Genomic DNA, 57,671 nt, shown 5'->3' with positions numbered 1-57,671 from the left:
AGACCGGCCAGGAACCGGGCGATCGCGTCGGCACCGACGATCGGGCGCAGCGCCGCCCGCACGATGCCACCACCGTCGGCGGTGAGCACCGCCGACGGGTCGAGGATCTGCAGCAGCCCTTCGAGATCGCCGGTGGTCGCGGCGTCGGCGAAGGCCTCGACCACCTCGTGATGAGTGGTCGGGTCGACGTCGAATCTCGGTGTGCGCGAATCGATGTGCGCTCGGGCGCGTGATGCGAGCTTCCGGCATCCGGCCGGACTGCGGCCCAGTGCGGTGGCAATCTCGTCGAAGGACAGCCCGAAGAGGTCGTGCAACACGAATGCCGTGCGTTCGGCCGGCGACAACGTTTCCAGGACCACCATCATCGCCCACGACACCGACTCCGCCAGGGTGACCGAGTCGGCCGGATCGGGCGCGGTCTCCACCGGCTCGGGAAGCCACGGACCGACATAGGCCTCGCGGCGATGACGGGCCGAACGCAGCACGTCCAGAGCCAACCGGGAGGTGGTGGTCACCAGCCAGCCGGTGAGATCGTCGATTTCCTCGTAATCGGTTCGCTGCAAACGAATCCACGCGTCCTGGACGACGTCCTCTGCTTCGGTCACACTGCCCAGCAGACCGTAGGCCACCCCGACCAGACGGGGCCGCAATGCATCGAAGGTGGCCGGCACGGACTCAACAGAACCCGACATCTCAGCCCCACTGCCCCGGGGTGTAGTCCCCGGCCGGGGTCGCGGCGACGACATTCATGCGATTGTAGGCGTTGATCAGCGCGATCAACCCGACCAGAGCGGCCAGTTGGTCGGTATCGAAATGCTCGGCGGCGTCGGCCCACACGCGGTCGGGAACGCCCCCGGCGGCGTCGGCGATCCGGGTGCCCTGCTCGGTCAGTGCCAGCGCGGCGCGCTCGGCGTCGGTGAACACCGTCGCCTCCCGCCAGACCGCGACCAGGTTCAACCGCAGCGCGGTCTCGCCCGCGTGGGCGGCGTCCTTGGTGTGCATGTCGGTGCAGAACCCGCACCCGTTGATCTGGCTGGCACGGATCTTCACCAGTTCCTGGATGGCGGCGGGCAGCGACGAATCGCTGATCACCTTGCCCGCCGAGTTGATGTACTTGGCGAACCTGGCAGCGGTCGCGTTGCCGAAGAAGTCGAGCCGAGCGGTCATGAGGTCCTCCTTGTTGTCATGCGGTCGACAAGAGGACGAGATGAGCGGGCGATGTGTGACATCGCTGGACCGGACAACCGTCACCAGCGCTGCCGGTTCAGGTGATCGCCCTGGTCAACGATCGAATCGGGCCCGCAGCGGAACCTTCTTCCACAGGATGACGACGCGGGTCGGATCGGCTTTGTCGAGCATGACCGGTACCCGTTGCCGGGCCACCGGGCATCGCTTCGACGGCACCGTGGTGGAGATCTGCACCCGTCGCGGTGAAACCCCGGGCGCGCTCGCCGTCCCGATGACGTAGGCGGTGTAGGAGGCGGAGTGGACGGCGGTGTCGGGCTGCGGACACACCTCGACCCGCAGCGAGCCGGGGATCGGGTCCTTCATGCGCTGGATGCGCATCCACGTGATCAGGCCCATGACGATCCACGCTACCGGGCGGGAGCCGTGCCTCCCCCGCCGACCGACGGGTGCGACGATGGACCGATGACCGCAACCCTCGTCGCCAAGGACGTCTCCGGTGGATATGCCCATCGTGTCCTGTTCGATCATCTCGATCTCACCGTCGCGCCCGGTGACGTGGTCGGTGTGGTCGGCGCCAACGGCGCAGGCAAGTCGACGCTGCTCCGTGTGCTCGCCGGCGATCTCGCGCCACTGGAGGGCACCGTGTCCCGCTCGCCCGCCGACGCCTTCGTCGGCTGGCTGCCCCAGGAACACGACCGCGTTCCGGGCGAGACCGTCGCCGGGTACGTCGCCCGGCGTACCGGCTGCGCTGCCGCCGCCAAGGCCATGGACGACGCCGCGGCCGCCCTCGCCGATCCCGATGCGGCCGGCGGTGGCGACGACCCGGCCGACGTGTATGCCGCCGCCCTCGACCACTGGCTGGCGACGGGTGCGGCCGACCTCGACGAACGTCTGCCCGCAGTCCTCGCCGATCTCGGATTCGACGCCGAGTTCGGGGCACCCGAGGAGGCGTTGATGACCGGGCTCTCCGGTGGTCAGGCCGCCCGCGTCGGACTGGCCGCGCTGTTGTGTTCGCGCTTCGACGTGGTGCTGTTGGACGAGCCGACCAACGATCTCGATCTCGAGGGCCTCGCCCGACTCGAGGAGGTCGTCGCCGGCATGCGCGGCGGCGTGATCCTGGTCAGCCACGATCGAGAGTTCTTGGCCCGCAGCGTCACCCGTGTCTTGGAGATCGATGCGGCACAGCACACCAACACCCTCTACGGCGGTGGCTACGAGAGCTACCTGGAAGAGCGCGCGGTGTTGCGCCGCCACAAGCGGGAGGAGTACGAGGAGTTCGCGGCCAAGAAGGCCGACCTCGTGGCCCGTGCCCGCGCGACCCGCGAATGGTCGAGTCAGGGTGTCCGCAATGCGATCAAGAAGGCCCCCGACAACGACCGTCTGCGTCGGCGTGCGGCCACCGAGTCCAGCGAGAAGCAGGCCCAGAAGGTGCGGCAGATGGAGAGCCGGATCGCCCGACTCGACGAGGTGGCCGAACCCCGCAAGGAGTGGGTCCTCGAATTCACGCTGGGCGCTGCTCCCCGATCCAGTTCAGTGGTCGCCACCCTCAACCAGGCCGTGGTCCGGCAGGGCGACTTCACGCTCGGTCCGGTGTCGTTGCAGGTCGACGCCGGTGAACGCATCGGCATCACCGGGCCCAACGGTGCAGGCAAGACCACCCTGCTGCGACTACTGCTGGGCCGGATCACTCCCGACGAGGGCAGCGCTGCTCTGGGCGCGAATGTCGAGATCGGCGAGATCGACCAGGCCCGTGGGCAGTTCACCGGTTCGCTGCCACTGGCCGCGCGGTTCGAGGAGCTCGTCCCGGACTTCACCACCGCCGACGTCCGGACCCTGCTCGCCAAATTCGGGCTGCGCGCCGATCACGTCGACCGTCCCGTCGACGACCTCTCGCCCGGTGAACGCACCCGGGCCGCGATGGCACTGCTGCAAGCGCGTGGCACCAATGTGCTGGTCCTCGACGAACCGACCAACCATCTCGACCTGCCCGCTATCGAGCAGCTCGAAGCCGCCCTCGAGTCCTACGACGGCGCCGTCCTCCTCGTGACCCACGACCGCCGGATGCTGGCGAATGTCCGCGTCGATCGCGGATGGCGAGTCGAAGGCGGTCGCGTCACCGAGACGAACTGACACAGCGGCTCGATCTCGGCCCAATCAGCAACCCACACACGATGATCGATCCGAGGAGGAACGCAGCGACGAGACGAGTCGAAACCTCCGCCGGCCGAACTCGAACGCCGCCACCCCAGAACCGGCTGCGGACATCCTCGCCCCACCAGGCTTCGACACGGGTCCTCGCCCAGCGGCTCGGTCCCGGCTCAACCATCGTAGAAGGACCCCCAATCAACCACCGCAACACGATGATTGAGCCGACGAGGAGCGCAGCGACAAGTCGAGTCGAAATCTCCGCCGGCCGAACTCGAACGCCGGCCACCCCAGAGCCGGCTGCGGACATCCTCGCCTCACCAGGCTTCGACACGGGTCCTCGCCTAGCGGCTCGGTCCCGGCTCAACCATCGTTGGGGCAGTGCGGTTTACGTCGGTTGAGCCGACGAGGAGCGCAGCAACAAGTCGAGTCTAAACCTCCGACCGCCGACGTCGAATGGCGGCCACTCTTGAGGTGGTTGCGGATACCCTCGCCCCACCGGGCTTCGACACGGGTCCTCGCCTAGCGGCTCGGTCCCGGCTCAACCATCGTTGGGGCAGTGCGGTTTACGGTGATTGAGCCGACGAGGAACGCAGCAACAAGACGAGTCGAAACCTCCGACCGCCGAACTCGAATCCCGCCACCCCAGAACCGGTCGCGGACATCCTCATCCCACCGGGCTTCGACACGGGTCCTCGCCCAGCGGCTCGGTCCCGGATCAACCATCGTTGGGGCAGTGCGGTTTACGGCGGTTGAGCCGACGAGGAACGCAGCGACGAGACGAGTCGAAATCTCCGACAGCCGAACTCGAACGCCCGCCACTCTTGAGGCGGTTGCGGACACCCTCGCCTCACTGGGCTTCGACACGGGTCCTCGCCTGGCGGCTCGGTCCCGGCTCAACCAGCGTTGGGGCAGTGCGGTTTACGGTGGTTGAGCCGACGAGGAGCGCAGCGACGAGACGAGTCGAAATCTCCGACAGCCGACGTCGAATGCCACCACCTCAGAGCCCGTTGCGGACATCCTCGCCTCACCAGGCTTCGACACGGGTCCTCGCCTAGCGGCTCGGTCCCGGCTCAACCATCGTAGAAAAACCACCCAATCACCAAGCAAATAACGATGATTGAGCCGACGAGGAGCGCAGCGACGAGACGTGTCGAAACCTCCGCCGGCCGAACTCGAACGCCGGCCACCCCAGAACCGGCTGCGGACATCCTCGCCTCACCAGGCCTCGACACGGGTCCTCGCCTAGCGGCTCGATCCCGGCTCAACCATCGTTGGGGCAGTGCGGTTTACGGTGGTTGAGCCGACGAGGAGCGCAGCGACGAGACGTGTCGAAACCTCCGCCGGCCGAACTCGAATGCCGGCCACCCCAGAACCGGCTGCGGACATCCTCGCCTCACCAGGCTTCGACACGGGTCCTCGCCTAGCGGCTCGGTCCCGGCTCAACCATCGTTGGGGCAGTGCGGTTTACGGCGGTTGAGCCGACGAGGAGCCCAGCGAGGAGGCGTGTCGAAACCTCCGACCGCCGACGTCGAATGGCGGCCACTCTTGAGGTGGTTGCGGATACCCGCGCCTCACCAGGCTTCGACACGGGTCCTCGCCTAGCGGCTCAGTCCCGGCTCAACCATCGTTGGGGCAGTGCGGTTTACGGCGATTGAGCCGACGAGGAGCGCAGGGACGAGACGTGTCGAAACCTCTGTCGGCCGACGTCGAATGCCGGCCACTCTTGAGGCGGTTGCGAACACCCTCGCCTCACCGGGACTCGACACGGGTCCTCGCCTGGCGGCTCGGTCCCGGCTCAACCACCGCAGAAAGACCACCCAATCACCAATCCACACACGATGATTGAGGCCAGGTGACCAGCCGCATCTTCCGGTGAGCACACCGCACACCGAACCCGCCGCCGGCGATCGTCTCGTCACCGATCCGACCAGGCCAGCAGGCGATCGAGCGGCCAGGTGGTGACGATGCGGTCGGGGTCGATGGCATGCTCCACCGCGCGTTGCGCACCGAGCGCCTTGAACTCGAGTTGTCCGGGGGCGTGGGCGTCGGAGTCGATCGCGAACAGGCAGCCGATGTCGCGGGCCAACTCGATCAGGTCGTCCGGCGGATCGACCCGTTCGGGACGTGAATTGATCTCGACCGCAACATCGTTGGCCGCGCACGCCTCGAACACGGCCCGGGCGTCGAACTGTGACGGTGGCCGGTGTCCGCGCCCCGTGACCACCCGGCGACCGGTGCAGTGTCCGAGCACGTGCACCCGCGGGCCGCTGACCGCGGCGACCATCCGCGCGGTCATCGGATCGTGTTCCATCCGCAGTTTCGAGTGCACCGACGCGGTGACGATGTCCAGGCGCGCCAGCATCTCGTCGGTCTGATCGAGCGCACCGCCGTCGAGGATGTCCACCTCGATGCCACGCAACAGCCGGAAGTCACCGTCTCCGCCGGAATTCCACTCGTCGATCTGCGCGACCTGGCGATCGAGACGTTCGGGCGACAGTCCGTTGGCCACCGTCAGCCGGGGCGAGTGGTCGGTGATGGTGAGCCACCGGTGCCCCGATGCGACCGCCGCGGCGGCCATCTCACCGATCGGCGCGCCACCGTCGCTCCAGTCGGTGTGGGCATGCAGGTCGCCGACAACGGCCCGGATCAGTGCCGAGGCGTCGTCGTCGACGGCCGCGGCCGGAGATACCGTGTGTTGCAACCGGTCCAGATAGTCGGGTACCTGCCCGGCGACGGCCTCGGCGATCACCGTAGCCGTCGTCGGCCCGATCCCGTCGATCCTGGTGAGCGCGCCGGCCGCGGCCTTCTCGGCGATGTCGGCGGCGGCCAGACCGGACACCACCCGGGCCGCCGTGCGGAACGCCTCGACGCGGTAGGTGCTCTCCCGGTCGCGTTCCAGCAGCCACGCGATCCGGGTCAGCGCATCGGCCGGGTCGACGGGTGCCACCAGCGGTTCGAACGCCTTCATCAGAGCGACCGATCCGCGGTCTCCGCACCGATCCCGGCAACGGCGCTCCGAGCCTCCTGCCGGTATCGCCACCGGGCGTCGGGGACATGAACTCCGTTGACCGACACACCCTTCGGCGCGCCATCGACACCCACCAGCTCGATCTGGGTGATCCGCGGATGCCACTGCGCCCCGGCCGGACCGGCTGCGCTCGTGTGGATCGACAGCGCCTGCGCGCCATCATCCCAGTCGATCCGGGTCCAGGTGTATCCGTCGTCGCGATGCTCGTCGGAATGGCCGTCGTCGTGATAGAGCCGCGACGACCCGCTCGCGCCGGTGAAGACCCGAGCGGTCAAGGGTGCGGCGGGATCGGCGGCGGGGCGGGGGCGATCGGCCATCACGACGGTCGCCCCGGCCCGCCCGTAGACGGGGATGTCGGCGAGGTGCACCGGGATGTCACCGATCGCCGGTCCCTGCACCGATTCCCCGCCGGTCAGGTGCACCCAGCGCCCCTCCGGGAACCAGATCCGTTTGGTGGTGCCGGCCGCGGCAGGACGCACCACCGGCGCCACCAGCAGGTCTTCACCGAGCATGTACTGGTGCCGGAAGTCGTAGGCCTCCCGGCGATGAGGCCACGTCAGGTACATGCCGCGGGCCATCGGTAGTCCGGTGTCGTGCGAGATACGCGCCGCGGTGTAGAGGTAGGGCACCAGCCGCGAGCGCAGCCGCATCGCGGTGCTGGCCGCCGACCGGTGGGGTTCGGCGAATTCCCAGGGCAGACGCCGGGTCTGGAGATTCTGTGAATGGATGCGCATGATGGGTGAGAACGCGCCGAACTGCATCCACCGCACATACCGTTCGGGATCGGTATCCCCTTTGAAGCCGCCGATGTCGTGGGACACATAGCTCATCCCGATGTTGCCCTCGGCGTGGGTGAAGGCCACCTCGAATGCCAATGTCTCCCAGGTGGAATAGGTGTCACCGGTGAAGTGGATGGTGTGCCGGTGACCACCCCACGGCCCGGGTCGGGTACCCACCATGTCCCAGTACGACGCCCCGTTGCGCGCCAACAACACCCACCGGTTGGTCTGCGCACGCCGACGCCGGCCGTAGGCGCGGGCCAGCCACACGTCGTCGGCGATCTCGGCCCGCGGAATGCCGACCAGCGATTCGTCGATGATCCAGTCCAGCCACCAGAAGTCCACGCCGTCGGCCTCGAACGAATCGTGCAGCGCCATGAACGATCTCAGGTGGGTGCGCTCGGCCAGGTCCCAGACGAAGGTCGGTCCGAGGGTGCCGCCGATCCGTCGACCGAGCGCGGAGAAGTACCGGGCCGCCGGGGTGAGCGCTGGGCGCAGCGTCCCGCCTGTGGTCCGTGCCGCCTCCGGATATCGGGCGTCGTCACCGGAGATGCTCGGGTGGATGTTGAGGCCGACGGCCAGGTCCTGCTGGTGTGCCCAGGTCAGGAATCGGCGTGGCCGGGCGAAGAGTTTGCGGTTCCAGTTCCATCCGTTCCAGGTGTTGGGCGCCTTGAAGTCGGTGTCGACGATCAGGACGTCGAGCGGGACCCCGGCGCGGCGATACTGCGGGAGCAGGTCGTCGCGATAGAAGTGCTCGTCGTAGGCGGCGTAGCGGGAGAACCAGTTGCCGAAGGCCTGCCGCGGCAACAACGGCACCGCCCCCGACAGCGTGCGCAGATCGGCCAGTGCCTGCCGGAAGTCGGTGCCGTAGACGAAGATGTAGCCGTCGCGGTAGCCGGGCCGGCGGGGCCGCCGGACGGGTGTGTCGGCATCGTCGGGCACCAAGACGGAGTGGGTGTCGTCGATGAAGTGCCATCCGGCGCGTGAGAGCAGTCCCGGTTGCAGGGAGGTCTCGGCCCGCACGGAGTCCAGACAGCGCAGCCAGCCGCCCAGATTCCCGTGCGGCAGTGGCGGGATCGACGAGGTCCAGTTCTCGAGGTTCGCCGCGAAGGCGATCCCCGCCGGGGCGGGGGTGTAGGTGTCGGGTAACCACGTCGGATGTACCTGCGCACCCGAGTGTTTCAGCGTGATCTGGGGGTCGTCGGAGACGAATCGTCCGGTGGCACAGCGTAGGACGAGGTGGTCGGTCTCGAGTTCGAGGGTGCCGTCAGCGGTGCGTGTCCGGAACCGGGGACTGCGTGCTCGACGATGGTGCGCCAGAAGGGTGGGGCGGTTCTCGAACCGGCGGGTCGGCGAGTACTCGTAGCGGATCAGGCCCGGGGTGATCACGGTCAGCCGCACCCGGTCTGCGGTGACCATCCCGGCCGGGTCGACCGGGGCCGCGGTGGCCACGCCCGTGCCGGCACCTGCCGCGGCGGCCCCGGCCACCCCGAGCGACGCAGCACCCGCCGAGGCCAACGCCCGACGTCGACTCATGCCGCGCTGCTCCCCCGCCGAACCCCATGTCGCGCCCACACCCGGACGCTACCCGGCGGGCAGGTCCGGGCGCGGCTGATTGTCGAGGACACCGATCGAAGGCTCGGCGGAGACGGGTTCTCCCCAGGATCAGGCGGCACCCTCTTCCTCTTCGGGGTAGCCGGCCAGCATCAGCGATGCCACCGCGGTCAGGGCCTCGGTCCACGCATCCGTCATCTCCGGGCTCCAGTCCTGGCCACCGATCTCGCTCATCGCCGCGATCATGCACTCGGCGACGGCACCGTACATGGGTTCGGTCACCCCGAGTGCGGCGTGCCGACGGCCCATGGCACCCAGCGTGGAGGTCAGCCATTCCGGGTCGTCGAGATGGTCGACCACGGCGATCACCGCGGTGCGCAGCATGCTCGCCTGCAGTCGGGTGCCGCGGGTGAACATGGGCTGGACCGCGGGGTAGCGTTCGAACAGGATGTCGTAGAAGCGGACGGTGAGTCCATCGTCGGGCAGATCGACAAGTGAAAGGCTGTGGCTGAGAAGATCTTTGTCCATACGAGAAAGGGTGGGCGCCGCGCGTTACCTGCCGATTACCCCACCGGGAAATGGCTTTGCCGAGCCCGTTGCCGGGTTCTCACACGACCAGAGACCGGATGTGAGAAGTTTTCGGCAGCCCACCGACCGTCTGCAGGAGGGATCCGATGAAGCTGGTCGCCCTGACCTACGATCCGACGACCCGACGTGTGCTCGTCGCGACGCACGATCGCACACCCGATGCCACCGAGCGCGATCGCATGCTGCCGACCGTCGAGGAACACCCCGGTGAACCGCCGGCGGCTGCGGTGGCACGGGCCCTGGCCACCGTCGGCGTCGACGAGGTCCCCACCGCGCTGGGACAGCTGTCGGAGATCGTCATGTGGGCGACGTTCTGGGCCGATCAGGCGATCTGGACCGCCGACATCCGTTGGGCACCGGCCGACCGCAGACGCAGCCTGGCCTTCGACCACACCACGGTGGTCGTCGATGCCCGCACCGCGCTGGCCGAACGGCTCTGGCACGACCGCGTCTTCACCCACGGGATCACCGGCAGACATTTCACCACCACCGACGCGGTCGCGCTCACCAAGGGATTCACCGGCGCCGAGGTCACCGACCCCGACGTCGAAAACCGCCTGCGAAAGATCGACGGCCTCGCCGAGGTGGGGCCGTCACCGGATGCCGGTGGTCCGGCACCCACCCTGTGGCGCTGGAGCGTCTGATCCCGGGCCGACCCCGGTGGCGGCTCAGCCGTTGAGCGCGGCGTCGACGACCTCCTGCGCCTGGACCTGCACCTGCGCGAGGTGCTCGGGGCCGTTGAACGACTCGGCGTAGATCTTGTAGACGTCCTCGGTACCCGACGGCCGCGCCGCGAACCACGCGTTCTCGGTGGTCACCTTCAGTCCGCCGATGGCCGCACCGTTGCCGGGTGCCTCGGTCATGATCGCGGTGATCTTCTCCCCGGCCAGCTCGGTGGCGGTGATCTGCGACGGCGACAGCTTCGACAGGACGGCCTTCTGCTCCCGCGACGCCGGGGCGTCGATGCGGGCATAGGCCGACTCGCCGTACCGGTCGGCCAGTTCGCGATAGCGCTGCGACGGGGTCTTGCCGGTGACGGCGAGGATCTCCGAGGCCAGCAGATCCAGGATGATGCCGTCCTTGTCGGTGGTCCACGGCCCGCCGTCGAGGGTCAGGAACGATGCGCCCGCGCTCTCCTCACCGCCGAAGGCGATCGACCCGTCGAGCAGTCCCTCGACGAACCACTTGAACCCCACCGGCACCTCCACCAGACGGCGGCCGATCCCGCCGACCACACGATCGATCAGCGACGACGACACCAGCGTCTTGCCGACGCCCGCCTGCTCGGACCATCCCGGCCGATGGGTGAACAGATAGTCGATGGCCACGGCGAGATAGTGATTGGGATTCATCAGGCCCGCGTCGGGGGTGACGACGCCGTGCCGGTCGGAGTCGGCGTCGTTGCCGGTGGCGATGTCGTAGTGGTCGCGCGCACCGATCAGCGACGCCATCGCATTCGGCGACGAGCAGTCCATCCGGATCTTGCCGTCGGTGTCGAGGGTCATGAACGAGAACGTCGGGTCGACGGTCGGGTTCACCACCGTCAGGTTCGCGAGGTTGTAGCGGAACCCGATCGCCGCCCAGTACCCCACCGACGCCCCGCCGAGCGGGTCGGCACCGATCCGGATACCCGAGGTGCGGATCGCATCCATGTCGACCACGCCCGACAGCGCGTTGCAGTACTCCTCGATGAACGAGTGATCGGTGACGTACTGGCCGGATCGGGCCTGCTCGAACGGGATTCGTCGGACGCCGTCGAGCTTGTTGCGCAGCAGATCGTTGGCGCGGCCGGCGATCCAGGAGGTGATCGCGGTGTCGGCGGGGCCACCGCTGGGCGGGTTGTACTTGAATCCGCCGTCGCGCGGCGGGTTGTGCGACGGGGTGACGACGATCCCGTCGGACTGCACACCCGGATGCTCGGCGTTGAACTTCAGGATCGCCCGGCTGACCGCGGGCGTCGGGGTGAAGGTGTCGTCGGTGGCGGTGAAGGTGGAGACCTCGTTGGCGGCGAGCACCTCGAGGGCGGTGCGCCAGGCCGGGATGGACAGCGCGTGGGTGTCGAAGCCGATGAACAGCGGCCCGGTGATGCCGGCGCCGGTGCGGTATTCGACGATCGCCTGGGTGGTGGCCAGGATGTGGGCCTCGTTGAACGACGCGTCCAGGCTCGACCCGCGATGACCCGAGGTACCGAAGACCACCTGCTGCAACGGATTCTCCGGATCCGGCGTGGTGTCGTAGTAGGCCCTGTCCACTGCGGCCACGTCGATGAGGTCTTCGGGCAGTGCCGGGGTGCCGGCGCGAGGATGTGCCATATGTCGAATTCTGCCACCGATCCCCCGATCCGCAGGGCGAGGTGACGTAGACAGTGCTGTGAACTCCCCCTGAACGGCCCGGACGGTGCTGCGCCTGAGACCATCGAGACGTGACCGAACAGACGCGCCTGCCCACCCGCGCCCGCAACCGCGCCGACGGCCCGGCGCTGAGCGTGCTGGTCCTGCCCGGCGGCACCGACAGCAGCTACCGGCCGTTCTCGCCGTGGCAGGGGTCGGCGATGCGCATGTATCCGTTCACCGCATCCATCGCGCTGCGGTTCGGGCGCGCCGTCGACATCCGGCAGGTGCGCTACCGGGTGTACGGCTGGAACGGCGGCCAGGCCTCACCGATGCCGTATGCGCGGGCCGCACTCGAGCAGGCGTGCCGGGATCATCCCGAGACCCCGGTCGCGGTGATCGGACATTCGATGGGCGGCCGGATCGCCGCGCAACTGGCCGCCGACGCCCGGGTGAGCGCGGTGCTCGCCCTCGCCCCGTGGTGGCAGTTCGCCGACTGGCGGATGATTCACGACGACGCCCGCGTGCTGGCGATCCACGGCGACGCCGACACCGTCACCTTCGCACACCGCACGGCCAAGGGCATCGAGGAACTCCGCGATCGCGGCATGGACGCCACCTACGTTCCGGTGCCCGGCGGTGGACATCCCATGCTCGATCATGTCGGTCTCTGGCACCGGGCCGCACTGGATTTCGTCGGAACCGAACTGCGCACCACGAGGGCTCAGGCGCGCTGAGCGTGATCGGCGGGGTGGGTCGCGGGGCTCGCCGGACGGGATACGCCGGCCAGCCGGTCGACGAATTCCGGTGAGTACGCGACATAGCCGTCGTCGGTGAACACGAACACCGGGTCGTCGCCTGTATCGTGAAAGGCCTGCTTACGCAGGTCGGTTCGCATGTTCTTGAAGGTCGACGTGTGTTCGAGGTGGTCGGTGATCCGCACGAACAGCGGCACCGCATAGGCCGGGAGTCCCGTTCGGACGTGGTCGGCCAGGCCCACGGCGTCGAAGCTCTTGCCCGCTCGGAGACTGATCGCGGCCATCCCGGCCTTGCCGTCGGTGCCCGGGACCGGGACGCCGTAGACGACGGCCTCCTCGATGTCGGGGTGGGCGTCGAGCACGGCCTCCACCTCGGTGGTGGCCACGTTCTCGCCCTTCCAGCGGAAGGTGTCACCGATCCGGTCGACGAATCCGATGTGGGAAAAGCCTTGGTCGTGAACCACATCGCCGCTGTTGAACCACCGGTCGCCGGCGGCGAAGGCGTCGGTGACCACCTTCTTGGCCGATGCCGCCGCGTCGGTGTAGCCGTCGAAGGGCACCCGGCTGTTGATCTCGGCGAGGAGGAGTCCGGTACCCCGCCGGCCGGCGGGGATCACCCGTCCGTCGGGTCCACGGCGCGGTTCGCCGGTCTCCTCGTCGTACTCGACGATCGCGTACTTCAGCGGCGAGAACCCCGCCGATCTGGGTACCCCGAAGATGTTGACGAATCCGATGTTGGCCTCGCTGGCCGCGTACAGTTCGCAGATCCGCTCGATGCCGAAGCGTTCGGCGAATGCATCCCAGATGTCCGGGCGCAGACCGTTTCCCACGGCCACCCGGACACGGTGGGCACGGTCGGTGGCCTTCGGTGGTTGCGCCAGGAGGTAGCGGCAGAGTTCACCGATGTAGCTGAAGGCGGTCGCGTCGTTCTCGACGAGTTCGTCGAAGAACCTCGATGCCGAGAAGTGCCGTCCGATCGCCAGACATGCACCCGACATCATCGCCGCCGACACCGAGATGGTCAGTGCGTTGTTGTGGTAGAAGGGCAGCGCGGTGTAGATGACGTCGTCGGGGCGCAGCCGCACGCCCAGGCCGCCGATCCCGGCCATGGCGGTGAGCCACCGGTTGTGACTCATCTTGCTGGCCTTGGGATATCCCGTCGTTCCCGAGGTGAAGATGTAGAAGGCGGTGTCGCCCAACGGGATCGTGTCGGTGACCGCCGGGTCCACCGGCGAGCAGACACTGATTCGGGTGTGCAGCTCGTCGTAGGTGATCCGGTGCGGCGGAAGCGTCTGCGGCGGAACCGTTTCCAGCGCCTCGGTGAGATCCGCGTCATGGATGATGACCTTGGCGTCGATCAGACCCAGGCTGTGTTCGAGCACGGCGCCGCGCTGATTGAAGTTCATCATGCCGGTGATGGCGCCGAGTTTGACGATCGCGAGCATCGTGATCACGACATCGGGATGGTTGCGGGCGAGCACGGCCACCACGTCGCCGCGGGTGACACCTTGCCGGGTGAGCAGGTCGGCGATGCGGTTGGCCTTCGCGTTGGCCTCGCGGTAGGTGATGGATTGCCCCTCGAACCGCAGGAAGTCGCGGTCGGGGTGGCGGGCGACGGTCTGGGTGAACCGCTTGCCGATCGACATCTTCCGCGTCGGCGGCTTGGGGATGAAGTCGGGCAGTACACGCAGCATGGTCGGCAGATCGTGGCAGATCGCGGCGGCTCCGGTGAGCACGTCGCGCAGCGACACATCCGGCAGCAGCCCGGTTTCGGGTGTGGTCATCGGTCCCCTCCTCGTCGAGCCGTGCTCGGCAACCTCACGATGTTGACACATATTCTCACTTTTGTCTCTAACTTGCCGATGGCCGGGGTCTCATTGCCTCCCGCGACACGCGCACGCCACACTGGACGCCATGGTCGATTCCCGCGCATCGTCGGCATCTGCGGACGTCCCCGTCCCGCCCGGCCCCCACCCGTCCGGACCGCTGGAGGGCATCCGCGTCCTCGAGTTGGGCACCCTCATCGCGGGGCCGCACGCCGCACGACTGCTCGGCGACATGGGCGCCGACGTCGTCAAGATCGAGGCACCGGGCCGCCCCGACCCGATCCGCACCTGGGGACAGGCCGAGGTCGACGGACATCGCTTCTACTGGACCGTGCACGCCCGCAACAAGCGGGCCATCACCCTGGATCTGCGCAGCGATCGCGGCCGGGACATCTTCTTGCAGTTGGCCGATCAAGCCGACATCGTCGTCGAGAACTTCCGGCCCGGCACGCTCGAACGGCTCGGCATCGGCCCCGATGTGCTGGCCGACCGGAACCCGGGGATCATCGTCGTCCGGGTGTCGGGATACGGTCAGACCGGTCCCGACGCCGGACGTGCGGGCTATGCCTCGGTGGCCGAGGCCGCCTCGGGTCTGCGCCACATCAACGGCTACCCCGGCCAGTTGCCGCCACGGCTGTCGCTGTCGCTCGGCGACACCCTCGCCGGGATGTTCGCCGCACAGGGCGCCCTGGCTGCACTGTATCGCCGCACCGTCACCGGAAAGGGGCAGGTGGTCGATACCTCGCTGTTGGAATCGTGTGTGGCCGTGCAGGAGTCGGCGATCGCCGACTATGCGATGGGCGGTGTGGTGCGCGGGCCGTCGGGCACCCGCCTCGACGGCATCGCACCGTCGAACCTCTACCCCACCGCCGACGGCACCCATGTGATCATCGCCGCCAACCAGGATTCGGTGTTCGTCCGGCTGTGCGCGGCGATGGGCCGCCCCGAACTCGCCACCGATGCACGGTTCGCCGACCACGCCGCCCGTGGCCGCAATCAGGACGAGCTGGACGCACTGATCGGCGCGTGGTCGGGGCAGCTCGGTGCCGACGAACTCACCGAGGTGCTGTCGGAGGCCGGTGTGGTGGTGGGTCCGGTCAACACGATCGCCGACGTCGTCGCCGACCCGCACCTGCGGGCGCGCGGCATGATCGCCGAGCATCACGACGAACGCAGTGGCCGAACGGTTCTCGGTCCCGGCCTGGTGCCGCAGTTCAGTGACACGCCGGGCGGCATCCGCAATGCCGGCCCGCCCACGCCGGGTGCCGACAATGCCGCGATCTACGGTGAACTGTTGGGGCTCGACGCCGAGACGTTGGCCGATCTTGCCGAGGACGGGGTGATCTGATGACCGCGGTGACCATTCGCGACGTCGCCATGCGCGACGGCCTGCAGATCGAGGAACCGATCGACACCGCCGCGAAACTCGAACTGCTCGAAGCGATCTGCGCGACCGGGGTCCGCGAGGTGGAGGTGACGGCCTTCGTCTCGCCGTCCAAGGTGCCCGCACTCGCCGACGCCGCCGAGATCTGTCGGCATCTGCACCGTTTCCCCGACGTCCGGTTCTCGGCACTCGTCGCGTCGGTGAACGGTGCACGCCGCGCCCTCGATGCCGGTGTGGCCCATCTCGAGTATGTGGTGTCGGCCTCGGATGCGCACAGCCGCGCCAATGTCGGCCGGGACACCGAGGCGTCGGCCGCCCTGATCGGTGACATCGTCGACGCCGCCCACATCGCGGACGCCACCGTCGAGGTGATCATCGCGACCGCATGGGACTGCCCGTTCGACGGGCCCACTCCGACCGGCCGGGTCACCCGGATCGTCGAGCAGGCCGTCGCGGCGGGTGCCGACCGGATCGCCATCGCCGACACCATCGGCACCACCACTCCGCGTCGGGTCACAGATCTCGTCGACGCGGTGCGCCCACTGATCGGTGATCTGCCGCTCGGAGCGCATTTCCACAACACCCGTGGTACCGGATTGGCCAGCGCGTATGCGGCCGTACAGGCCGGCATCACCCGCCTCGACGCCTCGGTCGGCGGTCTCGGCGGCTGCCCGTTCGCGCCCGGGGCGAGCGGCAACATCGCCACCGAGGATCTCGTGTACCTGTTGCGTGACTGCGGTATCGAGACCGGTGTCGACCTCGACGCCGCGATCCGCGCCGGTCAGGTCGCGATCGGTGCCGTCGGCGGCGGCACGGGCAGCGCCCTCATGCGCGCCGGCGACCGCAAGCTCGTCGGACAGGCATGAGCGGCCACAAGTCGCACCGCAGAGCCGGTTGGTGTGGATTATCCACTCGGTCCCGCTGAGAGGTGCTGGTTCTGTACGCGGTCAAAAGAGTCCCCCGACCCCGGCATGACAAAGGCCCCTCACCGGTGAGGTGAGGGGCCCTTCTCGTGGAGCTGCCGGGAATTGAACCCGGGTCCTCCGTCGCTTCAGCGGGGCTTCTCCGTGTGCAGTTCACTAGGTCTCTACTTGGATCTCCCGGTCACGTGAACAAGCCGAGATGACGATCCCAGTCGCTGTTGGTTGTCCCGTCCGCACCCGCGACCGGTGCGTACGGTGAGCTCTCGAAGATGATGCCGGCACCGGATCCGAGAGCATGGTCCGGGCCGACAGACCACGAGCTCGCTGTCAGGCAGCGAGGGCGTAGTCGCGCTGATTCTTATCGGCGCTTAATTGGTTGCCGCGACGCTTATACGGTGGTCTCTGGCCTGCACCGACACGCTTCCCCCACCTCGACGCACGTAGTCGAAACCGATCAGCCCCGAGATGGTGCCCGCCGATGGATTCGGCGAACAGTTCATTGTAACAACCATCCCCCGACAGTTCATTCCCATTTCCTCGCGTGTCATCTACTCGATGCGTAGCAGGGCCGTGTCGTGCACGCCGACCTCCACCGACAACCGGCCGCCGGACGCCTGGTGACGTACGCCGGTCCAGGCGTCGACGCCGACCACAGTGTCGCCGGTGAGGCCGAGATCGGCCAGCGCCACCGACATCGTGCGCGGATGGTCGGCGCGGTTGGTCAGGGACACGACGAGTCCCTTGTCGCCCAGTGCTCGCGAGAAGATCTCCGGGTCGTCGCCGACCGGCGCACCGGCCTGCACGCGCGGATCCTGATCGATACCGATCACGCCCGCATCGGCGAGGACGGCGCGGGTGCGGGCCGACATCGTGGTGAGGTCGTTGCCGGCCATCAGCGGGGCGGCGAGCATCGCCCACATCGACATCTGGGTACGTTCGTCGGCCGGGGTCAACGTGTCACCGACGCCGACCACCAGCATGTCCGGGTCGACGAATGCACCCGGGCCGACCCGCGACCCCAGCGGGGCGACGGCGTCGACGATGTCGGTGACACCCTGGTAGCCCGACGGTCCGGAGTCGGTCGACCACGTCGCGGTGATGTCGTTGGTCGCCCGCGTCATCGTCGCGATCCCGCCCCAGTCGAACTCGGCGCCCGGGACCGAGCCGGCGACCCCGGAGTTCGGGTTGATCGAATAGACGATCGGGCGGCCGGTGACGCGCAGGGCATCGCGCATCGTGGTGAACGCCGACACCTGGGTGTCGTGGGAGGTGTCGGAGGAACACCAGTCGTATTTGAGGAAGTCCACCCCCCACCCGGCGAAGGTCCGGGCGTCGACCTGCTCGTGTCCCCCGCTGCCGGTCGCCCCCGGATAGGCGCCGGTGAACTGCGCACACGTCTGGCCGCGGGCACCGGCATAGATCCCGAATCCCAGGCCGCGGGCATGCACGTAGTCGGCGAGGGCGGCCATCCCGGACGGGAACCGCACCGGGTCGGCCTGCAACCGGCCGTCGGCGGCGCGGGTCGGGGCCATCCAGCAGTCGTCGACGACGACGTAGGTGTAGCCGGCGTCCCGCAACCCCGACGACACCAGCGCGTCGGCCTGTGCCCGCACGATCTGCTCGGTGATCCCGCAGCCGAAGGTGTTCCAGCTGTTCCAGCCCATCGGCGGGGTGGCGGGCAGTCCGCCGATGGCGGCGTCCTCACCGCCGAGCCGCGTCGGATCGTCGACCGCCGGGGCGCAGCCGGCGAGTGCGACGCCGATCGCGACCACCGCGGCGGCCAGAACCGACCACCGAGCGCGGACCGTCGTCCCGATCACCTGCCCCCTGCTCACGCGCCCCCTTCTCACATACCCTTGACGCGCCGACCGACCTCTCGGGCCACCTCGCGCTGGGCCGTCCGCCGCGCGATGTCCTGACGCTTGTCGTGGGCCTGCTTACCGCGGGCCAGGGCGAGTTCCACCTTGACCCGACCGTCGCTGAAGTACATCGACAACGGCACCAGGGTGAGGTTGCCGTCGCGGATCTTGCCGATCAGGGTGTCGATCTCCCGGCGGTGCATCAACAGTTTCCGGTTGCGGCGCGGGGCATGGTTGGTCCACGATCCGCTGCCGTACTCGGCGATGTTGAGCGACCGCAGCCACACCTCACCGTCGTCGATGGTCGCGAACGCGTCCACCAGTGACGCCTTGCCCTCACGCAGGCTCTTGACCTCGGTCCCCAGCAGCGCGATCCCGGCCTCGTAGGTGTCCAGGATCGTGTAGTCGTGCCGCGCCTTGCGGTTGGTCGCGATCACGTTGCGACCCTTCTCCTTCGCCATGACGGCGTGCTCATCTCCTCGATCGGCTGCCGGCCTGGGACAGACCGCAGATGTGGTTGCGTGCAGGGGCCGCCGGGATCAGTCCCGGGCGTCCGCGTCACTCCCGCACATACACACGCAGGGTGACATAACCCGTCGCCGCTGCCAACACAACTCCGCCGATCACGAGCCACGGCGACACATAGGCGACGTCGCCGACGGTGATCCGGGGCACGATGTTGACGCCGTACAGGCCGGCGAGCGCGCGGTCGAAGAAGAACGCCTTGGCGATGAACAGGCCACCGATCGCCAGCAGCGAGCCGATCAGCGCGGCCAGCATCGCCTCCAGCAGGAACGGCAACTGCGTGTACCAGCGGGTGGCACCCACCAGCCGCATGATCGACACCTCGGTGCGCCGTGTGTAGGCGGCGATCTGGACGGTGTTGACGATCAGCAGGATCGCGGCGACGGCGAGGATCGCGGCCACCGCAAACGCCGCATTGCGCACCCCGTCGAGGACGGCGAAGATGCGTTTGACCAGGTCCCGCTGATCCAGCGCGCCCTCCACGCCGAGGTCTTGGCGCCCGGCGAAACTGTTGTACACCTCGTCGAACTTCGACGGATCGTCCATCCGCACCTTGAACGACGCCGGGATGCTGTCGGGGCTGATCTGGTCGGCGATCTCCGGGGACGTCTCGGCGAACATCTGCTTGGCGTCCTGGTAGGCCTGCTCGGCGTTGACGAAGGTCACCGTCCCCACCCCGGACGCATTGTCCAGCTCGGTACGCAGGGTGGCGCACGGCGCCTTCTGACAGTTCGGGTCGGCCTTGGCGACCTCGTCGTTGATGAAGAACTGCATCTCGACACGGTCGAGGAAGATCTTCTGACTCTTGTCGGCCATCTGGATCACCAGCAGCCCGCCGCCGAACATCCCCAGGGTGATCGCGGTGGTGATGATCATGGCGACCGTCATGGTCACGTTCCGACGGAAGCCGTTGAGAACCTCGTTGAGGATGAAATGCGCTCGCATGCTCGCTCGGGTTGTCCTTCGTGGTCGTGGTGGGCGTGTCGGGTCCGGGTCGCCTCAGCCGATCCCGTACACGCCCTGTTCGTCGTTGCGGACGAGGCGGCCGTTGTCGAACTCGAGCACGCGGCGGCGCATGGCGTCGACGATGTGCCGGTCGTGGGTGGCCATCACCACGGTGGTCCCGCGTCGGTTGACCCGGTCGAGGACGTCGACGATCTCCTCGCTGGTCTCCGGGTCGAGGTTTCCGGTCGGCTCGTCGGCGAGCAGCACCAGCGGCCGGTTGGCGATCGCCCGCGCGATCGCGACACGCTGCATCTCACCGCCCGACAGTTCGTAGGGCATCCGGTCGAGTTTTCCCTCGAGCCCGACGTAGTCGAGCACCTCCGGCACCACCTTGCGGATCATCGACGGCGGCTTCCCGATCACCTCCAGCGCGAAGGCGACGTTGTCGGCGACGGACTTCTGCTGCAGCAGCCGGAAGTCCTGGAAGACACAGCCGATCGACTGCCGCAGCTTGGGGACCTCACGTGCCCTGAGCGTGTTCACGTGGAACTCGCCGACGTGGATCTCGCCCGACGTCGGGCGGTCCTCCTTGAGCAGCAGCCGAAAGAACGTCGACTTCCCCGAGCCCGACGGCCCGATGAGGAAGGCGAACTCGCCCTTGTCGACCTCCAGACTCAACTCCGACAGGGCGGGACGGCTGGAAGCCTTGTACTGCATCGTCACGTTTTCCAGCTTGATCACAGGGAGCCAGTGTAACGACGACGTCTGAGAAGCCCGCTCAGGTGGGATCCGGGCGCGCCTTCACCCCGATCGGCCGCAGCGGCGACCTGCATGGACGGGTGCGCGGCCCGCCTAGCTGCTGGGCGGCGCGGTGGTCGTGGTGGTCCCGAACCCGGGGATCGGCAGGTCGTCGAGCCAGTTGCGCGGGGTGGACGTGGCCGGACTGCTCTGGGTCCCGGTCCCACCTGGCGAGCTGTTGCCCGGTTCGGACGACTCCTCCGATGACGAACTGCTCGGCACACTGCTCGACGACGACCGCGTGGTCGGCGGGTCGGTGTACTCGCGCTCGCGTGGGGTGGTGTTCACCACCCGCGAGGTGGTGCCGGTCTCCGGCGCCGCATACCGCTGGGAGGTGTAGCCGTAGACCACCGAGCAGACGATGAAGGCCACCAGCAGCACCGCGGTGCTGGTGCGGATGCGGGTCTTGTAGATGTGCCGCCAGTCGCGGGGACCCTCGTGCTCGCCCATCAGTCGTCGTCCCCGTTGTTGCTCGCGTGCGCGGCCGGCGGTCCGCCACCGGACTCGGCGGTCCGGCCCGGCGCGACGGTGATGCCGTCGATCGCCAGAGTGCGCACGATCGACACCCGCAGCGCCCGGCTGACCTCGAACTGCTTGCCCGGCAGGGTGCGGGCGACCATCCGGATGGTGACCGAGTCGAGGTCGAGTTCCACCGCACCCAGCGACGACGGTTCGTCGAGCAGCAGGTCGTGCCAGCGTGCGTTCTCGTAGAAGTCCGTGCCCACCTGGCCGAGGACCTCGTTGACCCGGCTGATGTCGGCGTCGGCGGGGATCGGTACGTCGACCACCGCGCGCGCCCAGTCCTTGGACAGGTTGGTGGCCTTGATGATCTGCCCGTTGGGCACGGTGATCACCTCGCCCTCGCTGGTGCGCAGCTTGGTCACCCGCAGGGTCACGTCCTCGACGGTGCCGGTGGCCGTGCCGTTGCCGGTGACGGTGAGATCGACCATGTCGCCGTAGCCGTACTGCTTCTCGGCGACGACGAAGAATCCGGCGAGGATGTCCTGCACCACCTTCTGCGCACCGAAACCGAGCGCGGCACCGAGTACGGCACCGGGTGCGGCCAGGCCCACCACCGACACCTTCATCACGGTGAGGGCGTGCAGGATCACCACGATCACCACCACGACGATCAGCACCCACGCCACCACGTCGACCAGGGCACGCCGGTACTTGGCGTCCTCGCTGCGGACGATCAGGTCACTGTTGTGGAAGGTGCTCTCCAGCCGCTGTGCGTAGCGCTCGGCCATCCACCGGATGAAGCGGATGACCAGCAGCCCGCCGAGTATCCAGATGAGCACGTCCAGGCCGGAGACGGCCAGCCACACGTAGATGCGGCCGATCAGCTCCTGGGTCGCGCTCCCGGGCGAGTCACTCGCCAGCTGCATCAGATCAGGCGTCGGCATCAGCCATCCGCCAGCGGATCGCGGCCTCGATGAAGGTGTCGAGATCGCCGTCGAGGACCGCGGTCGGGTTGTTGCTCTCCACGCCGGTCCGCAGGTCCTTGACCATCTGGTACGGGTGCAGCACGTAGGACCGCATCTGGTTGCCCCAGCTCGACCCGCCGTCGCTCTTGAGCGCGTCGAGCTCGGCGCGCTCCTCCAGGCGCTTGCGTTCGAGCAGCTTGGCCTGCAGCACGCGCATCGCGGCGGCCTTGTTCTGCAGCTGACTCTTCTCGTTCTGACAGGTCACGACGATGCCGGTGGGGATGTGCGTGAGCCGGACCGCGGAGTCGGTGGTGTTGACCGACTGGCCGCCGGGTCCCGACGAGCGGTAGACGTCGACGCGCAGTTCGGTCTCGGGGACGTCGATGTGGTCGGTGGTCTCGACCACCGGCAGCACCTCGACCTCGGCGAACGACGTCTGCCGGCGGCCCTGGTTGTCGAACGGGCTGATCCGGACCAGGCGGTGGGTGCCCTGTTCCACCGACAACGTGCCGTACATGTTGGGCGCCTTGACCGCGAAGGTCGCCGACTTGAGGCCGGCCTCTTCGGCGTAGGAGGTGTCGTAGACCTCGACGCCGTAGTCGTGCTGCTCGGCCCAGCGGATGTACATGCGCATCAGCATCTGGGCCCAGTCCGCGGCGTCGACGCCACCGGCGCCGGAGCGGATGTTGACCAGGGCGTCGCGCTGGTCGTACTCCCCCGACAGCATGGTCTTGACCTCCATCGCCTGGATGTCGGTGCGGAGGGAGACGCGCTCGGCATCGGCGTCGGCCAGGGCGACGGTGCGGTCGTCACCTTCCTCGGCCTCGGCGAGTTCGTAGAGGACCGGCATGTCCTCGAGGCGCTGGCGCAGCTCGGTGACGCGGCGCAGTTCGGACTGCGCGTGCGAGAGCTCGCTGGTCACCTTCTGGGCGTGCTCCTGGTCATTCCAGAGCTCGGGATCGGAGGCCTGCATCTCCAGTTCGTCGATGCGGCGACGCAACTCCTCGACGTCGAGGACCTTCTCGACGGTGGTCAGTGTCGCGTCGAGGGCTTCGAGGTCTGTGGTCACGTCAGGTTGCACGGTTATCCAGGGTAGCGACCCGACCACCGTTGGGCCCAACCCACGCCGAACCCGGTGGCCGGAATCGCGTGACACGACCCCGCGGCGCAGGCACGACGGCCCGGCGAGAAGAGGTCGAGACCACGTGGCGAGGAGGGGTCACTTCGTGAAGGGATCAGGGTGGTCCAGCGGCGCCGGCGGCGGGAGCTCCCCGAACTGCCAGCTGCTCACGGCCTTGCCCGGCTTGTAGACGACCGGGTGGTCGGAACCGATCTGCGGCCACGGCTGACCGTCGTCGAGCACCATGGTCCCGTACACCTCGGCCGGTTCGGTCCCCGGTCCGACGATGGTGCCCGACACGGTGCAGAACGACTGTCCCTTGGAATCACCGTCGGGCCGGTCGCTGACACCGGTCACGGTCAGCGTGCCCTGGACGAAGCCCGCCCCGGTGCCGCGCATCCCACCGACCGGCCGGCCCCTCATCTGCATGATCATGACGACCGCGAGTACGGCCAGCAGGGCGGCGATGGTGATGGCGATCCACATGCGGCTACCCTACCGGGCATGACCTCCGCCGCCGACGGCCTCGACCTGCACGATGACCTCGAACTCGCCCTCTCGATCGCCGACTCGGCGGATGCACTGACGATGGGCCGGTTCGGCGCGGTGGACCTCCACGTCACCGACAAGCCGGATCTGACGCCGGTCTCCGATGCCGACCTCGACTGCGAACGTCTTGTCCGCGAACGACTCTCGGCACGACGCCCGGACGATGCGGTCCTCGGTGAGGAGTTCGGCGGCGAGGCGCGGCTGGAGGGCAGGCAGTGGATCGTCGACCCGATCGACGGCACCAAGAACTTCGTGCGTGGCGTGCCGGTGTGGGCCACGCTGATCGCCCTGCTCGTCGACGGCGTCCCGGTGCTCGGGGTGGTCAGCGCCCCGGCGTTGCGGCGGCGGTGGTGGGCCGCGTCGGGGCTGGGTGCGCATGCCGCCTTCGACGGCACCGACCCGAAGACCATCTCGGTGTCGGGGGTGGGCTCGCTCTCTTCGGCGAGCCTGGCGTTCTCGAGCCTGTCCGGCTGGGCCGACCGGGGTATCCGCCCGCAGCTCATCGCGCTGACCGACGAGGTGTGGCGGGTGCGGGGATTCGGCGACTTCTACAACTACTGCCTGGTGGCCGAGGGCGCGGTGGACATCGCCGCCGAGCCCGAGGTGTCGCTGTGGGATCTGGCCGCACTCGACATCCTGGTGCGCGAGGCGGGCGGGACGTTCACCTCGCTCGAGGGTGCGGCGGGCCCGGCCGGCGGCAGCGCGGTGGCCACCAACGGCCTGCTGCACGAGACGGTGCTGTCGGCGCTGGCCGCGACGGACTGAATCCCGTGCGCCCGGCGGGTCCACCCCGCCGTTCGGTGAGCACCGCCCTGTCCGATCGGCGAGTCCGGCCGGCAAATCGTCACGGCTGCAGCAGCTTCGGACCTAGCCTCGCGGCATGACCTTCCCCGCACTCACCCATGTGGCCATCACCGTCAGCGACCTGGCGGTCAGCACCGCCTGGTACAACCGTCTGTTCGACGCCGAGCCCGTGCTCGACGAGGACGAGGAGTCCGGCGCCTACCACCACGCGGTGTACGCCCTCGGCGGCGGCACCCTGTTCGGCCTGCACACCCATACCGCCGACGGCCCCGGCGAGGGCTTCGACGAGCGGCGCGTCGGCCTCGACCACGTGGCCTTCGCCCTCTCGCGCGACGAGTTGGAATCGTGGACCGCGCGTCTCGACGAGCTGGGTGTGCCGCACACCGGGATCAAGCATGCGCACTACGGTTCCGGGATCTCCTTCCGCGATCCCGACAACATCGCACTGGAGTTCTTCGCACCCCCGGCCTGAGCGGGGACGTCAGACCTCGGTGCCCGATTCCCGGTCGAGCACCCGGAATTCGGTCCCGCCGTCGGCCATGTCGGCGAGGCGCCCGTAGTGGATTCCGGTGCCGGCGTCGGACAGGATCGCCTGGTGGATCGGCACGGCGACCCGCGGCGCCATCGCACGCAGATAGTCCACCGACTCGCTGAGTTTCATCCACGGTGCCGCCGACGGGAGACCGAGGACGTCGATCGGCTCGAACGGGATGTAGAACGAGTCACCCGGATGCATGAAGCGGCCGGTCTGTCCGGCGGCGTCGAGGATGTAGGCGACGTTGTCGATCACCGGGATCTCCGGATGGATCACCGCGTGGCGGCCGCCGGTGGCACGCGCGGTGACCGACCCGATCGTGATCGTCTGCCCGGCGTGGGCGGCGGTCCACTCCCCGGCGACGTCGTCGGTGTTGAGCTGTGCGGCGGTCTGCGGGTCGGCGAAACGCACCGCCTGCGGGTTGGCGGCCACCAGATCGGGCAGCCGCGCGACATCGCAGTGATCGGGATGCTGGTGGGTGATCAGAATAGCGTCGAGCCCGGTGATCCCGTCGAATCCGTGCGAGAAGTTCCCGGGGTCGAACAGGATTCGGGCTCCGTCGATCTCGACCAGCACGCAGGAATGTCCGAAGTGGGTCAGTCGCATACCCCCACTCTGCCGCAGATGCTCGGCACGTGTGCGCGGGCTCGGCGGAAAACCCGCGTGCGCCGGCGAGCGCGGTGGGCCGTGTCGCCGGTGTCGGCCGGCCCTCAGGTGACGGCCGGGAACAGGCCCCAGCCGAAGCCGGCGTCAGCCCCGCGGGCCACACCGTAGACGAGGAAGAGCACCAGCAGGCCGATCAGCACCCGCACTCCCCACCGTGGCATCCGGCCATGCGCCCCTGCCCGGCGCGGGCCGCGGCCGGTGATCACCAGCCACAGCGCGCCGAGGACGACCAGCGCCGCGGCGGCAAAGGTCAGCGGCCCGAACAGGTTGAAGGAGAACGCCTGCCCCAGGTCCCCGTGTGCGGTCATCACCCAGCTGCGGGTCAACCCGCAGCCCGGACACGGCAGCCCGGTGAGCCGGCGGAACAGGCACAGTTCGGGACCGTGCTGGATACCGACCGGGTCGAGCAGTGCCGCGGTGGCCAGTCCGGCCGCGCCGAGTCCGGCGACCAGCAGCGCACCCGAACGTCCCCAGCCACCCATGCCCGGACGCGGCGACGGCGGCTGCGGGACGGGCGGGTGGTTCGTGTGCGGGATCTCGACGGTCATCGGTGACCAGCCTAAACCGCCGTCGGTGACAATCGGGTCCGTCAGTGGGGTGACAAACTCCTTACCGGGAAGTAAGGTAAGTTCTTACCACCGAGTAAGTTCACACTCGGCGCTCCCGAACCGCTGCGAGAAATGGTGACCATGTCTACTACCACCGACCCACGCGACACCTCCGCCGTCGGCAAGAACCCGCATCCGCGCAACTTCATCGGCACCGCCATGCGTGTGCTGAGCACCGTCACCGGCTCGGAGTTCGCCGAAAAGTACCAGATCCGCGAACCGATCAACCGCATCGCCTACCAGGCGACCAAGACCGGCTTCCAGACCCTGGGCGCGGCGAACCGGGCGTTCAAGAAGGTACAGGGCGGGTCGGGCACCGCCGCCCGGCTGACCACCGCGCCGAAGGACTACTTCAACCTCAACCCCGACGACGAACAGCAGATGATCGCCGAGACGGTGAAGGACTTCGCCGTCGAGATCCTGCGTCCGGCCGCCTATGACGCCGACAACGCCGCGTCGACCCCCGACGAGATCCGTGAGCGTTCCGCCGAACTCGGCATCACGATGATCAACGTCCCCGAGGAGTTCGACGGCGCCGCCACCGAGCGCGGCGTGGTGACCAACGCCCTGGTCGCCGAGGCGATGGCCTACGGCGACATGGGTCTGGCCCTGCCGCTGCTCGCACCGAGCGGAGTGGCCACCACCCTGACCAACTTCGGCAGCGAGGGACAGCAGAAGACCTTCCTGCCCGACTTCGCCGGCGAGAACGTGCCGCAGTCGGCCGTCGTGATCGCCGAGCCGCGTCCGCTGTTCGACGCGTTCTCGTTGCAGACCAAGGCGACTCGCGTTCCCAGCGGCTACCGCCTCAACGGCGTCAAGTCGTTCGTCCCGGCCGCGGGCAGCGCCGAGCTGTTCCTGGTGGGCGCCCAGCTCGACGGCCGTCCGGCGCTGTTCATCGTCGAGTCCGACTCCAAGGGACTGATCGTCGAGGCCGACCCGGGTATGGGTGTGCGTGCCGCCGGCATGGGCCGCCTGCTGCTGCAGGACGTCGCCGTCCCCGCGTCGGCACTGCTCGGCGAGCAGGAGGGTGACGCCGCCTTCGCCGCCTATCGTGACGTGGTGCGCCTGTCGCGTCTGGGCTGGTCGGCGCTGGCCGCCGGCACCGCCAAGGCCGTCCTCGACTACGTGATCCCCTACGTCAACGAGCGTGAGGCCTTCGGCGAGCCGATCTCCAACCGGCAGGCCGTCGCCTTCATGGTGGCCACCATCGCCACCGAGCTGGACTCGATCCGCCTGGTCACCCTGCGCGGTGCCGCCCGCGCCGAGCAGGGCCTGTCGTTCGCCCGCGAGGCCGCCCTGGCTCGCAAGCTGACCATCGACAAGGGCCTGCAGATCGGCCTCGACGGCGTGCAGCTGCTCGGTGGCCACGGATTCACCAAGGAACATCCGGTCGAGCGCTGGTACCGCGACCTTCGCGGTGCGGGTATCGGCGAGGGCATCGTCGTCCTCTGACGGCCGGAATCCCAAGGAGCACAAGACATGAGCATCAACCTCGAACTGCCCAAGAAGCTGAACGTCACGATCGATCAGGCCCATCAGGCCGCGGCCGAGATCTTCCGCCCGATCTCGCGCAAATACGATCTGCGCGAACATGATTACCCCGTCGAGCTCGACACCCTGGCCAGCCTGTACGACGGTCTCGCCGAGACCGGCCAGGCCGGTGCCGGCGCCGACGGCGGACGCAGCCAGAAGTCGTCCAAGCCCACCCCCGAGGGGGCTGTGGTCAACGGCGGCAACATGCAGTCGGTCCTCAACGTGATGGAAACCTGTTGGGGCGACTGTGGTCTCATGCTGTCGATCCCCTATCAGGGACTCGGCAACGCCGCGATCGCCGCGGTGGCCACCGACGAGCAGCTGCAGCGGTTCGGCAAGGTGTGGGCCGCCATGGCGATCACCGAACCGAGCTTCGGATCGGACTCGGCGGCGGTCAGCACCACCGCCATCCTCGACGGCGACGAGTACGTGATCAACGGCGAGAAGATCTTCGTCACCGCCGGATCGCGTGCCACCCACATCGTGGTGTGGGCGACGGTCGACAAGAGCCTGGGCCGGGCCGCGATCAAGTCGTTCGTCGTGCCGCGCGAGCACCCGGGCGTGGAAGTCGTTCGGCTGGAACACAAGCTGGGTATCCGGGTCTCCGACACCACCGTCCTGCGTTTCGACAACTGCCGCATCCCCAAGGAGAATCTGCTGGGGTCGCCGGAGGTCGACACCAAGAAGGGCTTCGGCGGTGTGATGCAGACCTTCGACAACACCCGCCCGCTGGTGGCCGGCATGGCCGTCGGTGTGGCCCGCGCAGCGCTGGAGGAGCTGCGCCGGGTGCTCGACGAGGTCGGCATCGAGGTGGACTACGACCGTCCGGCCATCGACCAGCATGCCGCCGCAGCCGAATTCCTGCGCATGGAGTCCGATTTCGAGGCCGCCTACCTGCTGTCGATGCGGGCGGCCTGGATGGCCGACAACAAGCAGCCCAACTCCACCGAGGCATCGATGTCGAAGGCCAAGGCCGGACGCACCGTCACCGACATCACCAACAAGGTGGTCGAACTGCTCGGCACGCTCGGTTACTCCGAGCGTCTGCTGGTGGAGAAGTGGGCCCGCGACTCGAAGATCCTGGACATCTTCGAGGGCACCCAGCAGATCCAGCAGCTGATCATCGCGCGTCGCGTGCTGAACAAGAGCAGCGCAGAACTTCGGTGAGCTGAACCGCAGCTCCACCGACGAGGGGTCGGGGCCCGGGTGACCACGTCACCCGGGCCTTGCTGTCTCTGCACCCGCGCCGTCGGCCGCGGGAGCCGGCCTGTGCCCCACGTCGGCACGGTCACCCTCAACGCTGGTCGAGCAGGTCGACCGAGCCCGGCCTACGCTCCACGTCGGCTCAAGCATCGTCAACGCTGGTTGAGCAGGTCGACCGAGCCCCACCTCCGCTCCGCGTCGGCTCAAGCACCGTCAACGCTGGTTGAGCAGGTCGACCGAGCGCAGCGAGGACGCCCGGCCGTCGAAACCTCCACCGCCCGACCTCGAGAAACCAGCCACCCCAGACCGGGTCACCCACCGAACCCGGCCTGCGGAGATTTCGACACGCCTCGTCGCTCCGCTCCTCATCGGCTCAACCTGAATCCACCGCTCCAGATGGAAAAACCTGGGCCCGAAACGGCGCGGGAAACACGAAATGCCCTGTCCGAGTGTGAGAATCAGACTTATCGAAGGTTCGACCCACACACAAAGAAAGGGCATCTCGCAGATGCGATCCTGCCACACCTTGCCGGTAAAGTCAGCATCATTCGATGACCACAACCTGATCGGGCCGGCCGGGGTGGTACCGGTGATGCGTCTGGCCCAAACGTGTGGCCTGCAAGAACTCGGCGATCAGTGGTTGACCATCCCCACCGATACCGGCGCCAACGCCGGCCGGAAACTCTCAGCAATCGTGATGGGCATGGTGATGGGCGCCGACACCATCGACGGATTGTCGATCATCGGCCATGGCGGGATGGGCACGATCTACGGCCACACCCACGCCCCGTCGACGCTGGGCACGTTTCTGCGGGCCTGTACCCGCGGCACGGTCGCCCAGTACGAGGCGATCGCCACCCGCCTGTTGGCCGGCCTGATCGAACACACCCACCTCCTCAACCCTGCTGGTGAACGGGTACTGGTCGATCTCGACGACACCATCAACCAGTGTTACGGCCACCAGAAACAAGGCGCGAAATACGGCTACAGCGGGGTCCGTGGGATCAACGCCCTCATGGTGACGGCCACCACCGCCGATCGGGCCCCGATCATCCTCGGTCACCGCCTGCGGGGCGGGTCGTGTAACTCGGTGCGCGGAGCCGCCGACCTGTTGACCCGATCGTTGAACACCCTGCGTCGGGCGTGGCCGGCCGGGCGAGAGGTGCCGGTGTTGGTGCGGGGTGATTCCGCGTTCTACTCCCACGACCTGGTCGCCGCCGCCCACCGGGCCGGGGCACAGGTGTCGTTGACGGTGCGGTTGTACAGCAACGTGACCACCGCGATCTCCACGATCGATGACTCGGCGTGGACCACGATCACCCTGGCCAACCCCACCCAGGTTGGTACAGACGGGCAGCTGGTGCGTACCGCCGAGGTGGCCGAGGTTCCCTTCGACGGGTTCGTCGGTAAACCCTCCACACCGGTCAAACCCGGGCGTACCCGGGCCCCGATTCCGGGTCGGTTGATCGTGCGGCGGGTCCTGGCCCTCAATCCTGATGGTGACTCGTTGTTCGATGTGTATCGTCACCATGCGTTCTTCACCACCGACATGACCACCGACAAAGTCGTCGCTGATCGTGTGCACCGTCATCACGCGATCATCGAGCAGGTCCATGCCGATCTGAAGGCCTCGGCGATGGCCCACATGCCCTCGGGGAAGTTCTCTGCCAACGCCGCGTGGTTGGCGTGTGCGGTGATGGCGTTCAACCTCACCCGGGCAGCGGCCACCGTGGCCGGTGGATCATTGATGCGTGCGACCACGACCACGATCCGGCGTGCGTTGATCGGGGTACCGGCGCGGACTTCGTCGTCGGCACGTCGTTTGTCGTTACATCTACCGGTTGGGTGGCCCTGGGAAGTGGAGTGGAATCGGTTGTATGCCAGTACTGTTCATTGAAATCCTGGTGTTTGACCTGACCATTCGGCCGTGTGTGGCCCTGATCTGAAACCTGGTGAAACAGGCCGACGTTGGAGATCGGCGGTACACACACGTCTTTATCGGGTTGGTATCGGGGTCAAGGGCTCCAACATCATTCATCCGACCGTTGAAACCCGATCGGTGGATTCAGGCTCAATCATCGTAAATCGGCTCAATCACCGTAAACACGATCACCGTCCGAGCCCGGCCTGTGCCCCACGTCGGCACGGCCACCGTCAACGCTGGTTGAGCAGGTCGACCGAGCGCAGCGAGGACGCCCGGCCGTCGAAACCTCCACCGCCCGACCTCGAGAAACCAGCCACCCCAGACCGGGTCACCCACCGAACCCGGCCTGCGGAGATTTCGACACGCCTCGTCGCTCCGCTCCTCATCGGCTCAATCACCGTAAACAAGGTCACCGTCAACGCTGGCTGAGCAGGTCGACCGAGCGCAGCGAGGACGCCCGGCCGTCGAAACCTCCGTCACGTCCGCACGAAGCCGACCACGACGGGGTCACTCCGGCACATCACCGTCACCGACCTGCGTGTCGGCGGGTACGAGCAGCAGTGGCACGCGACGCGCACCGATCAGCCGATGCGCCACCGACTGTCCGAGGACCGAGTCGAGATACCCCATCAGCCCGCTGCGCGGACTGCCGACCACCACCATCAGCGCGCCGTAACGGTCGGCGACCTGCGCCAGCAGGTCCGCGGGCGATCCGTGTCCGCTGTGATAGGTCCACGACGCGGGGACGTCGTCGAGCAGGGCCCGGGCCGTCACCGCCTCGGCGGTCACGTTCGCGCGGTACTGCTCCTCCCAGTCGGGGGCGTCAGGATCGATCGGTTCGTCGTCGAGGTCGACGATGTGCACGATGTGGATGTGTGCGCGCAGCGGGACCGCCAGCGCCGCGGCGAACCGCGCGGCGGCCAGGCTGTCGGGATGGCGATCCCAGCCGACCACCAGGCAGCTCTGCGGGGTGATCCGGGGCCGGGGTCCCGGTCGTCGACGCCGCAACGGACCCCCATCTCGCGGATCACCGTCGTGCGGCTCCGCTCCCCCGGCATCGGAGGTGTACCGACCGAAAATGTTGTCCATCACCGACTCCTCAGATCGCCCACGCCAGCACCAGTCCCAGCGCGCACGCGCCCACCGAGCACACCAGTGAGCCGATGGCGTTGAGTGCCGAGAGCACCGCCTGCCTGCCCTGGGCCAGCCGGATGGTCTCGAAACTCGCGGTGCTGAACGTGGTGTAGCCGCCACAGAATCCGGTCCCCACCACGGCCTGGACCGACGACGGCATCCCGTGTGAGATCACCAGACCCGCCAGGATGCCGAGCAGCAGTGAGCCGCTCACGTTGATCACGAACGTGCCCCAGGGAAATGTCGACGCACGCAGCCCTTTCACGGCACCGTCGACGACGAAGCGACAGACCGCGCCGAGGGCACCGGCGAGGATCACCGCGACGGCGATCACGACACCTCTCCCGTCCACCGGCGGTGTGCCTGCCCAGCCGCGACGATGCCCGCCCACGCGCACACCAGGCCGGCGACCACGCTGACCACCGCATAGGCCACCGCCGTCCCCGTCGCCCCGTGGTGTCCGATCTGGGCGGTCTCGAGGGCGAAGGTGCTGTAGGTGGTCAGCGATCCGCAGAACCCGGTGCCGATGCACAGCCGGAGGCGACGGCGTCGGCCCGCGTCGTCGCCGGAGAGCACCAGGATCTCCAGGAGCGCTCCGAGGACGAAGGCCCCGGCCAGGTTGACCCCGAAGGTCGCCCAGGGCCAGGCCACGCCGTGGGCCGGGAACAGTTCTTCGACCAGGTACCGCAACCCGGTTCCGACGATGCCCCCGGCGAACACCAGGGAGATCGCCGAGAACTGCAGGTGCAGTGGACGTACGGGGGTGTCCGGGTCGATCGGCAACGAGGCGCCGATCTCGTTCGGTGAGGGGTCCGTGCCCACGACAAAGCTCCTTCCGGTGATCGGAACAGGAACTATCAGCCGGTCCGGGTCACCCCGGTGGAGGCGGTTCGGGCCGGGGTCCCGTCATCGGGGCCGGCCTCCGGCGAGATCCATCGCCGCGACCAATCCTAACTCCTGGCACCCCGGCGCACGCCGGACACGGCGCGGGCCGGGACCCCGTCGCCCCTACCCGAGCTGCTTGGCCAGCGCGGAGAGCACGTCGACGTCCTCGATCGTCGACGGCACGGTGTACTCCTCGTGGTCGACGATCTGCCGCATCGTCTTGCGCAGGATCTTGCCCGAGCGGGTCTTGGGCAGCGCCGGCACCACGGTGACGTCACGGAAGGTGGCGACCGCACCGATCTCGTTGCGCACCATCGTGACGAGCTCGTCGCGCAAGGTGTCCGGCTCGATCTCCACCCCGGCCTTGAGGACCACGTAGCCACTCGGCCGCTGGCCCTTCAGGTCGTCGTGGATACCGATCACGGCGCATTCGGCGACGGCGGCGTGTGAGGCGACGACGGCCTCGATACTGCCGGTGGACAGGCGGTGACCGGCCACGTTGATGACGTCGTCGGACCGGCCGAGGACGAAGACATAGCCGTCGGCGTCGATGTACCCGGAATCGCCGGTGAGATAGGTTCCCGGGAACGCCTTGAGGTAGGAGCTGCGGTAGCGCTCCTCGTCCCGCCAGAGTCCGGCGAGCGTGCCGGGCGGCAGCGGCAGGGTGATCACGATGTTGCCCTCCACCCCGGCGTCGACCGGCTTGCCGTCGGCGTCGACGATGCCCACCTGATAGCCGGGCACCGGCACCGTCGGGGAGCCGGCCTTGATCGGCATCGGTTCCAGCCCACGCAGATTCGCCGCGATCGCCCATCCGGTCTCGGTCTGCCACCAGTGGTCGACCACCGGGACACCGAGGACCGACGACGCCCACTCGAAGGTGTCGGGGTCGAGTCGCTCCCCGGCCGCGAAAAGGGTCTTGAGTGACGAGACATCGTATTCGGCAAGGAGTTTGGCGTCCGGGTCGGCCTTGCGGATGGCGCGGATCGCGGTGGGCGCGGTGAACAGCGCCTTGGCGCGGTGTTCGGAGACGACCCGCCAGAAGGCGCCGGCATCGGGGGTTCCCACCGGCTTGCCCTCGTACATGATGGTCGTCGCACCGGCCAGCAGCGGACCGTAGACGATGTAGGAGTGCCCGACCACCCAGCCGACGTCGGAGGCGGTCCACCACACGTCACCGGGTGCGATGTCGTAGATGTTGGTCATCGACCAGGCCAGGGCGACCGCGTGACCGCCGTTGTCACGCACCACGCCCTTGGGCTTCCCGGTGGTGCCGGAGGTGTAGAGGATGTAGAGCGGGTCGGTGGCGGCGACGTCGACCGGCTCGACCGGTGCGGCGTCGGCGATCTCGGTGTCCCAGTCCAGCCAGCCGTCGTGCTCGTCGGACGATCCGGCGATCTGTGGGCGGTCCTTGACGATCACCGTCGACGGCGCGGTCTCCGACAGTTCGAGGGCGCGCGCGACCATCGGCAGGTATTCCACGGTGCGGCCGGGTTCGAGGCCGCCGGATGCGGTGATGATCGCGACCGGTTCGGCATCGTCGATGCGGGTGGCGAGTTCGGGGGCGGCGAATCCGCCGAACACCACCGAGTGGACCGCTCCGATCCGGGCACAGGCGAGCATGGCGATCGCCGCCTCCGGGATCATCGGCATGTAGATGATCACCCGATCGCCGGCCGAGACACCGCGCGCGGCGAGCACCCCGGCGAACCGGGACACCTCGGCGAGCAGTTCGGCGTAGGTGTAGCGGCGTACCTCACCGACCATCGCCGAGTCCCAGATCAGCGCCATACGGTCACCGTGGCCGGCGGCCACATGGCGGTCGAGCGCGTTGTGGCAGGTGTTGAGCCTGCCGCCCGGGAACCAGCGGTAGATCGGCGCCTGCGTGTCGTCGAGCGCGACGGTCGGCGCCTTGTGCCACTCGATCTCCGCGGCGGCGGTGAGCCAGAACGATTCCCGGTCGGAAACGCTGCTCTCGAATGCCTCGTTGTACGCACCCACGTCGGTTCCTCATCTCATCACTCACGGTCGCGCGGCGGTTACGGGCGCGACATTGCTCCACCGAGCGTAATCAGCGTCACAGCTCGGCGCGAGAGGATCAGACGATGTTCGACGACCGGTCGGTTCCGTTCGGCGAACGGCACCCGACCCGACAGTGTGCCCACACTCCCGTCGGCCGGATTCGACCTGGCCGTTCGGTCAGTTGGCGGCGTCGTATGCCTCGATGACCTCGACCGAGATCCGGCCCCGATCACTGATCTCGTAACCGTTGTCGCGCGCCCAGGTGCGCACCGCCTGGGTGTCACGGCCCGACCGGCGGGCCCGGCTCGCCTTCTGCGCCCCGGCCGAGCGTGACGCCGCCGAGCGCGAGTCCGAAGAGCGGGACGCCACGACATACCGCTCGAGATCACGATGGAACTGGGTGGCATTCGACGGTGACGTGTCGAATTCGTACTGTTTTCCATCGACGCTGAAATTCACCGTGACGGCTTCTTTGAGCGCTTTTCCGTCGAGATCGTCGACAATGGTGACAACGGTACGACGTGCCATGATGGCCCCCCTCATGATGAATGAAAATTCTCCCCGCGCGAACAATAGCATCGACTACGGGGCAGATCACACATGCGGGTTGGGTTCAACTGTTGCATTTCCCGAACAACGGTGACCCCACTCTCCGCACACCGCCGGAACGGGTCATCGGGGCGGTGCCGCGTCGTGCCCGCGGGAGTGTACGGCCGGATCATCTCCACAGGCCGGCTCCTCACCGCGCACCGGATGGTCGTCACCGCAGCAGTCGCAGTCGTGCCCGCCGGCGGCGGGGCCTATGCGGAGGAGACCGGTCGACGAGGGCCCCGTTGTCCCCGCTCTCCCCGTTGTCCCCGTTGTTTGCGTCACCCCGCGAGCGGGTGCCGACGGCGAACAGCAGGCGTCGTCGGGAGTGCGTACCGCCCCGACGGTGACATAGTGGGCATCCCCCGCACCGACCGTCGACGTGGCCAGCCCCGGGAGCGACACGGTCCGGGCCGCCCGGATCGCATTGAGGATCACCAGCACCTCGGCGGCTTCGTGGATGAAGACGACGGTGGCGAGTCCCAGAACACCGGCGGCGGCCGGCGGGATGAGCACCACGATGATGAGCATCGCGAGAATCAGGTTCTGCACCATGATCTTTCGGGCACGACGGGCATGGGCGAGGACCTGTGGGAGATGCCGGAGGTCTTCACCCATGAGTGCGACGTCGGCGGCCTCGATCGCGACATCGGTACCCATCGCCCCCATCGCGATCCCGACGTCGGCGGTCGCCAGTGCAGGTGCGTCGTTGACTCCGTCGCCGACCATCGCGATGGGCCGGCCACCGGCGAGCGTCTCGACCAGCGCCGCCTTGTCCTCGGGACGCAGGTCGGCGTGGACGACGGCGATTCCGGCCTGTTGGGCGAGCGCATGGGCGGTGCGCATGTTGTCGCCGGTCAGCATGGCGGTCTCGATACCCAGAGCGGCGATTCGTTCGACGGCCTCGGCCGCTTCGGGGCGGAGCTCGTCGCGAACCGCGACCGCGCCGATCACGGTGCCGTCGACCTCGAGGAGAACGACGGTGGCGCCGCGACCCTGAAGGCCGGCGACCTCCTCGGCGAAGGCTTCGGTACCGATCCACCCCGGTCGTCCGAGTCGGACACGGCGGCCGTCGAGCACGCCGACGATCCCGTCACCGGGCAGTGCGGTGACGTCGTCGGCGACGCGCGGACCGGACGATGATGCTGCGAGGATCGCTTGTGCCAGTGGATGTTCGCTACGGACCTCCAGTGCGGCTGCGGTGGCGAGCACGTCGTCCTCGGTGACCGGATCGGCCGCGAGGACGGCGATCACCCGAGGTGTGTTGCAGGTCAGCGTGCCGGTCTTGTCCAGGGCGACGACGCGGATCCGGCCGAGTTCTTCGAGTGCGGCGCCACCTTTGACCAGCGCTCCCTGCCGGCCGGCCGCTCCGACGGCCGCGACCACCGTCAATGGCACCGCAATGGCCAGGGCACAGGGTGAGGCGGCGACGAGTACCACCAGTGCCCGTTCGATCCACACCATCGGGTCACCGACGAGCGCGCCGATCCCGGCCACCGCACCGGCGAGCACCATGATGATCGGCACGAGCGGGCGTGCGAGGGTGTCGGCCAGTCGTTGCGCACGACCCTTGCGCTCCTGGGCTTCCTCGACGATGTGCACGATCCGGGCCAGCGAACTGTCCGATGCCGGCGCGGTGACATCGACCTCGATGGCGCCACCGCCGTTGATCGCCCCGGCGTGGACCTCGTCACCGGGCGCCGCCTCCACCGGCACCGACTCCCCGGTGATCGCCGACAGGTCGAGACTGGTGACACCGGTGCGGATCACACCGTCGGTGGCCGCACGTTGGCCCGGGCGCAGCACCATCACGTCCCCGACCCGGAGATCGTCTGGTGCCACCTGTGTCTCGACGCCGCCACGCAGCACCGACGCCGACGGCGGCACCAGCGCCAGCAAGGCACGTAGACCTCGTCGGGTCTTGGTCACGGCGTGATGTTCGAGCCCCTCGGCGACGGAGAACAGGATTCCCAGCATGGCCGCTTCGGCGTACTGCCCCAAGGCGATCGCCCCGATCGCGGCGATCGTCATCAGCGTGCCCACCCCGATGTACCGGTGACGCACCAGGGCGATCACCGCCGACGGCACGAAGGACAGAAACGCGATCACCGCCCCGGCGATCTCCAGTCCCGCCGACACACCCGTCGCACCAGCACGTCCGAGGAGCAGACCTGCGGCCAGCAACACCGCGGCAACGGTCGCGTACTGCAACTCACGGACCTGCCAGAATCGTTCGCCGCGGCCGTCCTCGCCGAGATCGGCTCCTCCTCGATCGTCGGCAGCCCCTGGACCGCAACATGTTTCGGACATCATCGACCGCCACGATCGTCGGGCCGGCGAGACACCGGCACGCGCCCAGACCGGCCGGTACCCATCAGCAACACCCGTCGGTCGACGATGTGGGACAGCAGGCCGGGTCCACTGCCAGCACCAGCCCCTGCAGGTCGTCGAGCGCACGCGCGATACGGGGATCGGCGAGCTCGTATCGACTCCGCCGTCCTTCCGGTACGGCGACCACCAGTCCACACCCACGTAGGCACGCGAGGTGGTTCGACAGGATCTGCCGGGAGACGCCGATCGCATCGGCGAGCTCCGCCGGGTACCCCGGCCGCTCGCGCAGCGACACCAGGACCTTGGTCCGGGTCGAATCCGACAGCGCATGACCGAACCGGGTCAGGGCGTCCAGGCCGAGTGTGTCGTCCACATCTCGGATAGTACATCCGATTCTGTACCGACGAATGGGTTCGATGCTCCCCGGGCAGCCTCAGGCCCACCGGGACCATTCGATGTCGGTTCGCCTTCGAGGGGCGGATTCGAGTTCGTGAGGATCGAAGACCACCCCACCGGCCGGCCGGCCGGGACGTACCTTCAGGCCGCGCCCACCCACGGGTCGGCGAAAAAGCAACAGGCCCGGTTCTCTCATCGAGAACCGGGCCTGCGCGGTGGTAGCGGGGACAGGATTTGAACCTGCGACCTCTGGGTTATGAGCCCAGCGAGCTACCGAGCTGCTCCACCCCGCGATGGTGAATAGAACGTTACACGCCCGATGCGCACTCTCCAAAACGGCTGGTGAAGCCCGTAAATCGCCGACCCGACCCCCTGGCGCCCATGCATTTACATATGTAAACTTTTTTACATGCGTAAACCAGAAACGGCTCCCAGGAGACGAAGATCACGAGATCTCCTCGTCGGTGCGGTCGGCGAACTGCTCGATGCGCACGAACCCGACCAGATCACGATCACCGACGTCGTCAACCACGCATCCGTCACCCGTCCGACGTTCTACGCGATCTTTCCCGACCTGCCCTCGGCGTTCGCCGAGGCCGCCCTCACCCGGATGGCCGACGCCTTCGCGGGCGAGTCCGTCGTCGACGTCCCCGCTGCGCAGCGACCCGAGGTGATGCTCGGTGCCATCACGCGCATCCTGACGCGCCTGGAGGCCGACGCCGGGTTCTACGCCCGTGTGGTGAACGGCCACGGCGCGCACCGCGTGCAGACGCAGGCCATCGCCTTCCTCGCCGACGAGTTGCTCACCAACACCCCGGTCTCACGCGCACTCCGTACCGGCCCGCTGCCGGCCGAGACGTCGGCGACGGCGCTCGCGGCCGGGGTGACCTGGATCGGTCTGCGGTGGCTCACCTCGAACCCGCGAGAGCCGGTCGGCGACATGGCCGTCGAACTCCGCGACCTGGTCCTGCGGACCGTGGTCGGCGGGCTCGGCTCCCCCGCCACCCGGCCGGCCCCCGACAACACCGAAGCCCCACAGATCCAGGACCACCCCGAAACCCCAGAGAGCGAAGGACTCACATGATCAAGGTCGACCACTCACTCCGCCGACAACGACTCGCCGCCCGCGACGCGCTCCGCAACGCCGGGACCCTCGCCTTCAAACCGGTCTCGTCCGCCCAGTGGACCGACGTGTCGGTCTCGCGCCGGGGCGCGATCCGCGTGCGAATCCAGCACGACGACATCGCCGGTGTCACACCGGAGATGATCCAGTGGTGGTTCGAGAACATGGCCGGCACCACCACCTGGAACGGCGTCGACTTCACCGGCCCCGAGGTCTTGTACTACCACCTGTGGCATCACCGCGACCACATCCGGATCACACCGCTCACCGACGCCCCGGACGGCACACCCAGCACCGGCTTCCGCGTGGGCGCCCTGTCGCGAATCGACGAGCAGTTCAACGACTACCGCGATCGCATCCACCAGGTGATGCGCACCACCCGCCTGGACTCCACCGAGTTCACCTTCGACATCCTCGGTCCCGCACACATCCCCGCCGGCTACATCATCCATCGATACGCACCGGTGGACGGCGGTGTGAGCTTCTATGCCGAGACGGTCATCGACGTCCGGGTGCCGATCCTGGGACCGGTACTGAACTGGCTGGTACGGCCGTTCCTGTTCTCCCGGGCGACCGCCGACCACTGGATCCGCCACAACATCGAGGAGACCGGTCGCACGGCCGACATCCTGCCCGCGATCCATGCAGCCGCCCACGCACCCGCGCGAACGTGATCCCCGCTCACGCCTGTGATCCCAGACACGGTGCCCAGCAACGGTTCTGGTGAAAGCAAGAAACCCGCCCGGTTTCCCGGGCGGGTTTCTTCGTTGGTAGCGGGGACAGGATTTGAACCTGCGACCTCTGGGTTATGAGCCCAGCGAGCTACCGAGCTGCTCCACCCCGCGTTGGTGAACACAACGTTACAGGGTCGTTGTCCGCCAATGCAAATCGCCCTCGGGAGAGTGCGTGATCAGCGAAAACGCCTGTGGCCGTGAACACATCCAACATGGGCAGGATCAGTTCCCACCCTGCGATTCGTACTGCTGAACCGCCTTGTTGAGCTGGTCGAGCGCCTGACCGTAGGCGGTGAAGTCACCCTTGGTCTGTGCGTCCTTGAGCTTGTCGAGGGCATCGCCGATGGCCTTCACCGCGGCGTCGCGCTGCGGGTTGGTGCCCGACGGCTGACTCGGTGTCGCGGGTGTCGCCGGCTGCTCGGTCTGACCGTCGCTGCCGTCGGACTCGTCGTTCTCACCGATCGGGATCTGCGCGGCACTGCTCGGGTTGATCCCGACCTGTGCCAGCGCCTCGGCCGTCGTCGGCGCGTACCCGACGCGGCCCTCATACCGTGTGATCACACGGAACAGTCGCGGATAGGTGGCCTCGACGCCCTTGGCCTGCGCATACATCGGGACGACGTAGAGCACGCCGTTGTCACCCACCGGCAGCGTCAGCAGGTTGCCGAACGTCACCGTCGCGGTGTTCTCCAGACTCTTTCTGCTCTCGGCGACGCGGGAGTCGGTCTGCATCGGGTTGAACGCCTGCTTCGGACCCTCACGCTGGGTGTTGGGCGGCAGTTCCTGGACCGTGATCTGGCCGTAGGTGGACGGATCACTGGACACCGTCACATAGGCCGCGAGGATCGGACGGTTCAGTCGGGTCAGCACCGACGTCAGCTGGAACGAGGCCTGACCGTCCTTGGGGCTGGCCGCCACGAAGTAGTACGGCGGCTGGTCGAGATTGCGCGCCGTCGCGTCGTCGGAGGTCGGATCCGAGGGCACCGACCAGAAGTCGTTGGCCTGGAAGAAGGTCTCCGGCGAGCTGACGTGGTAGCGGCTGAGTAGGGTCCGCTGGATCTTGAACAGATCCTCCGGGTAGCGCAGGTGCTCGACGAGGGACTTGTTGGCATCGAGTTCCGAGCGCGGCTTCACCGAACCGGGGAACACCTTCATCCAGGTGCTGAGCACCGGATCGTCCTTGTCGAACTGGTACAGGGTGACCTCACCGCTGTAGGCGTCGACGGTGGCCTTCACCGAGTTGCGGACATAGGCCACATCCCGGTTGACCTGCACGCGCCCGGTCTCACCCTGATTGGTGTTCTGCGCGTCGTTGGTCGCATCCTGCAGCGATGTCTTCTGCGCATACGGGTACGAGTCGAGGGTGGTGTAGCCGTCGACGATCCACTTGATCGACCCGTCGGCCAACACGGCCGGGTAGGCCTTGGTGTCGACGGTCAGCCACGGTGCGACCTGCTTGACGCGGTCCCGGGGATCACGGTTGTACAGGATCCGCGAGTTCGAGTTGATCTCGCTCGACAGCAGGAAGTTCCGCTCGGTGTACTTCACCGCGTACAGGAACCGGGTGGCCCAGTTCCCCAGCGACACACCCGACGACCCCTCGTAGGTGTACTTGGAGTCGGCGGTGTCGTACTCGCGCGGCGCACCACCGTCGGAGCCGACGATCGCATAGTCGGGATTGATCTTGGCGATCAGCTCACCGAAGTACACACGCGGCTGGGTGACCTTGATCGGCGCGTTCTTGAGGTACTCCTCGGTGCGGTAGTTGCTCAGGTCGCTGACGTAGAACAGCGGCTGGCCACCACCCTCGAAGTTCTCGTTGTCGGCCGATGCCGCCTGCGCGACGGTGTTGGCCGGCGAGGCGACGAAGCCGTTGCCGTGGGTATAGACGAGATGCTTGTTGAGCCAGTTCTGCTGGTTCTCGCGATACCCGCGCGGGTCGAGCTCGCGGAGCGCCACCACGAAGTCCCGCAGCTGTCCGTCGATGTCGTAGCGGTCGACGGCGAGCTGCTGCGGGAAGCCGTAGAAGTTCTGCCGCTGCTGGATCTGGGTGAACGCCGGCGAGACGATGTTCGGGTCCAGGACGCGGATGTTCGACAGGGTCGCGGTGTCGGCGTTGACCGTCGCCTGGTTGACCGGGTTGCCCGTCCAGTTGCTCTGCGTGGTGACGTTGTCGGGTCCGATGCCGTACGCCTGCCGGGTCGCATCGATGTTGCGCTGGATGTACTCGGCTTCCTTCTGCGCCGCATTCGGCTTGACCGAGAACTGCTCCATGGTCAACGGCCAGCCGACGCCCATGAGCAGCGCCGAGAACAGCATCAGAACGGTGGCGATGGCCGGGATGCGCAGGTCCTTGAGCACGATGCCGGCGAAGAACGCGAGCGCACAGATGATCGCGATCGCCATCAGGATCAGCTTGGACGGCAACACGGCGTTGATGTCGGTGTAGCTGGCGCCGTTGAAGATCTCGGCCTTGCGGTCACTCGACAGCAGCGCATACCGGTCGAACCAGTACGCGACCGCCTTGAGTAGCAGGAACGTACCGGCGAGCACGGCCAGCTGGATGCGGGCGGCGTTGGTGAGCGAGCCGTTGCCCGCCCCGAGGCGCAGTCCGCCGAAGAGGTAGTGCGTGATCAGGTTCGCGATGAAGGCGATCACCACGATCACGAACAGGAAGTTGAGGACGAACCGGATGAACGGCAGCTCGAACGCGTAGAAGCTGATGTCCATCCCGAATTGTGGATCGGTCACCCCGAAGCTGGTGGAGTGCAGGAACGTCTGCACGGTGATCCACGACCCCTGGGCGACCAGACCGGCGAGCAGCCCGATCAGCACCGGCGGCACGATGCCGAACCAGCGCACACGCCCCATGATCGACGCCCGGTACCGGGCCAGCGGATCGTTGGGTCCGGTCGTCGGCACGAACACCGGCCGCGACCGATAGGCCAGCGCGATGGCACCGAAGATGATCACCCCGACGATCAGCGCGGTGATCAGGAACAACAGCACCCGCGTCCACACGATCGTGGAGTAGACGTTGGAGTACCCCAGATCGGAGAACCACAGCCAGTCCGTGGCGATCCCGACGAAACGCGGACCGACCAACAGAATGATCAGCAGCACCACCCCGATACCGATGGCGATCTTGCTCTTGCGCGACAGTGTCGGCAATCCTGCCGGCCCGCGTACGCCCACCTGACCCACTCTCCAAAATGCTCAATCCGGACATGATCCGGTGCGCCGGTCACTCACCGATGCGAGTTTGGCACCACTGTACTGGGCGCCACAGTCACCCCGGCGACCTCATCGGACACCACTGTGTGCTGCGTCTCATCCGACAACGTGGCCGGGTGCGTCCCGGTTCCCGCGACCCGCCGGATGGCCGGGCCCGGATGCGGGCACGCCGACGGCGGACACGAAGATGGTCGGCCGCACGTGGTCGGGCATGTCCGGCAGGGCATCATGTGGGGTGATGAGCGATCTGACCGCCCCCCGGAGCCCCTTCTCCCCCGACGACCTCGGCCGTGCCCTCGCCGACGCCCTGCGCTTCGCCTCGTCCACCGACGGCATCCCGAGCGCCGAGGTCACCCGCGCACCGCAGGTGTTCGCGCTGGTGCCGACCGCACTGCTGGCACAGTTGCAGCCCGATCTGGTCTCCGCCGACGACGACTCGTCGCTCAGCCCGATCGCCGAGGAACCACTGCCCACGACCGCGGTGTCCGAGCCGCATGCGGTGCTCGAGGAGTTCCTCGCGACCGCGTCGTGGCCCGATGCGGTGGCCGGGGCGGCCGTCGTCGTCGACATCCTGATGCTGCCCCCGGATGCGCGACCCGATCTGCCCACCGCCGACGACTCGTCGCCGATCGCCCTGCGCTCGGCGGCCACCACACATCCCGACAGCCGGCCGGCCCGACTCGCCGTGGGCGCGCTGCGCCACGGCCGCAGCCTGGCGCTGGTGGAACTGTGGTCGGACGAGGGCATCCCCGAACGACGCACCCATCCCGACCTCGCCGGCGACCTCCAGGAAGCGCTGGCCGCCTCGCTCGACGGCTGATCTGACCCGGACCCGACCCGCCGGCGGTTCAGGAACGCCAGGGTTCAGGAACGCCAGTGGTTCGGGAACGTCGGGCTCCGGACGTCAGCAGTGCGGGGCGTCCCTGCCCTCGCCGATCGCATCGAGCGCGTCGACGGCCGACTGCAGTGACGTCACCTTGACCAGTTGCAGTCCGTCCGGGGCGTCCGAGTCGGCCTCGGCACAGTTGTCCGCGGGCACCAGGAACACGGTGGCCCCGTTGTCGCGGGCGGCACGGGTCTTGTGGGTGACGCCGCCGATCGGCCCCACCTCGCCGGTGTCGCTGATGGTGCCGGTGCCGGCGATGAACTTGCCGCGGGTGAGCGAGCCGGTGCTGAGCTGGTCGACCACCGACAGCGAGAGCATCAGTCCCGCCGACGGTCCGCCGATGTCCCCGACGTGGTAGTCGATCTGCACATTCGGGTCGGCACTGCGCACCTCCGGGGTGACGCCGAGGTAGGCGACGTCGGTGGTGCCCGGACGCGTGCCGGTGGTGACGGTGACCGTCTGCGCGGTTCCCTCGCGGACGATCGCGACCGGGATCTGCTGGTCGGGATGCAGTTTCGCGATCGTCGTGCGCACGTCCTCGGCGGTGGTGACCGCCTTGCCGTCGACCGACACGATCACATCCCCGGTCTTCAGCACCTTGCCGGCCGGGCCGCTCGGTTCGACGTAGGCCGCGACCAATGCCGTCGGGCGCTGCAGGAAGCGCAATGCGGCCGCGGTGGCGGTGCTCTCCGAGTTGCTCATCTGGTCGAGGTTCTGCTGCCGGGTCTGCTCGGTGGTCTGTCCCGGCGGGTACACCGTCTCGCGGGGCTGCACCGAGTAGGTCCCCGACATCCACATCCCGATCGCCTGGAACAGCGACAGCCCGTCGGACACACCGACGGTGGTGAGGTTGAGGTGACCATCGGTCTTGTCGACCTGGGTCCCGGTGATCTCCACGACGGGGACCTCACGGCCGTTGTCGTCGATGGTGCCCAGGGTGTTGACCGTCGGACCGGGACCGAGCGCCACGAACGGCACCTGCACACGGGTACCGGCGACGACGAGCACCAGCAGGATCAGGACGGTCACCGCGACGGTGACGATGCGGCGGGAGGACGGCGCCTTCATTCCGACCACCCTAACGGGCCGATGGACCTGCGCGCCCTACGCTCAAGGCGAAATCCGGGAGCACCTGGGTTGCGCGTCCGGGCGGTACCGTGGAGACATGAGCGATTTGCCCTTCGGATTCTCCTCTTCGTCCGGCGACGACGACGGCAAGGACAAGAACGCCGGCGCGAGCGGAGACGGCGGCCCCGGCAACACCGGCCCGCAGAACCCGTTCGGGTTCGGCGGCGCGGGCTTCGACCCGTCGGCCGGTCTCGATCCGTCGGCGCTGGGACAGATGTTCAGCCAGCTCGGCCAGATGTTCAGCGGCATGGGCACCTCGATGAGCGGGTCCGGCGCGGCCGGACCGGTGAACTACCAGCTCGCCGCCAATCTGGCCCGCCAGCAGATCGGCAACTTCACGCCGGTGCTCGAGAAGGAGAACAAGGCCGTCGCCGACGCCGTGCGCCTGGCCGACGTCTGGCTCGACGACGTGACCACCTTCCCCGGCGGGGTCAGCAAGGCCGTCGCCTGGACTCCGGTGCAGTGGCTCGACGAGACCCTGCCCACCTGGAAGGGCCTGTGCAATCCGGTGGCCACCCAGCTGGCCGGGACGTGGCAGCAGAACCTACCGCCCGAGGCCGCGCAGTTCGCCGGACCGATGATGGGCATGCTCACCCAGATGAGCGGGATGGCCTTCGGCACCCAGCTCGGCCAGGGGCTCGGGCAGCTCGCCAAGGAGGTGCTCACCTCCACCGACGTCGGCCTGCCGCTGGCCCCCGAGGGTGTGGCGGTGCTGCTGCCGGAGGCGATCGCCACCTTCGCCGACGGCCTGGGCCTGCCCGCGCAGGAGATCATCGTCTTCCTCGCCGCCCGGGAGGCCGCGCACGTGCGGCTGTTCACGCACGTGCCGTGGCTGCGGCAGCGACTGCTGTCGACGGTCGAGGAGTACGCCCGCGGGATCAGCATCGACTTCTCCGGCATCACCGACATGACCGCCAACATCGATCCCACCGAGCTGTTCTCCGACCCGTCCAAGCTGGAGGAGCTGATCAGTTCGTCGGCGACCTTCGAGCCCACCACCACCCCCGAACAGAAGGCCGCCCTCGACCGCCTCGAGACGCTGTTGGCCCTGATCGAGGGCTGGGTGGAGAACGTTGTGACCCAGGCACTCTCGGATCGCATCCCGAGTACGTCGGCGCTCGTGGAGACCATGCGCCGACGCCGTGCGTCGGGCGGACCCGCCGAGCAGACCTTCGCCACCCTCGTCGGTCTCGAGCTGCGTCCGCGCAAGTCGCGGGAGGCGGCCGCCCTGTGGCGCTCGCTGTTCGAGGCCACCGATGTCGCCACCCGGGACAAGGTCTGGGAACATCCCGACCTGCTCCCCGACGCCGACGACCTCGACAACCCGGCCCGCTTCGTCGAACGGTTCATCGGCGGCGACTCCGAGATCGACTCGGCCATCGCCGAATTGGAGAAGTCGCTCGCCGCCGAGGCCGAGCGGGGTTCGGCGGCAGACGATTCTGCCGACAAGTCCGACGAGTCCGATGATCCCGACGACATGCCGGGCGATCCCGGCCGCTGATCACACCCCTTGTGGATAACCACCACGACGGCCTCGGACCGGCCGTCGGGGTGGCACAGTGGCCCCATGGATCCTGGAACATCGCAGCATCCCGGATCTCCACCGCATCCGGGAACAGGACGGCATCCGGGGGCGGTATCCGGGAGTCGCCTGCCGGTGATCGCCGACGGCGTCCCGATCCTGGTGCGCCCGGACAATCGGGTGCACATCGGTGGCGATCCGCAGACCGGGCTGGTCCTGGAACTGCCGGAGTCGGCGTCGGGTCCCAAGGTCGCGGCCCTGCTCGGGTCGCTGCGTGAACCACGCACGCGCACCGAGGTCTTCGCCGAACTCGTCGACGCCGGGCTGACCCGCGCCGAGCTCGACACGATCCTCGCGCAACTCCTCGCGGCCGGGAAGGCGTCACACTCGGCGTTCACCCGGCCGTCGACCGAGCGGCTGCGTATCCGGGTCCACGGAACCGGCCCGCTCACCCGACTGCTCGCCACCACACTGGCCGACGCCGGGTTCGTCGTGACGCACACCGTCCGCCGGCCCGCGCACCGCGATGCGCCCTCCCCACGGACCAACCTGGTGGTCCTCACCGACCATCTCGCACACGAGTCGTGGCTCGTCGACCGGCTGATGGCCGACCGTGTCCCACACCTGCAGGTCCGCCTGCGCGACGGGGTGGGGCTGCTCGGTCCGCTGGTCCTGCCCGGGCTGTCGAGTTGCCTGGCATGCGCCGATCGACACCGCACCGACCGCGATCCCGAGTGGCCGGTGCTGCGCGGCCAGCTGACCGGGGTGGCCGGCAATGCCGGTGACCCGATCACCCGGATGACCGCGGCGCTCGCGCACGATCAGATCGACCGGCTCGCGAGCGCATTGGCCGTCGGCGCATCCGAACCCCCGTATCTGCTCGGTCGGGTGATCGAGGTGCACGGTTCCCCGCCACGCCTGTCGAGCACCGTGTGGCCGCGGCATCCGCTGTGTCCGTTTGCCTGCGGGACCCCTTCGGCGTCGGATACACCTCCGGCTCGCGTCGCGGGCGGTCATCTATCCTGAGGGAGGGAAAGGACACTATGACCGACATCACGCGGGGGCAAGGTCGCCGGAACGCCAAGCTCGTCTCGCTGCCGATCGGCATGGCCGGACGTGCGGCGGCCGGGCTCGGGAAACGAATGGTCGGCAAAGACCGGGACGAGATCAACCAGGAGCTCCTGGAGAAGTCCGCCGATCAGCTGTTCGCCGTTCTCGGCGAGCTCAAGGGCGGCGCCATGAAGGTCGGCCAGGCCATGTCGATCATGGAGGCGGCGATCCCCGACGAGTTCGGTGAACCGTTCCGCGAGGCGCTCACCAAACTGCAGGCGGAGGCACCCCCGCTGTCGGCGCCCAAGGTGCACAAGGTGCTCGACCAGCAGCTCGGCACCAAGTGGCGGCAACGGTTCCGCGACTTCTCCGACGAGCCGGCCGCCGCCGCGAGCATCGGTCAGGTACACAAGGCGGTGTGGTCCGACGGCCGTGAGGTGGCCGTCAAGATCCAGTACCCGGGCGCCGACCACGCCCTCAAGGCCGACCTCAAGACCTTGTCGCGGATGTCCGGGCTGATCCAGAAGCTCTCCCCCGGCACCGACGTGAAGTCGATGATGGACGAGCTGATCGACCGCACCGAGGCCGAGCTCGACTATCTCGGCGAGGCCGACAACCAGCGGGCCTTCGCCAAGGCCTTCGACGGCGACCCCGACTTCGTCATCCCCAAGGTGGTCGCCAGTTCACCCAAGGTGATCGTCTCCGAATGGCTCACCGGCACCCCGCTGTCGAAGATCATCACCGGCGGCGACAAGCCCACCCGTGACCGCGCGGCCGCCCTCATGTCGACCTTCGAGGTGAGCTCCCCGTTCCGGGTGGGCCTGCTGCACGGCGATCCGCATCCGGGCAACTTCTTCATCGCCGACGACGGCCGGTTCGGCGTCCTCGACTTCGGCGCCGTCGGCCACTATCCCAACGGACTACCGCCGGAGACCGGCCCGATCCTGCGGCTCGCGCGTGACAAGGAGTACGACGAACTCAAGGCACACATGGTGGATGCCGGGTTCATCCTGCGCACCCAGGTCGACAAGGTGTCGGCGACCGACATCGAGGCCTACCTCAAGGCCTATGTGGATCCGCTGTACACCGAGTCGTTCCACTTCACCCGCAAGTGGTTGCAGCGCGCGGCCGGCAAGGCCACCGATGTGCGCGGCGACGTGTACAAGACCTCACGGCATCTGAACGTGCCCAAGCAGTACGTGATGGTGTTCCGGGTACTCGCCGGGTGCGTCGGCATCGCCGCACAGCTCGACGCCGAGGCCCCGTACCGCGGGATCATGGAGCAGTGGGTGCCCGGTCTGGCCTGACCGACCCCACCGGCGGCACGGCACGAACACCGACACAACGCCCACGAACACAACGGACACCGGCATGACGACCACCAACACGACGACCACCGGCCGTCCCCGAACGGATTCGGGGACGGCCGGTGTCGTCGTCAGGCCGCATTCTTGCGCGGACGGCCACGGGGACGCTTGCGGGCGATCACCGCGCCGTGGTCGAAGATCTCGCCGCCCCACACACCCCACGGCTCGGCTCGATCGAGCGCGGCCTGCAGGCACTGGGCCTTGAGTGGGCAGTCACCACAGAAGGCCTTGGCCCGCTCCAGGTCACGGGGATCCTCGGCGAACCACAGGTCGGCGTCACCAGCCTGGCAGGGCAGATCGGTCGATCGGGACACCGAAAGCGTTGCAGCAGAAGAATATTCGTTGGCAGAGCACTCATCGGTGCGGGTACGGCCGACCGGCGCCACACGGTCGGCCACGGTACTCGGTTCGAGAACGCAGTCGGTTGTCATTACCTCTCCACCTCTGTCGGATTCATCGGGTTCACGTGACCCGAGCCGTTTGTGGTGGAGTCCTGCCCCGAATCGACGAGATGTCGGGGGGATCAGACCAGAAAGGCCACGGGTTCGCGGTTGCGATTGCCCCGTGGCCGGAAATCTGACGCGGTCAGCGTCTGGATCTGCGGTGTGTCACAGGGAATCGCGGGACAGCTCGTGCCGGCGCGGGCGACGCGGCGGCGTTCGCGGGTTCGGACAGCGCGATCGCTGCCGATGCCGGTTGTGCGGCATCGGCGCGATGCTCGCCGAGCGACAGGCACTCGTCGACACGCCAGGAGCGGTCGCGAGCGATGGTGCCCACCAGGCTGCCGCCGGCGGCATTGCTGCCGACGACATTGCGCTTGTCACCGAAAACGATTGTGTTCACTGCTTCCACTCCTTTCCGATCTCGTCTGCTTCTCATCCGCGGGGGCCGTGTGGCACACGTTCACCCAACCCCGTGGTCGACTGTGCGTCCCAGACTAAGCCCGCCCGCACAATCGGCACAACCTATTTTTGACCTGCGTTTTTGACGATGGAGATGACTTCCTCGCCGTACTCCTCGAGCTTGGCCGCCCCGATTCCCGGGATCGCGACGAGCCCGCGGGCGTCGGTGGGTCCCTGCTCGGCGATGGCGAGCAGGGTCTTGTCGGAGAACACGACGAACGCCGGAACACCCTTGCTCTGCGACCGTTCGCGCCGCCAGTCCTTGAGCGCGACCAGCAGATCCTCGTCCAGATTCGACGGGCAGGTGTCACACCGGCCGAGCAGGGTGGCGGTGGTTCCCGACAGCCGCGACCCGCACACCCGACAGGTGGGCCCGCGTTTGGGTTTGCGTTCGGAGCCGCCGCGCGCCGCCGGTGCGGGTTCGGGGGCCAGCCCCGACAGGAACCGGGAGCGGCGTCGGGCACGACCGCCCTCGTTGCGGGCCGTCGCCCAGGAGATCTGCAGGTGGACACGGGCGCGGGTGATGCCGACGTAGAACAGCCGGCGTTCCTCCTCGACCTGTTCCGGAGACCCCTTGATGGCCTGCGAGATCGGCAGTGAACCCTCGGTCAGACCCACCAGGAACACCGCATCCCACTCCAGACCCTTCGCCGCGTGCAGGGACGAGAGGGTGACTCCCTGCACGGTGGGTGGGTGCCGCGCCTCCGACCGGACCTGCAGCTCCCGAACCAGTTGCACGAGAGTCAGTTCCGGGTTCTCGGCGACCATGTCGTCGGTCAGCTCGACCAATGCCTGCAACGACTGCCACCGCGCCCGCGCCTGTGCACCCGACGGCTCCTCCTCGGTGAGCCCGAGTTCGACGAGGACCGCGCGCACCGCGGTCGGCACCTCGACACCGTCGCGCAGCCCGCGCTCGGCGACCTGGGCGAGCTGCCGCATCGCCTGCCGCACCTCGGTGCGGGTGAAGAATGCCTCACCGCCCCGCACCTGGTACGGGACACCGGCCTCGGTGAGCGCCTGCTCGTGATTCTCCGACTGCGCGTTGACGCGGTAGAGGATCGCGATCTCCGACGGTTCCACACCGCTGTTGACCAGCCGTTTGATCTGGGCGGCCACCAGACGGGCCTCCATCGGCTCGTCGTCGTACTCCTCGAAGGACGGCTCGGGGCCGTCGGGGCGCTGACCGATCAGCTCCAGGCGGGTGCCGGCGATCCGGCCCCGTGCCGCCCCGATCGCCCGGTTGGCCAGACTCACCACCTGCGGGGTGGACCGGTAGTCGCGGACCAGGCGGACCATGGTCGCCTCCGGGAAGCGCCGCGGGAAGTCCAGCAGGAAGTCGGCCTTGGCGCCGGTGAACGTGTAGATGGTCTGGTTGGCGTCCCCGACGACGGTGAGATCGTCGCGCTCGCCGAGCCAGGCGTTGAGCAGTCCCTGCTGCACCGGGGTGACGTCCTGGTACTCGTCCACCACGAAGCACCGGTACTGGGCACGGAACTCTTCTGCCACACCGGGATCCACATCGATCATCTGTGTCATGTAGATCAGCAGGTCGTCGAAGTCGAGCAGCCTGTCACCCTCCGGTGAGACCTTGCCGTCCTCGTAGGCGGCATAGACCTTGGCGATCTGTTCCGGCGCCGACGGCGTCTCGCGCATCAGTCGGGTGGCCGCGGCCACATAGCCCTCGGGGCCGATCACCGAGGCCTTGGCCCATTCGATCTCCGACAGCAGGTCGCGCACGGTGTCGGTGGAGGTGCTCAGCCCGGCGCGCCGGGCCGCACGGGCCATCAGCGGGAACTTGTTGGTGAGCAGTTCCCAGCTGCTGTTGCCGAACACCCGCGGCCAGAAGTAGCGCAGCTGCCGCAGCGAGGCGGCGTGGAAGGTCTGCGCCGACACCGACGGCCCGGTCGCGCCGATCCCCAGCGACCGCAGACGGGTGCGCATCTCCCCTGCCGCGCGGGCGGTGAAGGTCACCGCCAGCACCTGCCCCGGATTGACCTGTCCGGTGTCGATCAGGTGCGCGATACGACGGGTGATGGTGCGGGTCTTGCCGGTCCCGGCACCCGCGAGCACACACACCGGCCCACGTGGCGCGAGAACCGCCTCACGCTGTTCGGGGTCGAGTCCGTCGAGGATGCCGTCGGCCGCTGGTCGGGATCGGGTGGGGTTCGGGCGTTCGGACACGCAATCCACTATGTCAGCCGGTCCCGACAGGACACCGGGGTGGCCTGTCGGGCATCGGCGGGCTGTGGACAGAACTCACACGCCGAGCTTGGCCTTCACCTCGGCGATCGACGGGTTGGTCGCGGTGGAACCGTCGGCATACTGCACGGTGGGCACGACGTGGTTGCCGCCGTTGACGCTGCCGACGAACTCGGCGGCCTCCGGATGCGCCTCGATGTCGATCTCGTTCCACTCGATCCCGGCGCTGCGCAGGCCGGTCTTGAGCCGGGCGCAGTATCCGCACCAGCTGGTGGTGTACATGGTCAACAGGTCGGTCGCATTCTCACTCATGCGTCCCATAACACCACTCGACGGCCGGGTGTTCCGCGCAGGGTGAACCCCGGCCCGCGTTGGGCGTGGTGGTCAGCCGTTGGCCCAGGCGGTGATCAGCGAGCGCGCGATCGAGATCGACCCGGGCAGCAGCAGCCGCCGCCCGGAATCGCCCGGCACGTCACCGTTCGTCACGTCACCGCGCACCCATTCGTCCCCACCGGCCAGTGCCTCCCGCACCTCGTCGCGATGGAACCACAGCGCGTCGCCGATCTCGCCGTCGAGGAACTGCAGCGGCTCGTCGGGATCGGCGAGCGCGGCGAAGCCGAGCATCAGCGACCGCGGGAACGGCCACGGCTGGCTGCCGAGGTAGCGGGGCTCGCGCACGGTGATGCCCACCTCCTCGTGCACCTCGCGGATCACGCACTGCTCCAACGACTCCCCGGGTTCGACGAAACCTGCGAGGGTGGAGTACCAGCGTTCGGGCCAGGTGGCCTGACGCCCCAGCAGAATCCGGTCGCCGCCGTCGTGGACGACGGTGATGATCGCCGGGTCGGTGCGCGGGAACTCGTCACGGCCGGTGTCGATGTGGCGTCGCACCCAGCCGCCCCGCGCCGGACGGGTGGGGCCACCGTCGACCGGTGAGAAGCGGGAAGTGGCGTGCCAGTTCAGGATTCCGAGCGCGGTGGCCAGCAGACCGGCCTCATCCGGGGTCAGCCGGGTGGCGCCGCGTCGAGCGTCGGCGCTGCGGCCGGTGACCTCGTCGACGCGTCGGGTCCACAGATCGGTGTCGATGTGGGCGAGGAACACCGCGTCCTCGGGCGGGGCGTCGGCGATGTCGGTCGCCGGTGCCCACGCCAGCGAACCGTCCTCGTTGATCGGGTAGCGTCCGGCACCGTCGATGTCGAGGACCCGGGCGGTCGACCAGCCCGACACCATCCGGCCGGGGTCGTCGCGGATCTCGTCGGCACGGTCGTAGGAGGCGCGGGACAACAGCGGCGGCTGATCGAAGACGAAGGAACCCATGTGATGTGTTCTACCCTGTCGCCGATCCCCGCGGAACCTCTACTCCGACGAGCCCTTGCGGACATACAGCAGGCGGTCGCCCACCTCGATCTGTTCCACCGCACTGTCGTCGACACGGTGCAGCACCCCTGCGCGGACCACGCCGAGGACGATGTCGCGGGTGTGTGCCGGTGACCCGCCGGTCTCGGTGGGATCGACCTCGCGCTCGGCGATCGCATACCCGGCATCCGGGGTGAGGAGGTCCTCGATCACCTCCACCACCGACGGTGTCATGGTCGCGATACCCAGGAGGCGGCCTGCGGTCTCCGACGACACCACCACCGAGTTGGCGCCGGACTGGCGCATCAGGTGGGTGTTCTCCGACTCGCGGATCGACGCGACGATCTTGGCCGTCGAGTTCAGTTCGCGGGCGGTGAGGGTGGCCAGCACGGCGGTGTCGTCACGGTTGGCGGCCACCACGATGCTGGCCGCATGGGCCACGCCGGCCAGCCGCAGCACGTCGGATTTGGTGGCGTCGCCGCGGACGGTCACCAGGCCGTCGGACTCGGCCGCCTCGAGCACCGCCGGATTGGAGTCGACGATGACGATGTCGGCGGGCTTGATGCCGTCACCGATCATCGCGTCCACCGCGGTGCGGCCCTTGGTGCCGTACCCGATGACCACAGTGTGATTGCGCAAGCCGTTCCTCCAGCGTTGGATCTTGAGCGCCTGCCGCGACCGTTCGGTGAGCACCTCGAGGGTGGTACCGATCAACACGATCAGGAACAGGACGCGCAGCGGGGTGATGATCAGCAGGTTCATCAGCCGGGCCGATGGGCTGACCGGCGTGATGTCACCGTAGCCGGTGGTCGAGAGGGTGACCGCCGAGTAGTAGAGCGAGTCGAGGAACGACAGCTGATCGCCCTGGACGTCGCGGTAGCCACCACGATCGAGGAAGACGACGACCGCGGTGAAGAACAGTGCGACGACGGCGAAGATCACCCGGCGGCCGATCGCCCGGCCCGGGCTCTGCCGCAGCTCCGGGATCCGGATGACCCCGACGAGCGCGTAGTCGGGGCCCTCGGAGAGGTCGTCCCGGCGCAGCCGTCGGCGTATCGCACCGCGAGATCTCATCGGGGGTACCGCCGTCGCTTCACAACCTGGAATCTAACGCATCCGCGGCGGTCACAACTCATCTGGACAGCAGCGCGGCGAGTGCGGCCTTGTCGGGCAGGTTCTCGGGTGCCAGGGTGTGTCCGGATCGGACGTAGTGGAAGGCCGCCGACACCTTCTCGATCGGCACCCCGGACAGCTGCGCCCACGCCACCCGGTAGGCGGCCAGCTGGATGAACAGCGAGGACCGGTCGGATTCCTCGGGGACCGCACCGGTCTTCCAGTCCACCACCAGCCATGATCCGTCGGCCTCGGCGAACACCGCATCGATCCGGCCGCGGATCACGGTGTCGCCGATGACGGTCTCGAACGGCACCTCCACCTCACTGGGTGCGCGATTGGCCCACCCCGAGGCCAGGAATGCCTCCCGCAGCATCTCGAGGTCGGCGTCGGGGGCGGCGTTCTCGTCGGCGGCACCGGGCAACTCGTCCACGTCGAGGAGCCGGGTGGCACCGAACCATCGCTCGACCCACGCGTGGAATGCGGTGCCGCGCCGAGCGATCGGATTCGGCCGATACGGGGTGGGGCGGCGCAGCCGGCGGGCGAACTCACGCTCGTCGGTGTCGAGGTCGACGAGCTGACTGACCGACAGATGCGACGGCAGCGCGACGTCGACGACGGCCTGGTTGCCACGCCGATGTTCCTCGAGGAGCACTTCGACCTCGGCACGCCATGCCTCGATCTCGGGGTCGGAGTCGGTTGCGTCGGTGGCCGATTCGTCGGTTGTGCCCGTGTCCGGGCCGTCGAAGAGGGCGTCGTCGAACAGTGCGGGTGCATCGCGCCCGGCAAGGGCGTCGAGGACGAGCGCCGCGGCGGCCTCCACCGGTGCGCGGCGCTCCGCGAGGCGGTCCGCGGGCCACGGGCTACGGCTGTCGAGCTCGGCCAGCGGGTTCTCGGCGCCGTCGGCCGGATCCTGCGCGAACACGTCGATGGACAGGCCGTCGGCGTGGTCGTCGGCGTCGATGGCCGCCCCGACGATGCCGAGCAGTTCGTTGAAGAACGGTGAACCGCCGCGCGGGGAGTCGCCGTTCTCCGACCAGTGATGCGCCGACACCAGCAGATCGTGGCGCGCGCGGGTGATCGCGACGTAGAGCAGACGGCGGTCCTCTTCCAGGCGCCGCTCGCCGATCGCCTCCTTGTGTTCGGTGAGGGCGTCCTCGAACTCCTTGCGGTCGCCCACGTGGCACAGTTGCAGGACCGGGAAACCCTCCGACACCCCGGATCCGCCGGGGTCGGCGAGATCGCCGCGCAGCGGGCCGGGCAGTTCGCGGGCGCTGCGCAGCCAGGTGGTGTCGGCCTTGCCGCTCGGGAAGATCCCGTCGCACAGGTGCGGGATCACCACCACATCCCATTCGAGGCCCTTCGCGGCGTGCACGGTGAGGATCTGCACGCGCTGTTCGGCCACCTCGACGCGGCCGGGTTCGAGGCCCTTCTCGATGGATTCGGCGGTGTCCAGGAAGGCCAGCAGGCCCGGCAGGTTCGCGCCGGGCCGATCGGCGTAGCGGGTGACGTAGTCGGCGAAGGCGTCGAGGTGTTCGCGCCCGGTGATCGCCCCGCGCATCCGGCGGGCCCGGATCTGGGCCTCGATCCCGACACCGATGGTGTGCTCGACGTCGGCGACGAGTTCGGGCAGCGGTTGCCCGATGCGCCGGCGCAATGCCTCCAGCTGCGCACCGAATGCCTTGATCCGGGCGAATCCCTCGGGGCTGTAGGCCTCCGGATCGCCCGGGTCGACCACGGCGTCGGCGATCCCGGCACGGTCGACGATCTCGGTGGGCAGCACCGCGTCGAGCGCATCGTCGAGTTCGGCGCGGCTGGTCACCACTCCCCCGGCGGGGATCTGACCGGCGGCCAGCGCGGTGGCACGGCGCCACAGGGCGACCAGGTCGCGGGCGCCGAGCTGCCAGCGGGCGCCGGTGAGCAGCCGCATGGCGGCGGTGCCGGCCATCGGGTCGGCCATCAGGCGCAGCGTGGCGACGATGTCCTCCACCTCGGGCACGTGCAGCAGACCACCGATGCCGACCACCTCCGCGGGGATGCCGCGGCTCTCCAGCTCGGCGGCGAGCGGTGCCGAATCCTCGTTGCGGCGCACCAGGATCGCCACGGTCGGCGGCCCCGACCCGTCGTCGTGATAGCGCGCCGAGACCTGGTCGGCGATCCAGGTGCGCTCGTCGACGACGGTCTCGGTGAGTGCCAGGGTGACCGTGCCGGTGGGGGCGTCGGGGCGGGGGCGCAGCACGCTGACCGGTACACCGCGGCGGCGCAGTTCCTCGCTCGTCTCGTTGGCCAGCCGCAGGGTCTGCACCGGGTTGCGCCAGCTGGTGAGCAGTTCGCGGCGCGGGGCGGGCGATCCGTCGGGCAGCGCGAAGTCGGTGGCGAAGCGCGGCAGGTTGGCCGCCGACGCCCCGCGCCACCCGTAGATGGACTGGATCGGGTCGCCGACGGCGGTCACCGCCACGGTGCCCCCACCGTGGCCGGCACCTCCGTGACCGGCACCCCCGTGACCGCGACCGAACAACGCCGACAACAACACCCGCTGCGAGTGTCCGGTGTCCTGGTACTCGTCGAGGAGCACCGCACCGAAGGCCTCGCGTTGGGCGGCGACCACTTCCGGATGTCCGGCCACGAGCCGTGCCGCCAGCGACATCTGGCTGCCGAAGTCCAGCACCGCCTGATCGCGCATGGTCTGCATGAGGGTG

Annotated in this window: 50 protein-coding genes, 2 tRNA genes, 1 other RNA gene and 1 riboswitch (2 of these 54 only partly in view); of the genes, 16 read left to right on the top strand and 37 right to left on the bottom strand. The window is 68.3% G+C overall.

Annotation, left to right across the window (positions count from 1 at the left end):
- From sigJ to Q9K23_RS20645, 3 genes are all read right to left on the bottom strand, one after another.
- A protein-coding gene (gene sigJ, locus Q9K23_RS20655) for an RNA polymerase sigma factor SigJ (protein WP_053777776.1) crosses the window boundary here: on the bottom strand, window positions 1–692 show its 5' portion. The gene continues 190 nt to the left of window position 1, outside the view; 692 of the gene's 882 nt are visible here — the first part of the coding sequence; its start codon is at window positions 690–692; its stop codon lies beyond the left edge, outside the window.
- Window position 693: 1 nt separating this feature from the next.
- Complete coding sequence (locus Q9K23_RS20650) at window positions 694–1,167, bottom strand: carboxymuconolactone decarboxylase family protein (protein WP_053777775.1); 474 nt, start codon at window positions 1,165–1,167, stop codon at window positions 694–696.
- Between the two features lie 114 nt (window positions 1,168–1,281).
- A complete protein-coding gene (locus tag Q9K23_RS20645; RefSeq protein ID WP_053777774.1) occupies window positions 1,282–1,584 on the bottom strand; it encodes a hypothetical protein in 303 nt (100 codons plus the stop codon).
- Window positions 1,585–1,650: 66 nt separating this feature from the next.
- Between Q9K23_RS20645 and Q9K23_RS20640 the strand changes: the two genes are divergently transcribed.
- A complete protein-coding gene (locus tag Q9K23_RS20640) occupies window positions 1,651–3,318 on the top strand; it encodes an ABC-F family ATP-binding cassette domain-containing protein (RefSeq protein ID WP_053777773.1) in 1,668 nt (555 codons plus the stop codon).
- Window positions 3,319–5,251: 1,933 nt separating this feature from the next.
- Here Q9K23_RS20640 and Q9K23_RS20635 read toward each other — a convergent pair.
- The 3 genes from Q9K23_RS20635 to Q9K23_RS20625 form a co-directional block, all read right to left on the bottom strand.
- Window positions 5,252–6,304, bottom strand: coding sequence for a PHP domain-containing protein (locus Q9K23_RS20635; protein WP_053777772.1), 1,053 nt, complete (start codon window positions 6,302–6,304; stop codon window positions 5,252–5,254).
- Window positions 6,304–8,718: a TIM-barrel domain-containing protein gene (locus Q9K23_RS20630; RefSeq protein ID WP_305950261.1), complete on the bottom strand. Its 2,415-nt coding sequence runs from the start codon at window positions 8,716–8,718 to the stop codon at window positions 6,304–6,306. The genes Q9K23_RS20635 and Q9K23_RS20630 overlap by 1 nt, the downstream gene beginning before the upstream one ends.
- A gap of 90 nt (window positions 8,719–8,808) precedes the next feature.
- Window positions 8,809–9,225: a globin domain-containing protein gene (locus tag Q9K23_RS20625; protein ID WP_020791223.1), complete on the bottom strand. Its 417-nt coding sequence runs from the start codon at window positions 9,223–9,225 to the stop codon at window positions 8,809–8,811.
- Between the two features lie 146 nt (window positions 9,226–9,371).
- Here Q9K23_RS20625 and Q9K23_RS20620 point away from each other — a divergent pair, with 146 nt between their 5' ends.
- Window positions 9,372–9,929 (top strand): hypothetical protein, encoded by a 558-nt coding sequence (locus Q9K23_RS20620; protein WP_020791222.1) that lies wholly within the window; start codon window positions 9,372–9,374, stop codon window positions 9,927–9,929.
- Between the two features lie 24 nt (window positions 9,930–9,953).
- Here the strand turns inward: Q9K23_RS20620 and pgm are convergent, their stop codons facing one another.
- Complete coding sequence (gene pgm, locus Q9K23_RS20615) at window positions 9,954–11,597, bottom strand: phosphoglucomutase (alpha-D-glucose-1,6-bisphosphate-dependent) (RefSeq protein ID WP_020791221.1); 1,644 nt, start codon at window positions 11,595–11,597, stop codon at window positions 9,954–9,956.
- A gap of 110 nt (window positions 11,598–11,707) precedes the next feature.
- Between pgm and Q9K23_RS20610 the strand changes: the two genes are divergently transcribed.
- Complete coding sequence (locus Q9K23_RS20610) at window positions 11,708–12,352, top strand: alpha/beta fold hydrolase (RefSeq protein ID WP_261977987.1); 645 nt, start codon at window positions 11,708–11,710, stop codon at window positions 12,350–12,352.
- Here Q9K23_RS20610 and Q9K23_RS20605 read toward each other — a convergent pair.
- Window positions 12,340–14,157, bottom strand: a complete 1,818-nt coding sequence (locus tag Q9K23_RS20605) for a long-chain-acyl-CoA synthetase (RefSeq protein ID WP_053777770.1) — start codon at window positions 14,155–14,157, stop codon at window positions 12,340–12,342. The genes Q9K23_RS20610 and Q9K23_RS20605 overlap by 13 nt on opposite strands.
- Before the next feature lie 130 nt (window positions 14,158–14,287).
- Here Q9K23_RS20605 and Q9K23_RS20600 point away from each other — a divergent pair, with 130 nt between their 5' ends.
- The gene (locus tag Q9K23_RS20600) at window positions 14,288–15,547 is read left to right on the top strand and encodes a CaiB/BaiF CoA-transferase family protein (protein ID WP_053777769.1); all 1,260 of its coding nucleotides are present in this window, start codon (window positions 14,288–14,290) and stop codon (window positions 15,545–15,547) included.
- Complete coding sequence (locus Q9K23_RS20595) at window positions 15,547–16,449, top strand: hydroxymethylglutaryl-CoA lyase (RefSeq protein WP_053777768.1); 903 nt, start codon at window positions 15,547–15,549, stop codon at window positions 16,447–16,449. The genes Q9K23_RS20600 and Q9K23_RS20595 overlap by 1 nt, the downstream gene beginning before the upstream one ends.
- Before the next feature lie 144 nt (window positions 16,450–16,593).
- On the opposite strand, the gene ssrA is transcribed toward Q9K23_RS20595, so the two are convergent.
- The 9 genes from ssrA to Q9K23_RS20550 form a co-directional block, all read right to left on the bottom strand.
- Window positions 16,594–16,968, bottom strand: a transfer-messenger RNA (tmRNA) gene (gene ssrA / locus Q9K23_RS20590).
- Between the two features lie 86 nt (window positions 16,969–17,054).
- Window positions 17,055–18,269: a glycoside hydrolase family 27 protein gene (locus Q9K23_RS20585; protein WP_305950562.1), complete on the bottom strand. Its 1,215-nt coding sequence runs from the start codon at window positions 18,267–18,269 to the stop codon at window positions 17,055–17,057.
- Window positions 18,270–18,352: 83 nt separating this feature from the next.
- A complete protein-coding gene (gene smpB, locus Q9K23_RS20580) occupies window positions 18,353–18,826 on the bottom strand; it encodes an SsrA-binding protein SmpB (protein ID WP_020792047.1) in 474 nt (157 codons plus the stop codon).
- Between the two features lie 97 nt (window positions 18,827–18,923).
- Window positions 18,924–19,835 carry a permease-like cell division protein FtsX gene (ftsX, locus tag Q9K23_RS20575; protein ID WP_020792049.1) on the bottom strand — a complete coding sequence of 304 codons (912 nt, stop codon included), beginning with the start codon at window positions 19,833–19,835 and terminating at the stop codon, window positions 18,924–18,926.
- Between the two features lie 54 nt (window positions 19,836–19,889).
- A complete protein-coding gene (ftsE, locus tag Q9K23_RS20570) occupies window positions 19,890–20,576 on the bottom strand; it encodes a cell division ATP-binding protein FtsE (RefSeq protein WP_020792046.1) in 687 nt (228 codons plus the stop codon).
- Between the two features lie 111 nt (window positions 20,577–20,687).
- A complete protein-coding gene (locus Q9K23_RS20565; RefSeq protein WP_020792048.1) occupies window positions 20,688–21,083 on the bottom strand; it encodes a hypothetical protein in 396 nt (131 codons plus the stop codon).
- Entirely contained in the window at window positions 21,083–22,039 is a 957-nt protein-coding gene (locus Q9K23_RS20560) for a mechanosensitive ion channel family protein (RefSeq protein ID WP_053777767.1), read from the bottom strand. Before Q9K23_RS20560 ends, Q9K23_RS20565 begins: the two co-directional genes overlap by 1 nt.
- Window positions 22,026–23,141, bottom strand: coding sequence for a peptide chain release factor 2 (gene prfB, locus Q9K23_RS20555; RefSeq protein WP_053777766.1), 1,116 nt, complete (start codon window positions 23,139–23,141; stop codon window positions 22,026–22,028). Before prfB ends, Q9K23_RS20560 begins: the two co-directional genes overlap by 14 nt.
- Window positions 23,142–23,279: 138 nt before the next feature.
- Entirely contained in the window at window positions 23,280–23,666 is a 387-nt protein-coding gene (locus tag Q9K23_RS20550) for a hypothetical protein (RefSeq protein WP_020790690.1), read from the bottom strand.
- Window positions 23,667–23,684: 18 nt separating this feature from the next.
- On the opposite strand from Q9K23_RS20550, the gene hisN reads away from it, so the two are divergent.
- Together hisN and Q9K23_RS20540 are read left to right on the top strand one after the other, a co-directional pair.
- Window positions 23,685–24,494 (top strand): histidinol-phosphatase, encoded by an 810-nt coding sequence (gene hisN, locus Q9K23_RS20545; RefSeq protein ID WP_053777765.1) that lies wholly within the window; start codon window positions 23,685–23,687, stop codon window positions 24,492–24,494.
- A 115-nt stretch (window positions 24,495–24,609) separates the two neighbouring features.
- Window positions 24,610–25,005, top strand: coding sequence for a VOC family protein (locus Q9K23_RS20540; RefSeq protein WP_020793949.1), 396 nt, complete (start codon window positions 24,610–24,612; stop codon window positions 25,003–25,005).
- A gap of 9 nt (window positions 25,006–25,014) precedes the next feature.
- Here Q9K23_RS20540 and Q9K23_RS20535 read toward each other — a convergent pair whose 3' ends face one another.
- On the bottom strand, window positions 25,015–25,674 hold the full coding sequence (locus Q9K23_RS20535; RefSeq protein ID WP_020793950.1) for an MBL fold metallo-hydrolase: 660 nt from the start codon (window positions 25,672–25,674) through the stop codon (window positions 25,015–25,017).
- Between the two features lie 104 nt (window positions 25,675–25,778).
- Window positions 25,779–26,282: a DUF2752 domain-containing protein gene (locus tag Q9K23_RS20530; RefSeq protein ID WP_053777764.1), complete on the bottom strand. Its 504-nt coding sequence runs from the start codon at window positions 26,280–26,282 to the stop codon at window positions 25,779–25,781.
- A 141-nt stretch (window positions 26,283–26,423) separates the two neighbouring features.
- On the opposite strand from Q9K23_RS20530, the gene Q9K23_RS20525 reads away from it, so the two are divergent.
- From Q9K23_RS20525 to Q9K23_RS20515, 3 genes are all read left to right on the top strand, one after another.
- Window positions 26,424–27,794: an acyl-CoA dehydrogenase family protein gene (locus Q9K23_RS20525; RefSeq protein ID WP_053777777.1), complete on the top strand. Its 1,371-nt coding sequence runs from the start codon at window positions 26,424–26,426 to the stop codon at window positions 27,792–27,794.
- Window positions 27,795–27,821: 27 nt separating this feature from the next.
- On the top strand, window positions 27,822–29,042 hold the full coding sequence (locus Q9K23_RS20520) for an acyl-CoA dehydrogenase family protein (RefSeq protein ID WP_020791958.1): 1,221 nt from the start codon (window positions 27,822–27,824) through the stop codon (window positions 29,040–29,042).
- A gap of 544 nt (window positions 29,043–29,586) precedes the next feature.
- Entirely contained in the window at window positions 29,587–30,975 is a 1,389-nt protein-coding gene (locus Q9K23_RS20515; RefSeq protein ID WP_305950260.1) for an IS1380 family transposase, read from the top strand.
- Between the two features lie 534 nt (window positions 30,976–31,509).
- Here Q9K23_RS20515 and Q9K23_RS20510 read toward each other — a convergent pair.
- The 8 genes from Q9K23_RS20510 to Q9K23_RS20475 all read right to left on the bottom strand — a co-directional run bounded on the left by Q9K23_RS20510 (window position 31,510) and on the right by Q9K23_RS20475 (window position 38,651).
- Window positions 31,510–31,977: a universal stress protein gene (locus tag Q9K23_RS20510; protein ID WP_053778138.1), complete on the bottom strand. Its 468-nt coding sequence runs from the start codon at window positions 31,975–31,977 to the stop codon at window positions 31,510–31,512.
- Between the two features lie 124 nt (window positions 31,978–32,101).
- Window positions 32,102–32,470 carry a fluoride efflux transporter CrcB gene (gene crcB / locus Q9K23_RS20505; RefSeq protein WP_053778103.1) on the bottom strand — a complete coding sequence of 123 codons (369 nt, stop codon included), beginning with the start codon at window positions 32,468–32,470 and terminating at the stop codon, window positions 32,102–32,104.
- Window positions 32,467–32,958, bottom strand: a complete 492-nt coding sequence (gene crcB, locus Q9K23_RS20500) for a fluoride efflux transporter CrcB (RefSeq protein ID WP_053778104.1) — start codon at window positions 32,956–32,958, stop codon at window positions 32,467–32,469. The genes crcB (Q9K23_RS20505) and crcB (Q9K23_RS20500) overlap by 4 nt, the downstream gene beginning before the upstream one ends.
- 19 nt (window positions 32,959–32,977) lie before the next feature.
- A riboswitch (Fluoride riboswitch) is annotated at window positions 32,978–33,085 on the bottom strand.
- 59 nt (window positions 33,086–33,144) lie between these two features.
- Complete coding sequence (locus tag Q9K23_RS20495; RefSeq protein WP_053778105.1) at window positions 33,145–35,022, bottom strand: propionyl-CoA synthetase; 1,878 nt, start codon at window positions 35,020–35,022, stop codon at window positions 33,145–33,147.
- Window positions 35,023–35,220: 198 nt separating this feature from the next.
- A complete protein-coding gene (locus Q9K23_RS20490; protein WP_020792689.1) occupies window positions 35,221–35,571 on the bottom strand; it encodes an Lsr2 family protein in 351 nt (116 codons plus the stop codon).
- A gap of 144 nt (window positions 35,572–35,715) precedes the next feature.
- The gene (locus tag Q9K23_RS20485) at window positions 35,716–37,941 is read right to left on the bottom strand and encodes a cation-translocating P-type ATPase (protein WP_082366028.1); all 2,226 of its coding nucleotides are present in this window, start codon (window positions 37,939–37,941) and stop codon (window positions 35,716–35,718) included.
- A gap of 64 nt (window positions 37,942–38,005) precedes the next feature.
- Complete coding sequence (locus tag Q9K23_RS20480; RefSeq protein WP_020792669.1) at window positions 38,006–38,335, bottom strand: metalloregulator ArsR/SmtB family transcription factor; 330 nt, start codon at window positions 38,333–38,335, stop codon at window positions 38,006–38,008.
- Window positions 38,336–38,574: 239 nt separating this feature from the next.
- Window positions 38,575–38,651 (bottom strand) — tRNA-Met (locus tag Q9K23_RS20475).
- A gap of 116 nt (window positions 38,652–38,767) precedes the next feature.
- Here Q9K23_RS20475 and Q9K23_RS20470 point away from each other — a divergent pair.
- Both Q9K23_RS20470 and Q9K23_RS20465 read left to right on the top strand, forming a co-directional pair.
- On the top strand, window positions 38,768–39,442 hold the full coding sequence (locus Q9K23_RS20470) for a TetR/AcrR family transcriptional regulator (protein ID WP_152972848.1): 675 nt from the start codon (window positions 38,768–38,770) through the stop codon (window positions 39,440–39,442).
- A complete protein-coding gene (locus Q9K23_RS20465) occupies window positions 39,439–40,155 on the top strand; it encodes a hypothetical protein (protein WP_020791367.1) in 717 nt (238 codons plus the stop codon). The genes Q9K23_RS20470 and Q9K23_RS20465 overlap by 4 nt, the downstream gene beginning before the upstream one ends.
- Window positions 40,156–40,249: 94 nt before the next feature.
- Here the strand turns inward: Q9K23_RS20465 and Q9K23_RS20460 are convergent.
- Window positions 40,250–40,326: transfer RNA gene (locus tag Q9K23_RS20460), tRNA-Met, on the bottom strand.
- A gap of 111 nt (window positions 40,327–40,437) precedes the next feature.
- The gene (locus tag Q9K23_RS20455; RefSeq protein ID WP_053778107.1) at window positions 40,438–43,419 is read right to left on the bottom strand and encodes a UPF0182 family protein; all 2,982 of its coding nucleotides are present in this window, start codon (window positions 43,417–43,419) and stop codon (window positions 40,438–40,440) included.
- 268 nt (window positions 43,420–43,687) lie between these two features.
- Between Q9K23_RS20455 and Q9K23_RS20450 the strand changes: the two genes are divergently transcribed.
- A complete protein-coding gene (locus Q9K23_RS20450) occupies window positions 43,688–44,269 on the top strand; it encodes a PPA1309 family protein (RefSeq protein WP_059038585.1) in 582 nt (193 codons plus the stop codon).
- An 84-nt stretch (window positions 44,270–44,353) separates the two neighbouring features.
- On the opposite strand, the gene Q9K23_RS20445 is transcribed toward Q9K23_RS20450, so the two are convergent.
- Window positions 44,354–45,403: a PDZ domain-containing protein gene (locus tag Q9K23_RS20445; protein ID WP_053778109.1), complete on the bottom strand. Its 1,050-nt coding sequence runs from the start codon at window positions 45,401–45,403 to the stop codon at window positions 44,354–44,356.
- A 97-nt stretch (window positions 45,404–45,500) separates the two neighbouring features.
- Between Q9K23_RS20445 and Q9K23_RS20440 the strand changes: the two genes are divergently transcribed.
- From Q9K23_RS20440 to Q9K23_RS20430, 3 genes are all read left to right on the top strand, one after another.
- A complete protein-coding gene (locus tag Q9K23_RS20440; RefSeq protein ID WP_020792842.1) occupies window positions 45,501–46,964 on the top strand; it encodes a zinc-dependent metalloprotease in 1,464 nt (487 codons plus the stop codon).
- Between the two features lie 66 nt (window positions 46,965–47,030).
- Window positions 47,031–48,011, top strand: coding sequence for a hypothetical protein (locus Q9K23_RS20435; protein ID WP_020792844.1), 981 nt, complete (start codon window positions 47,031–47,033; stop codon window positions 48,009–48,011).
- Window positions 48,012–48,028: 17 nt separating this feature from the next.
- Window positions 48,029–49,342: an AarF/UbiB family protein gene (locus Q9K23_RS20430; protein ID WP_053778110.1), complete on the top strand. Its 1,314-nt coding sequence runs from the start codon at window positions 48,029–48,031 to the stop codon at window positions 49,340–49,342.
- A 131-nt stretch (window positions 49,343–49,473) separates the two neighbouring features.
- Here the strand turns inward: Q9K23_RS20430 and Q9K23_RS20425 are convergent, their stop codons facing one another.
- From Q9K23_RS20425 to Q9K23_RS20395, 7 genes are all read right to left on the bottom strand, one after another.
- Window positions 49,474–49,833, bottom strand: a complete 360-nt coding sequence (locus Q9K23_RS20425; protein WP_020792845.1) for a WhiB family transcriptional regulator — start codon at window positions 49,831–49,833, stop codon at window positions 49,474–49,476.
- Between the two features lie 154 nt (window positions 49,834–49,987).
- A complete protein-coding gene (locus tag Q9K23_RS20420; RefSeq protein WP_053778111.1) occupies window positions 49,988–50,245 on the bottom strand; it encodes a hypothetical protein in 258 nt (85 codons plus the stop codon).
- A gap of 122 nt (window positions 50,246–50,367) precedes the next feature.
- Window positions 50,368–52,485: an ATP-dependent DNA helicase UvrD2 gene (locus Q9K23_RS20415; RefSeq protein ID WP_059038595.1), complete on the bottom strand. Its 2,118-nt coding sequence runs from the start codon at window positions 52,483–52,485 to the stop codon at window positions 50,368–50,370.
- 75 nt (window positions 52,486–52,560) lie between these two features.
- Window positions 52,561–52,815, bottom strand: a complete 255-nt coding sequence (locus tag Q9K23_RS20410) for a mycoredoxin (protein ID WP_174519072.1) — start codon at window positions 52,813–52,815, stop codon at window positions 52,561–52,563.
- A 72-nt stretch (window positions 52,816–52,887) separates the two neighbouring features.
- Complete coding sequence (nudC, locus tag Q9K23_RS20405) at window positions 52,888–53,820, bottom strand: NAD(+) diphosphatase (protein WP_053778112.1); 933 nt, start codon at window positions 53,818–53,820, stop codon at window positions 52,888–52,890.
- Between the two features lie 39 nt (window positions 53,821–53,859).
- Window positions 53,860–54,933, bottom strand: a complete 1,074-nt coding sequence (locus Q9K23_RS20400) for a potassium channel family protein (protein ID WP_020791650.1) — start codon at window positions 54,931–54,933, stop codon at window positions 53,860–53,862.
- Window positions 54,934–54,991: 58 nt separating this feature from the next.
- Window positions 54,992–57,671, bottom strand: the 3' portion of a protein-coding gene (locus Q9K23_RS20395) for a UvrD-helicase domain-containing protein (protein WP_053778113.1). Its footprint extends 737 nt past the window's final position; only the last 2,680 of its 3,417 coding nucleotides appear in the window; its start codon lies beyond the right edge, outside the window — the gene reads right to left on this strand; its stop codon occupies window positions 54,992–54,994.

This window comes from Gordonia sp. NB41Y (assembly GCF_030718915.1).
GTDB classification, from domain to species: domain Bacteria; phylum Actinomycetota; class Actinomycetes; order Mycobacteriales; family Mycobacteriaceae; genus Gordonia; species Gordonia desulfuricans.
Note: the sequence above shows the minus strand (reverse complement) of the source record. Positions and strands in the feature narration are given on the sequence as shown.

Coding starts and splice junctions, on each gene's coding strand:
- nudC (WP_053778112.1), bottom strand. CDS start 53,820: ATGGGTTCCTTCGTCTTCGATCAGCCGCCGCTGTTGTCCCGCGCCTCC.
- Q9K23_RS20470 (WP_152972848.1), top strand. CDS start 38,768: ATGCGTAAACCAGAAACGGCTCCCAGGAGACGAAGATCACGAGATCTC.
- Q9K23_RS20520 (WP_020791958.1), top strand. CDS start 27,822: ATGAGCATCAACCTCGAACTGCCCAAGAAGCTGAACGTCACGATCGAT.
- Q9K23_RS20620 (WP_020791222.1), top strand. CDS start 9,372: ATGAAGCTGGTCGCCCTGACCTACGATCCGACGACCCGACGTGTGCTC.
- Q9K23_RS20650 (WP_053777775.1), bottom strand. CDS start 1,167: ATGACCGCTCGGCTCGACTTCTTCGGCAACGCGACCGCTGCCAGGTTC.
- Q9K23_RS20525 (WP_053777777.1), top strand. CDS start 26,424: ATGTCTACTACCACCGACCCACGCGACACCTCCGCCGTCGGCAAGAAC.
- Q9K23_RS20640 (WP_053777773.1), top strand. CDS start 1,651: ATGACCGCAACCCTCGTCGCCAAGGACGTCTCCGGTGGATATGCCCAT.
- Q9K23_RS20550 (WP_020790690.1), bottom strand. CDS start 23,666: ATGTGGATCGCCATCACCATCGCCGCCCTGCTGGCCGTACTCGCGGTC.
- Q9K23_RS20425 (WP_020792845.1), bottom strand. CDS start 49,833: ATGACAACCGACTGCGTTCTCGAACCGAGTACCGTGGCCGACCGTGTG.
- Q9K23_RS20515 (WP_305950260.1), top strand. CDS start 29,587: ATGCGATCCTGCCACACCTTGCCGGTAAAGTCAGCATCATTCGATGAC.
- Q9K23_RS20530 (WP_053777764.1), bottom strand. CDS start 26,282: ATGACCGTCGAGATCCCGCACACGAACCACCCGCCCGTCCCGCAGCCG.
- Q9K23_RS20635 (WP_053777772.1), bottom strand. CDS start 6,304: ATGAAGGCGTTCGAACCGCTGGTGGCACCCGTCGACCCGGCCGATGCG.
- Q9K23_RS20540 (WP_020793949.1), top strand. CDS start 24,610: ATGACCTTCCCCGCACTCACCCATGTGGCCATCACCGTCAGCGACCTG.
- Q9K23_RS20465 (WP_020791367.1), top strand. CDS start 39,439: ATGATCAAGGTCGACCACTCACTCCGCCGACAACGACTCGCCGCCCGC.
- Q9K23_RS20560 (WP_053777767.1), bottom strand. CDS start 22,039: ATGCCGACGCCTGATCTGATGCAGCTGGCGAGTGACTCGCCCGGGAGC.
- Q9K23_RS20535 (WP_020793950.1), bottom strand. CDS start 25,674: ATGCGACTGACCCACTTCGGACATTCCTGCGTGCTGGTCGAGATCGAC.
- Q9K23_RS20595 (WP_053777768.1), top strand. CDS start 15,547: ATGACCGCGGTGACCATTCGCGACGTCGCCATGCGCGACGGCCTGCAG.
- Q9K23_RS20440 (WP_020792842.1), top strand. CDS start 45,501: ATGAGCGATTTGCCCTTCGGATTCTCCTCTTCGTCCGGCGACGACGAC.
- Q9K23_RS20430 (WP_053778110.1), top strand. CDS start 48,029: ATGACCGACATCACGCGGGGGCAAGGTCGCCGGAACGCCAAGCTCGTC.
- Q9K23_RS20410 (WP_174519072.1), bottom strand. CDS start 52,815: ATGAGTGAGAATGCGACCGACCTGTTGACCATGTACACCACCAGCTGG.
- ftsX (WP_020792049.1), bottom strand. CDS start 19,835: ATGCGAGCGCATTTCATCCTCAACGAGGTTCTCAACGGCTTCCGTCGG.
- hisN (WP_053777765.1), top strand. CDS start 23,685: ATGACCTCCGCCGCCGACGGCCTCGACCTGCACGATGACCTCGAACTC.
- Q9K23_RS20485 (WP_082366028.1), bottom strand. CDS start 37,941: ATGTCCGAAACATGTTGCGGTCCAGGGGCTGCCGACGATCGAGGAGGA.
- Q9K23_RS20600 (WP_053777769.1), top strand. CDS start 14,288: ATGGTCGATTCCCGCGCATCGTCGGCATCTGCGGACGTCCCCGTCCCG.
- Q9K23_RS20490 (WP_020792689.1), bottom strand. CDS start 35,571: ATGGCACGTCGTACCGTTGTCACCATTGTCGACGATCTCGACGGAAAA.
- smpB (WP_020792047.1), bottom strand. CDS start 18,826: ATGGCGAAGGAGAAGGGTCGCAACGTGATCGCGACCAACCGCAAGGCG.
- pgm (WP_020791221.1), bottom strand. CDS start 11,597: ATGGCACATCCTCGCGCCGGCACCCCGGCACTGCCCGAAGACCTCATC.
- Q9K23_RS20645 (WP_053777774.1), bottom strand. CDS start 1,584: ATGGGCCTGATCACGTGGATGCGCATCCAGCGCATGAAGGACCCGATC.
- Q9K23_RS20565 (WP_020792048.1), bottom strand. CDS start 21,083: ATGGGCGAGCACGAGGGTCCCCGCGACTGGCGGCACATCTACAAGACC.
- Q9K23_RS20450 (WP_059038585.1), top strand. CDS start 43,688: ATGAGCGATCTGACCGCCCCCCGGAGCCCCTTCTCCCCCGACGACCTC.
- Q9K23_RS20605 (WP_053777770.1), bottom strand. CDS start 14,157: ATGACCACACCCGAAACCGGGCTGCTGCCGGATGTGTCGCTGCGCGAC.
- Q9K23_RS20435 (WP_020792844.1), top strand. CDS start 47,031: ATGGATCCTGGAACATCGCAGCATCCCGGATCTCCACCGCATCCGGGA.
- Q9K23_RS20400 (WP_020791650.1), bottom strand. CDS start 54,933: ATGAGATCTCGCGGTGCGATACGCCGACGGCTGCGCCGGGACGACCTC.
- Q9K23_RS20445 (WP_053778109.1), bottom strand. CDS start 45,403: ATGAAGGCGCCGTCCTCCCGCCGCATCGTCACCGTCGCGGTGACCGTC.
- Q9K23_RS20625 (WP_020791223.1), bottom strand. CDS start 9,225: ATGGACAAAGATCTTCTCAGCCACAGCCTTTCACTTGTCGATCTGCCC.